This window comes from Pseudomonas sp. RGM 3321 (genome assembly GCF_022836805.1).
GTDB lineage: Bacteria > Pseudomonadota > Gammaproteobacteria > Pseudomonadales > Pseudomonadaceae > Aquipseudomonas.
This window is the reverse complement of sequence record NZ_JALHBH010000101.1, coordinates 54,006-111,676: the sequence shown is the minus strand read 5'-3', so window position 1 is coordinate 111,676 and position 57,671 is coordinate 54,006. Positions and strand designations below refer to the sequence as shown.

Genomic DNA, 57,671 nt, shown 5'->3' with positions numbered 1-57,671 from the left:
GTGATTCCTGATGGTCGACAAATCTTCCTCGCGCGGGACGGGCTTCGCTCATCCTGATACAGAGCAACCCTTTGACCAAAACCAATGTGTTCATGGTCTTTTCGAAGCCCAGGCGCAGCGCAATCCTGACGCCATAGCGGCACACTTCGAACTGGACACGCTTGACTATGCGACGCTCAATACCCAGGCCAATCGTCTGGCCCATTACCTACGTAGCCTCGGGGTCGGGCCGGATGTGCGTGTCGGTGTGTGCCTGGAGCGCTCGCTGGACATGCTGGTCGGCGTGCTTGCGATACTCAAGGCGGGTGGCGCTTATGTACCGCTGGACCCCGCTTACCCAAAAGCGCGTCTGGCACACATGCTGGCGGACAGTGCACCGCGTGTGCTACTGAGCCATGCAGCGGCGCGTCCGGCGTTGTTGGCGGCGCTTGAGGGGTGTGCGGCGCCAGCGCCACTGCTTGATCTGGCCGATACCCGGCTGTGGGCAGCGCAACCGGCACATAACCCGGAACCGCGTGTGGTCGGGCTCACGTCGCGCCATCTGGCTTACGTGATCTACACCTCGGGCTCCACCGGTATGCCCAAGGGTGTCATGGTCGAGCACCGTGGGTTGATGGCGGTGAGCGCTGCATGGGAGCGGCTATACGCACTGCACAAACCCGTCAATCACCTGCAAATGGCCGGGTTTTCCTTCGATGTGTTCAGCGCCGACCTGATCCGCGCACTGGGTTTTGGCGGCACGCTCGTGCTCTGCCCGCGTGACACGCTGATGGACCCGCCTGCGCTGTATCGCCTGTTGAGCGAGGCGCGCATCGATTTTGCGGACTTCGTGCCGGCGGTGCTCAACCCGTTGCTGGTCTGGGCGCAGGAGGCGGGGCGCGACCTGTCGTTCATGAGCACGGTGGTTTGCGGCTCGGACATCTGGACGGCGCACAGCGCGCGCCAACTGCGTGGGTTGTGTGGCGAGCAGACGCAGATCGTCCAGGCCTACGGTGTTACCGAAGCGAGCATCGACAGCACCTGTTTCGAGTTCGAACCCGACAGCCATGTCGACGCGGTGCTGCCCATCGGGCGGGCATTGGCCAATACGCGGATTTACCTGCTCGATGCTGCTGGCGATAGGGTTCCCCAAGGCGTGACCGGCGAACTGTACATCGGCGGCGCGGGGGTTGCGCGAGGCTACCTGAATTTGCCGGAATTGACCCGCGAGCGCTTCATTGACAGCCCGTTTGTGGCCGGTGAGCGGTTGTACCGTACTGGCGACCTGGCCCGCTATCGGGCTGACGGCCATCTGGAATTTCTCGGGCGCAATGACTCGCAGGCCAAGCTGCGTGGTCTGCGTCTGGAACTGGGTGAAATCGAGGCGCGTCTGGCCGAGGTTGCCGGTGTGCGGGACAACGTGGTGGTACTGCGCGAGGACGGCGCGGGCGTGCCCAGGCTGATTGCCTACTTTCGCGAACAGACCGGCGCAGCGCTGACGCCCAAAGGCCTGCGCCAGCATCTGCAGCTCAGCCTGCCGGACTACATGATTCCTGCTGCGTTCGTGCGCATGGACGCGCTGCCGCTGACCGCCAATGGCAAGCTGGACCGCATCGCGCTGCCCGAGCCGGGGGATGACGCGTTCGATCGGCATGTCTTCGAAGCCGCGCAAGGCGCGCTGGAAGTCTCACTTGCGGCCATCTGGGCCGAGGTGCTGGGTGTCGAGCGAGTCGGTCGCCAGGATCACTTTTTTGCACTCGGCGGCCACTCGCTGTTGGTGATGCGCGTGCTGGCCAAGGTTCGGCAGACGCTGCATCTGGAGGTGTCACCCTCAGCCCTGTTTACCGCCCCTGTGCTGCAACAGTTCGCCGAACGACTGAGCACCGCTCGGCAGGGCAGCCCCCGTCCACCAATCACGGCTGTAGCGCGTAGCGAGGCACACACGTTGTCGTCGGCCCAGCAACGCCTGTGGTTTCTGGCGCAGATGGAAGGCGGCAATGCGGCTTACCACATGCCCTTGAACCTGCGCCTGCGCGGGCCGTTGCAGGTGGCCGCGCTGGAGCGCAGTTTCAATCAACTGGTGACCCGCCACGAGGCGCTGCGCACTACGTTTTTCACGGTCGAGGGCGAGGGGCGGCAGCGTGTTGCGGCGGCGGGCGCGATCATGCCGTTGCCAGTCATTGACCTGCGCGACGAGCACGATGCCCAGGCGCGTCTGCTGGCGCTGATCGACGCAGAGGGCAGCAAGCCGTTCGATCTAGCGGTGGGGCCGTTGATGCGCGTCAGCCTGGTCAAGCTGGCCGACGACGATCACGTGTTGCTGCTGACCCAGCACCACATCGTCTCGGATGGCTGGTCGATGGGCGTGCTGACCCGTGAGCTGGGGCTGCTCTACGAGGCGGCTATTCAGCAACCGGCCGCGCACTGGCAGTCTTTGCCACTGCCGCCGCTGGCCGTTCAGTATGTGGACTACGCGGCCTGGCAACGCCAGTGGCTGTGCGGCGAGGTGCTGGATGCGCAGCGGCGCTACTGGCGTGAAACCCTGAGCGGTGCGCCGCTACTGCTGGAGTTGCACACCGATCACAAACGTCCGGCGGCCCAGGATTACCGCGGCGGCTTCGTGCCGCTGGTCTTTGACCGTGCGCTGACGGCACGGCTCCGAGTGTTGGCTACGCAGCAGCGCACCACGTTGTTCATGAACCTGCTGGCGGCCTGGTCGCTGCTGTTGATGCGCCTGTCGGGGCAGGATGACGTGGTCATCGGTGTGCCCTCGGCGAACCGCAGCCAGCAGGAGCTGGAAGGGTTGATCGGGTTCTTCGTCAATACCCTGGCGCTGCGCATGACCCGCTCCGGCAGCCCGACGGTGGCCAGCTGGCTGCAACAGGCGCGCAGCGTTGCGCTTGCCGCTCAGGAACATCAGGACTTGCCGTTCGATCAAGTGGTGGAGTTGCTCAACCCGCCGCGCAGTCTGGCTTACAGCCCGGTGTTTCAGGTGCTGTTCGCCTGGGAGCAGAACCAGGATTCGGATCTGGAGTTGTCCGGGCTCGACGTCAGTGTGCTGCAAAGCGTCCAGCCAGTGGCCAAATTCGACCTGCAACTGGCACTCAGTGAACGTGACGGACAAATCGTCGGTGGCCTGGAATACGCGTCGGGGCTGTTCGAGCCGGAGACCGTGGTGCAGATGGGTGACTACCTGCGCCACATCCTCACGCAGATGGTCGAGGACAGCGAGCAGCCGCTGGCGACGGTCGACCTGCTCAACGCCGAACAGCATCGACGGATCGTCCACGACTGGAACCGCACCGAACACGATACCTCGGCGCAGCCCGATTGCGTCAAGCGCTTCGAGGCCGTGGCGCAGCGCACACCTGACGCCGTGGCGTTGCTGGCCGATGAGCGAGCGCTGACTTACGCCGAACTCAATCAGTCTGCCAACCGCCTGGCGAACTACCTGATCGAGCTGGGCGTGAGGCCCGAGCAGCGCGTGGGACTGTGCCTGGAGCGCTCGCCGCAGATGGTCATCGGCCTGCTGGCCATTCTCAAGACCGGCGCCGCTTACGTGCCGTTCGATCCGGCATACCCGGCAGAGCGTCTGGCGTTCATGTTCGCGGATGCCGCACCGAGCCTGCTGCTGACCCAGACTGCACTGCGTGCCGGTCTGCCGCCGTTGCCCGACACGCTGCCGATCTGCTGCCTCGACGTAGAAGCGCAGCGCTGGTCTGAGTATTCCGAGGCCAATCCTCGAGTGCCCGTCAGCCCCGGCAATCTGGCTTACGTGCTCTACACCTCTGGCTCGACCGGGCGGCCCAAGGGCGTGGCGCACAGTCGTGCGGCGCTGGATAACCTGATCGCCTGGCAACTGGAGCAGACGCCTGTTGCACAACGCGTGCTGCAATTCGCGTCGTTGAATTTCGACGTGTCGTTTCAGGAAATCTGCAGCACGTTGTGCCAGGGTGGCAGCCTGGTGCTGATGAGCGAAGCAGGCCGCAAGGACCTCGCTGCGCTGCGTCCGACGCTGGTGGCCGAAGGCGTACAACGGGCGTTTCTGCCGTTTGCCGTGCTTCAGCAACTGGCCAGCTTCACTGAAGCTGACGTGGCGGTGCCGATGCCTTTGCCAAAGGGCGGCTGCGAAATCATCACCGCTGGCGAGGCATTGCTCGTCAATGACGAACTGCGTGCCTTTGTCTGCGGCCTTGGCGGTGCGCAACTGCACAACCAGTACGGCCCGACCGAAACCCACGTGGTCAGCCAGTTCAGCCTGAACTGTGACGACGCCGGGCAGTGGCCGGACGCACCGCCGATTGGCCGGCCCATCGCCAATGCGCGTTTGTATGTGCTGGACGGCGACCTGAACCCGGTACCGGTCGGCGTGGCAGGCGAGCTGTATATCGCCGGGGCCTGCCTGGCTCGTGGTTATCTGAATCGTCCGGACCTGAGCGCCGAACGCTTCCTGCCGGACCCGTTCAACCCGCAGTCCGGTGCGCGCATGTACCGCAGCGGTGATCTGGCGCGGTTCCAGGCTGACGGTAACGTGCAGTACCTGGGTCGCATCGACCAGCAGGTCAAATTGCGCGGTTTTCGCGTCGAGCTGGGCGAGATCGACAGCCTTCTGCACCAGCAACCCGGTGTGCAAGAAGCGGTGGTGCTGCTGCGCGAAGACGTGCCGGGCGACAAGCGTCTGGTGGCCTATGTGGTGGGGTCTGCAACTGCCGAAACATTGCGTGCCGAGCTGCACCGCCACCTGCCGGAACACATGGTGCCGACGGCCTGGGTGGCGCTGGCGCAGTTGCCGCTGACCCGTAACGGCAAGCTCGACCGTCAGGCGCTGCCGGTACCAGAGCGGCAGGCCGCCAGTGCCTACGTGGCACCGCGCGACGAGACCGAGCGGCAGATGGCGCAAATCTGGGCCGAGGTGCTCAAATGCGCGCAGGTCGGCCTCCACGACAACTTTTTCGACCTGGGCGGGCATTCGCTGCTGGCCACGCGGATGGTCTACATGATCAACCAGCGCATGGGCGCGCAGCTGTCCCTGAGCAGCCTGTTCAAGACGCCGGTGCTGATGGACCTGGCCGAGCAGGTGCGGCTCGGGCGGGGTGACGGGCCTTCGCTCGACACACCCTTTGCCCCGATTGAAGCTGATCGCAGCGCACGTTACGCGCCGTTTCCGCTGACCGATATTCAGCAGGCGTACTGGTTTGGCCGCGAGGCGTCGGTCAGCCTCGGCGGGGTCAGTGCCCATGGCTATGAAGAACTGCGCATTCCCGGCCTCGACGTGCCGCGTTTCGAGCAGGCGCTGAACCGCATGATCCTGCGGCACGACATGCTGCGCGTGGTGTTCCTTGGCGACGGCACGCAGCAGGTCCTCGACAGCGTGCCGATCTACCACATGCCCCGCAACGATCTGCACGGCCTGTCTGCCGACGCTGCACAGCAGGCCCTGCAAGGCACCCGCGAACGTCAATCCCATCAGGTGCTGGACGCCAGTCGCTGGCCGTTGTTCGAGTTCAGTCTGTCGTTGCTCGATGGGGACATCAGCCATCTGCACATCAGCCTTGACGCCCTGATCGTCGACGCCGCGAGTACGCAGATTCTGGCGCGCGAACTGATGGCCTTTTATGCCGACCCGCAGTTGCAACTGCCCGAACCGGGGCTGACCTTTCGCGATTACGTGCTGGCCGAGCAGCGCTTGCGCAATGACAGCCGCTACGCACAGGCGCTGGACTACTGGCGCGAGAAGGTTGCCACGCTGGCACCTGCGCCGGACCTGCCGCTGGTGTGCCAGCCGGAAAGCATCAGCCAGCCGCACTTTACCCGCCGCGACCGCGAGCTTTCAGCGTTGCAGTGGTCACGGCTCAAGGAACTCGCCAGGCAATTTGCCGTGACGCCATCGGTAATGCTGCTGACCGCGTTCAGCGAGGTGCTGGCGCTGTGGAGTCGACAGCCGCGCTTCACGCTGAGTCTGCCGCTGTTCAACCGCATGCCGCTGCACCCGGATGTCGATGAGATCATCGGTGACTTCACTTCGCTGGTCTTGCTTGAAGTCAATCTGGACGGGGCCGCGAGCTTCATCGACAAGGCGCGTGCCGTGCAGGCACGGTTGTGGCAAGACATCGACCATTCGGTGGTCAGCGGCGTGCGAGTGCTGCGTGAACTGTCCCAGGCCCGAGGCGTGCAGCAGACCGCCATGCCGATCGTGTTCAACAGCACCCTGTCGGAAGCTGCGCCGGAACTGGCTGAATTCAACCTTGCCGACGCGTTGAATGCCGAGCACATGCACAGCATCACCCAGACCCCGCAGGTCTGGCTTGACCACACGCTGCTGGAGCTGGAAGGGCGCCTGCTGTTCAACTGGGACAGCATCGACGAATTGTTTCCGGCGGGCATGATCGAGCAGATGTTCGTCGCCTACAACGCGCTGCTGGACCGTCTGCTGGCGCCGGATGCCTGGAGTGCCAACACCGCGCAGCTGATACCGCTGGCACGCTTGCCTGTGCCGGATGCCGCTCCTGTCGACTCGGCGCTGATGCACGAATTGTTCGACCGTCAGGCGCTTGCTGCCCCGGACGCACTGGCAGTGATCGGCACGCAGCGGCAGTTGAGTTATCGCCAGCTGCGAGCCGAAGCGCGGCATCTGGCGGCGCGGCTTCAGCGTATGGGCGTGGTGCCCAACAGGCTGGTCGCGGTGGTCATGGAGCGTGGCTGGGAGCAGGTCGTCGCGACGCTGGCGATCCAGTACGCAGGCGGTGCCTACCTGCCGCTTGACCCGGCGCTGCCAACCGAGCGCCTGGAGCACATTCTGCAGCGTGCCGAAGCGAGTCTGGCCCTGACTCAGCCCGCACTGCTGCAACGCATCGAATGGCCCGAGCAGATCAAGGTCATCAGCGTGACCGACCCGGTCATTTCCGGCGATGCCATTCCCGATCAGCATGAATTGAACTCTGTAGACCTTACGCCAGACGACCTGGCCTATGTGATCTACACCTCGGGCTCGACCGGCATGCCCAAAGGCGTGGTCATCGATCATCGCGGTGCGGTCAACACGTTGCTCGACATCAACCGGCGCTTTGCCGTCGGTGCCACGGACCGGGTGCTGGCGATTTCTTCGCTGAGTTTCGACCTGTCGGTCTATGACTTTTTTGGCACGCTGGCCGCAGGCGCTGCGGTGGTGTTGCTCGAACCGCAGCAGGCGCTCGACCCGGCGCACTGGCTGACGCTCATCGAGCGGCATCGGGTCAGCCTGTGGAACTCGGTGCCAGCCTTGTTCGGCATGTTGCTGGAGTATGTCGAAGGCGAGCGCAGTGCATTGCCGTCGAGCCTGCGGGTGGCGATGCTGTCGGGCGACTGGATTCCCCTGACGCTGCCCGAACGCGCCTGGGCGTTGCAGCCGACCTTGCAACTGATCAGCCTGGGCGGGGCAACCGAGGCGTCCATCTGGTCGATTCTGTATCCGTTGCAACAGGTCGATCCCCACTGGCGCAGCATTCCCTACGGCAAGGCAATGGATCACCAGCGCTTCTATGTGCTGGATGATGCGTTGCAGGTTCGCCCGACGTGGGTGGCCGGTCAGTTGTATATCAGCGGCATCGGTCTGGCCAAGGGCTATTGGCGTGATGAAGCCTTGAGTGCCGGAAGCTTCTTCGCTCACCCGCTGACCGGCGAGCGTCTGTATCGCACTGGCGATCTGGGCCGTTGGTTGCCCGATGGCAATATCGAATTTCTCGGTCGCGAAGATACCCAGGTCAAGGTTCAGGGGCATCGCATCGAGCTGGGCGAGATCGAAGCGGCGCTCAATCGTCATCCCGGCGTGCAGAGCGCCGTGGTTCGCGTGCTGGGCGAAGCGCTGGGCGAGAAGCGGCTTGCGGGCTACGTACTCAAGGCCGATCCCTCGTTGCAGGCCAATGATTTTACCCAGTACCTGGCAGACAAGTTGCCCGCCTACATGGTGCCGAGTTCGTTTACCTTCGTGCAGGAATGGCCGCTGTCGGCCAACGGCAAAGTTGACAAGAAACGTCTGCCGGAACCGACTCAGGCTCAGGCGTCAGGTCCCGCGCTTGAAGTCGAAGGGCCGCAGGAGCAACGACTGGTGACGATTGTGCAGGGCGTGCTCAAGCGTCCTTCGATTGCAGCCGACGCCAATCTGCTGAACCTGGGCGCTACCTCGATTGATATCGTCAGGATCAGCAATGCGCTGTCCGGCGAGCTGCAGTTCCGCCCCAATGTTGCGCAGTTGCTGGCGCAGCCGACCCTGCTCAATCTGCTCGGCATGTACCGCCAGAATCTGGCCAACGGCAGTGTGGTCGACAGCGTCCGGCAACGTACAGCTTCGCCCGAGCAGGTGATTGAAGATCCGCAGCAGCGGGCGCGCTTCAAGGCCGACCAGCGCGGGCGCCGGTCCTTCAACGCGCAGGTTGCGACGCTGGACCTTGCGCGCCCGGATGACCCGGCGTTGGTGCGGCGCTTCAGCGATTACCGCTCGGTGCGTCAGTTCGCTGCGCAGCCGATCCCGACCGAGGCGTTCGCCGGCCTGCTGGCCAGCCTGGCGCAGGGGCAACTGGATGGAGAGGTCAAATACCAGTTTCCGTCCGCAGGTGGCCTGTACCCGATCCAGTGCTACCTGTACGTCAAACCCCAGCGGGTGACCGGCGTTGCTGCCGGTGCCTATTACTACGACCCGGTTGAGCACCGCCTGCTGAGGCTCGACACTGACGTGCTGGACCCGGACACCTACGACTACTTCGTCAATCGTCCGGTGTTCGAAAACGCTGCGTTCTCGCTGTTCTTTATCGCCGACATGGCCGCAATCCGGCCGCTGTATGGCGAGCGCAGTCGCGACTTCTGCCATATCGAAGCCGGAGGCATGGCGCAATTGCTGACCATGACTGCGGTCGAGCAGGGCCTTGGCCTGTGCGGCATGGGCTCGCTCGAGGAGCGGCAATTGTCGGCGTTGTTCGACCTGGGACCGAATCATCAGTTGATCTACTCGATGGTGGGCGGCCTGCGCACTGCTGATGAGCATCGCCGCGCGCAGGTCGAGGCGTTCGCTTCTGCCGTGGATCAAACAGACGACGCCAGCGACATGGAGGAGATAGAGATATGAATGCCTATCAATTGCTGGATTTGTTCGGTCGTCACGCCGTGGTGCTTGAAGTGGACGGCGACAAACTGCGCTGCAAGGCTCCACGCGGTTTTCTCAATGACGAGATATTGCAGGCACTCAAGCAACACAAGGCAGAGCTGATCGCTTTGCTGAGCGGCACCGATCCGGCGGCGATCCCTCGGCGTGCTGCCGGGCAAACGGCTGTTGCGCTGTCGTTTTCACAACGCCAGCTGTGGTTTCTCGATCAGATGGAACCGGGCAATGCGTTCTATAACGTGCCCACTGCGGTCTTGCTGAAGGGTGCGCTGGATGTGCCGGTGCTGGAAAAGGCGCTGAACGAACTGATCATGCGCCACGAAATGCTGCGCACCACGTTTGCCAGTGTGGACGGCGAGCCACGGCAGATCGTGCACCCGATGATGGCGCTGGAGATTCAGAAGGTCGACCTGCGTGACCTGCCTCCAGCGGCGCGTGAAGTGCAGGTCAGAATGGCGGTCGATCGGGAGGCCAAAGCGCCGTTCGACCTGGCCAGCGGCCCGCTTTTGCGGGCTTCGCTGCTGCGTCTGGCCGATGACGAGTATCTGTGGCTGTACAGCGTGCACCACATCATCGCCGATGGCTGGTCGATGGGTGTGATCCTTCACGAAGTGACCGCCTTGTATGGCGATTTTCTGTGCGGTCGGGCGTCCAGTCTGGCGCCGCTGGCGGTGCAGTACGCCGATTACGCCTGCTGGCAGCAACAGCGTCTGGGTGACGGGGCGCTGGCCGGGCAGCTGGACTTCTGGAAGCGCACGCTGGCCGACGCGCCGCCGCTGCTCGACATGCCTGCCGACCGGCCACGTCCGACCGTGCAGCGCTACGTCGGGGCGACTTTCAGCTCGACGGTCGATGGCACCACCCTGCGTGCGCTCAATGCGCTGGCCAGACAGACCCAGGGCACGCTGTTCAACGTGCTGATCGGCGCGCTGTCGGTCCTGCTCTGGCGCCACAGCGGTCAGCGGGACCTGTGCATCGGTACGCCATTTGCCAACCGCAGCCGTCCCGAAATCGAGCCGCTGATCGGCCATTTCGTCAACACTCAGGTGATTCGCCAGCGTCTCGATCCGCTGCAGACCTTTGCCGAGCTGTTGCGCGAAGTGCGCGCCACCCTGCTGGATGTTCACGCGCATCAGGATGTGCCTTTCGACCGCGTGGTGGAGGCCGTCAACCCGCCGCGCGATACCGCGTATTCGCCTCTGTTTCAGGTGATGATGGTGTTGCAGAACACCCCGGGCAACGCCGCACGGATGCCGGGCCTGAGCATGACGCCATACGGCACCGGAAGCGCCACAGCCAAGTTCGACCTGGCGTTCGAATGGGTCGAGCGCGACGGTGTGCTGAGCCTGCTGGTGGAATACAACACCGACCTGCTCGATCAGACCAGCATCGAGCGCCTGAGCGGGCATTATCGTCAGTTGCTGGAGCAGGTGGCGCTGAACCCCAAGCAGCCTGTGGGTGCACTGACGCTGATCAGCGATGCCGAACGCGCACAGATACTGCATGAGTGGAACAGCCCGGCACCGCTGGCCGAGCCTGCCGATTGCGTGCATCGCCTGATCGAAGCTCAGGTCACGCGTCGGCAGGCCGAGTGTGCGGTCATCTTCGAGGGTCGATCGCTGAGCTACAGCCAGCTCAACACTCAGGCCAACCGCCTGGCGCATCACTTGCTCACCCTCGGCGTCGGCCCGGATGTGCGCGTGGCGGTCTGTATCGAGCGCTCGCTGGAACTGCCGGTGGCCTTGCTGGCGGTGCTCAAGGCCGGGGGCGCCTATGTGCCGCTGGACCCGGATTATCCATCGGGACGCCTGCGGCATATTCTCGATGACACGTCCCCCGTGGTGCTGCTTGCCCAAGGGCCGACGCGCAAGATCCTGCGCGAGGCTTTACAAGGAGCGGACTGCGAAGCGCCGATCCTCGACGTGCAGGCCGATGCCGTGCTCTGGGCCGAGTGCCCATCGGACAATCCGCAGCCGCAGCGTGTCGCGGTGAACGCCGACCATCTGGCGTATGTGCTGTACACCTCCGGCACCACGGGGCTGCCCAAGGGGGCGATGGTCACGCATCGCGGGCTGAGCAACCTGCTGCTCTGGTGTCAGCAGTTCTGCGGCGAACGCGGGAGCATGCTGCACAAGATTCCATTCGGTTTCGACGCCTCGGCCTGGGAGATCTTCTGGCCGTTGCTTACCGGGGGCAGGCTGGTCATCGCCCGTCCCGGCGGGCATTTCGAGCCCGGTTATCTGGCGCAGGTGGTACGCGAACAAAGCGTCACCGCGATGGTGTTCGTGCCGGCCATGTTGCAACTGTTTCTGGAGGTCGAAGAGGTCAGCGCCTGTCACACGCTGAAGGATGTGTTCAGTGGCGGCGGGGAGCTGTCGCCCGCAGTGGCCAGGCTGTTTCAGGAGCGGCTGCCGCACGCGCGCCTGCACAACGTCTATGGTCCGACCGAAACCACAGTGATCAGCAGTGTCTGGACGCTACAGCCCGGTGCCGACGTCCCGCCGCGCCAATTGCCCATCGGACGGCCCATCGCCAACACCCGTTTTTACGTGCTCGACGAGCGTGATGCGCCGGTGCCGGCCGGGGTCACCGGTCAGTTGCACATTGGTGGTGTCGGCGTCGCACGGGGTTATCTGGGGCTCGACGAGCTGACTGCCGAACGGTTTATCGACAACCCGTTCGTTGCCGGTGACCGGCTGTACCGCAGCGGCGACCTGGCGCGTTATCGTCCGGATGGTCAGTTGGAGTTTATCGGTCGCAACGACTTTCAGGTCAAGTTGCGTGGCATTCGCCTGGAACTGAGTGAAATCGAAGCGCGGCTGGACCTGTTCCCCGGTATTCGCACCAGTGTGGCGTTGATCGTCGGTGATACTGCGCAGAACCAGCGCCTGGTGGCGTGCTGCGTCACCGATAGCCCAGTGGATGAATCTGCACTGCGTGCGCACCTGGCAACGACCCTGTCCAGCGCCGTCATGCCCAGCGCTTATCTATGGCTGGACGCCTTGCCGTTGACGGTCAACGGCAAGGTCGACCGTGCAGCGCTCGCGGCACAGGCCGATCAGGACCTGGCCGACCGGCAGGTCAATCTCGGCAGCCCCAGAGACCATATCGAGCTGACGCTGTATCAGATCTGGAAAGACCTGCTGCTGGTGCCGCAGATCGGCATCCGCGACAACTTCTTCAACGTCGGCGGCACCTCGATTGCGGCGATCAAGATGGCCTACGAGATTGGCCGGGCCTTCGCCGTTGAAGTGCCGGTGCGTGTGATCATCGGCCATCCGACCATCGAGGCGCTGGGTGGTTGGCTGCGTACCGGGGCCAGCCTGACTTCGGCGCAGGGCAACCTGATCGAATTCCGCCGCGGTGCCGGGCAACGCAACGTGGTGTGCATTCACCCGGCAGGCGGCACGGCGTTTTGCTACCTGTCGCTGGCCAAGGAACTGCCGGACGCTATCGGTGTGTACGGTGTGCAATCGCCGGGGTTGAACCCCGGAGAGAGCACCGAGCCGAGCGTCGAAGCGATGGCTGACGCCTATCTGCGGCGCATTGCGCCATTGACGTCACAGCCGCTGATACTCACCGGGCTGTCGTTTGGCGGTCTGGTGGCTTACGAAATGGCCCGGCGTCTGACGGCTGCTGGCAATCGTCAGGTCACGGTGGTGCTGCTCGATACCCAGGGCTCGGATGACCCAGGCTTTCGGCAACAGATCGGCACCGTCGACATGGCTGAGTTCCGCGACAAGCTGGTGCGCTTCAACGGCATGTACCCCGGTATCGAAGACGCGCAGGTCGAGCGTTATTTCCACCTCTACAACCACAACCGCCTGGCCATGGCTGCTTACGAATGTGAGCCGCACGCCGGGCGCATCGTGCTGATTCAGGCTCGTGAAGGCTTCAGCCGCGCGCAGTTGCACGAGTTGCGCGGGTTCTGGCGTCGCCGTGCGGGCAACGGTTATCGAGCCAGGCTGGTGCACGGCGGGCACTGGGACATGCTGGAAAGTGCCGAGGTGCATCGGGTCTCGCAGACGCTCAGGCAGGAATTGCAACGTTTCGACACGCAGGAGGCGCAATGATGAGCAGCCACAAGGAGGGTATGGCCCGGCACCCCGGGACTCTGCTGTCGCGCTTTGCCGAGCAGGTGCGACGCGATCCCGAGGCACTGGCGGTGATCGATCAGCACGTACGACTGAGCTACGCGCAACTGGCCAGCGCCAGCGAGCGCATCGCCAAGGGGTTGCTGGCACAAGGCGCAGGCTGCGGTGATCCGCTTGCCCTGTGCATGCCGCGTGGCTGGCAGTGGGTGGCAACAATTATGGCGGCCCTGAAAGTGGGTGCCGTCGTAGTGCCACTGGATCGGGCCAGCCCGCTACGGCGTCGGGAATTGATGCTGGACGATGGAGGGTGTGTCGGGCTGGTCACCCAGGGCGAAGATACTGATGCTGTATCGACGCTGCGTGGCTGGCACATCAGCGTCGAGGCGCTGCTGGATTACCCTGATCAGCCGCCACAACCTGTGCCTGATGACTTCGCTGAGCTGAGTTTTCTGTTCTACACCTCGGGCACTACCGGCACCCCCAAGGCAGTGGAAGTGGGCGAGCGCGGCCTGTTGCGTCTGGCTCGGGCCGACAGCTACATCGAGATTCGCGCAGGCGACCGTTTCGCCTGCCTGTCCAACCCGGCGTTCGACGCCTGTAATTTCGAATTGTGGGCGCCGCTGCTCAATGGCGGTTGCTGCGTCATCATTGCCGACGCAGACCTGCAGGACGCACGGCGGCTGGCCACAGTGCTGGAAACACAACAGGTCGATAACCTGTTCATGACCGTTTCGTTGTTCAACACCTTGAGTGCGGATGACCCCGGCTGTTTTGCCAGCCTGCGCCAGCTACTGATCGGCGGCGAGCAAGTCAGCGCCGCTGCGGTGCGTGCCTGGTATCAAGCCAATCCCGACAGCCCTTGCCGGATCTTCAACGTCTACGGCCCCACTGAATGCACCACCTTTGCGCTGTGCCATCCCATTGCCCGTGACTTTGCCGGTGATATGGTGCCAATTGGCCGGCCTTTATCGGATACAGGCGTGCGTGTGCTGAACCCGCAACAGCGACCCGTTGCTACCGGCGAGGCGGGCGAGCTTTACCTGAGTGGCAGCGGGGTGGCACGGGGTTACCGCCACCGTCCCGCAGAGACCGAACACAGTTTCGTGCGCCTGCCCGCGCTCGACACCGAGAGTGTGCTGCATTACCGCACCGGCGATCAGGTGCGGGTCAATGCCGAGGGGTTGATCGAGTACCTGGGCCGCATCGACCGCCAGGTGAAGGTGCGCGGTTTTCGTATCGAGCCGGGTGAGGTCGAACAACGTATTCTGGACCACTCGCGGGTAGCGCAGGTGCATGTCTGTACCCGCAGGCAAGCGGCCGAAGACCATCAGTTGCTGGCGTTCATCGTGCCACGCGAAGGGCTGGACTATCGCGAGTTGGACCAGCACCTGCGCGAACACCTGGCGGTATGGATGCGCCCACATCAGTTGTTTCTGCTTGAGCGTCTGCCGCTGACTGCCAATGGCAAGATCGATCAGCGTGCGCTGCTGGCCGGGCCTTTGAAGCCCTGGCGAACGCAAGCCTGCTCACTGCCTGACGATCAGCACTCGCCCGCACTGGATTGGCTATTGACCCAGGCCCGCAGACTGTTGGCGCAACCCGACCTCAACGGCCAGGATGACTGGCTGGGCAGTGGCGGCGACTCTCTCAAGGCCATGCGCCTGCGCTCTGCAATCCGCACGCACTGGCGGCGCGAAATTATGCTGGGCGCGGTGCTGAGCGAATCGTTCGCAGCACTGGCCGAGCGCCTGGGCGATGAACAGGGCGCTGCGTCTGCTTATCCACCCGCGCCACCCGTCAACAGGGCCGGGCGTGCGCCAGCCACTGCCGAGCAAAGCCGCCTGTGGCTGATGCAGCAACGCACGCCGCAAGCCACGGCCTACAACGTGCCGCTCATTCTGCACCTTGCGGCAGGCATTCAATTGCCCGCGCTGGCCGAAGCCGTGGAGCGCCTGCTGGCGCGACACAGCGGGTTACGCACGGCCTTCGTGTCCGCGGCCGACGGGCTGTATCAGGAGGTCTGCGAGCGTGACGTGCTGTGCCGCACCTTCGACGTGGGGGCGTTCAGCGAACAGACCTGGCGCAGCTTCGCGACGCTGGTGTTCGATACATCCTTCGATCTGGCGACATCAGCCCTGTGCCAGGCCTGGCTATTGCCGTTTGCCGATGGCAGCTGTCGCTTGCTGATGAACCTGCACCACATTGTCATCGATGGCTGGTCGATGAACCTGTTGTTCGATGATCTGGTGCAACTGTACGACGATGCGCTGCACGGGCGGGCAAGTGCCGAGCCTTTGCCTGGGTTGGGCACGCTGGAATTTGCGCTCTGGCAACGGCAATGGCGTGTCGACCCGCGCTATCGCGACCAGCGCCGTGACTTGGCCGGGTTGCACCGCCAGCAGCAAGCGTGTTCGCCACCGCTGGTGCCGGTTCGCGAACCAGGCCCGCAGGCACGACTGTACCGCCAGCCGTTGGGTGCCATGCGCAGTGCCGCACTGGATCGGTTTTGCAGCCAGCAACGCGTCACCCGCTATGAAGTGTTGTTCAGCGTTTATGCCTGGAGCGTGTACGCGCTGACCGGCTGCGAACGGCCGCGAATCGCCAGCCCGGTATCCAACCGTCCATTGACCGAGTTCGAAGACGCAATAGGCATGTTTGCCAACACCGTGCTGATCCCGGCGGCGTTCGCCCACAGCATGGCGCTCGACCAACAGATACACCGCCAGACTGGCACAGTGCGCGAGGTGCTGGCCTTGCAGGACGTCGCCCTGGCTGATCTGGTCGAAGACCTGCGGCTGTCGTCGAGCAGTGCGTTGTTCGATTTCATGTTCGTGCTGGAAAACACCGACTACGCCAGGCTCTCTCGCACTGGCTTGCGAGCGACGTTTGAACTCACCGAGACCGTGCAGGCCAAATGCCCGCTGACCTTGTCGGTGGTCGATGCCGGTTCACAGTTGGAATGCTGGTGGGAATACCAGTGCAGCTATTTCGACGCCGCGCAAATGACCGCCGTCAATCAGGTGTTTCAACAGGGCCTTGATCTGCTCCTGGAAAAACCCTCGGCCACCCTTGACGATCTGCTCACGCCGTACCGCTTCAGCCTGCCGCCCGCCAGTCAGGGTGGCGGCGGTGAGGCTCCGTTCGACACCCTGGCCGACTGGTTCGAGCATCAGGTCAATTGCGCACCGGATGCTCTGGCGCTGGTCGCTGATCAGCAGCGTATCAGCTATGCCGAACTGGATGCGCTGGCCGACACCCTGGCGGCGACCCTGGTCGAGCAATGCCAATTACCGGACGGGTATGACGCACCGCAGCAAATGGTGCTGTACCTCGAAGCGTCGGTCGAGCATATCGTGGCCTTGCTGGCGCTGGCCAGACTCAACCTCACGGCCGTGCCGCTGGACCCTGGCTATCCGCTGGCGGTGCAGCGTCAGGTCATGCAACAGGCACAGCCGTGTTGCCTGCTTTACAGCACTGCCACCGAGGCGGCACTGGACGAATTGAATGCTGGTCGGGTGGCCCGTCATCGGGTCGACCTGAGCGTTGCGCCACGGTCATTCGAACGTCGCCGACATGCGGGCGAGCGACCGTTGTACACGCTGTTCACGTCCGGCTCGACGGGAACGCCGAAAGGGGTTCAGGTGCCGGACCGGACCCTTTGCAATCTGTTGCACTGGCAGCGCAACGAGGGGCAGTTGCCAGCGAAGTCAGTGACCCTGCAATTCTCCATGCTGTCGTTCGATGTGTCGTTTCAGGAGATTTTCAGCACCCTCTGCGGCGGGGGCTGTTACCACTTGATCAACCCGCGTTGGCGGCAGGATGCCCAGGCATTGTTGAGCTATCTGCAGCAGGCGCGCATCGAGCGTCTGTTCCTGCCGTGCGTAGCCTTGCAGCACTTGGCGCAGACCGCTGTGAGCCAAGGCGTGTATCCGCAGGCGTTGCGCGAAGTGATCACTGCGGGCGAGCAACTGCTCTGCACCGATGCACTGCGCAGCTGGTTTGGTGGCATGCCGCAGGCGCGTCTGTTCAATCATTACGGGCCGACCGAAACCCACGTGGTCAGCGCCTGGCGTTTGCCAGCGGCGGTTCAGGACTGGCCACTGCGAGCGCCCATCGGGCTGGCGGTGAACAACGCGCGGCTGCTGCTGGTGGACGAACACGACCAGCCAGTGCCAGGTGGCAGCCGGGGTTATCTGCTGGTGGCGGGGCCGATGATTTCGCGCTGCTACCTGGCCGACCCGGCGCTGAATGCCGCGCGGTTTGTCGAGTTGCCGCAGCCCGAGGGCAACATGCTGTTCTATCGCACCGGCGACCTCGCCTGGGCTGATGCCGATGCCTGCCTGCACTACCTTGGCCGTGACGATCAACAGGTCAAGGTCAGTGGTCAGCGTCTTGAGCTGGGGCAGATCGAAGCCGCGCTGATGCAGGACGCTCAGGTAAGCAATGCGGTGGTGGCCATGCACGGCGAACCGCCACGTCTGGTGGCTTGGTTGCAGGTCGGAGGCACGCCGCCTGACGTGCAGCAGCTTGATTGCCAGCTCACGCTGCACTTGCCTGCGCATGTGCGTATCGACGAATACCGCTGTGTCGATGCCTGGCCACGTACGCCGAGCGGCAAGATCGACCGAAAGGCGTTGAGTTCGCTGGGCGAGGCACTGCCACGGCGTCGCAGTGCACTTGCGCAAGTGCCGCTGAGCGCGCTTGAACAGCAACTGAGCGAATTGTTCGTGGCGGTTATCGGCCGTGATATCGAGCTTGATCAGACCTTCTTCGAGGCCGGTGCCACCAGCCTCGGCCTGATGCGCCTGCATGCCCGTTACAACGAGCAACTGCCACAACCGGTGGCGATGGCAGCGCTGTTCGAACATGTCACCGTGCGCCGTCTGGCGCAGCATCTTTCGGCTTCGCCATCGGTCTCGGTGGCACGTGCACAAGGGCCCGAAACTGGCGAACAGCCGATGGCAATCATCGGCATGTCGGTGAATGTGGCCGGGGCGGGCAACCTTGCCGAGTTCTGGGCAATGGTCCAGGGAAACGAGTTGGGCATCGAGCTGTTCGACGCCGCCGATGGGTTGGTCGGCGCGCGTAGTCAATTGGCGGGGATGCTGGATTTCGACCCGGAATACTTCGGCATCAGCCTTCAGGAAGCACGGCTGATGGACCCGCAACAGCGGCATCTGTTGATGGGCTGTGTGCAGGCGCTGCAACATGCTGCAATCACGCCCACAGCCGACGGCCCACGCATTGGCCTGATCGCCAGTTGCGGCGAAACCACGTATTTCCAGCAAATGCTGCGCGAAACCGCCGAGGGTGATCTGCCGGACGGCTTTCAGATGGCGTTGCACCACGACAAGGACTTTCTGGCCACCAAGGCGGCGTACCACCTGGAGCTCGGCGGCCCGGCGCTGAGTGTTCAGGCAGCGTGCGGCAGTTCGCTGATTGCCGTGCACCTTGCGGCGGCGATGCTGCGCCAGGGCGACAGTGATGTAATGCTGGCCGCCGGGGTGCTCGTCGACCCGACCCTGACCGATGGCTACCGTTATCGCCCGCAACACATTTTCTCTCGTGACGGGCTGTGCCGTCCGTTCAGTGACGATGCCAGCGGGACCATCGGGGCCAGCGGCTACGGGGTGGTGGTGATCAAACCGCTGGCCCGCGCCCAGGCCGATGGCGACCGGATCTATGCGCTGGTCGAGGCTTCTGCGCTGAACAACGATGGCCGGGCCAAGATGAGCTACACCGCGCCGTCGGTGGCGGGGCAGAGCGCGGTGATCAGCGAGGCCCTGCGCAAGGCGGGTGTCACAGGTGCTGACATGGGTTACATCGAGGCCCACGGCACAGGCACGTTGCTGGGCGACCCGGTTGAAGTGGCCGCACTGAGCAAGGCGTTCGGCGCAGCACCCGCCGCCAGTTGCGCTTTGGCGTCAGTGAAAAGCCAGGTCGGCCATCTGGGCGCGGCGGCGGGTGTGGTCGGGCTGATTCGTGCGACGCTTGCGGTGTTTCATGGTGTGATCCCGCCCAATCTGGGCTTTGCCCGGATCAATCCGCAAATCGATCTGCAGCACTCACCGTTCTACATACCCACCGCCTCACGGCCATGGCCCGAGGGCCGTCGACGGCTGGCCGGGGTAAGCAGTTTCGGTATCGGCGGCACCAACGCGCATGTGATTGTCGGCGCGCCGCCATCGCAGGCAGACAGCGCCGAGGAATGCCCGCCGTGCCTGTTGCTGTCGGCACACAGCCGTACAGCGCTGGAGCGGGACGTCGCGGTGATCGACGCTTGGCTCAATACCTTTCCCGAACAACAGACCGCACTGCTGCGTTACCTGCAAAACGGGCGGCGCGCATTGCCCTGGCGCTTTGCGGTGATCTGCCAGCCGGGTCACACGCTGCGCTTGCAACCTTCTTCGATCAAACGGATGACGGTCTCGGACCTGCATCTGAAGGCCAGTGAACACTCGCCGCAGGCGTTGCTGGAAGCCTGGTATGCGGGAGCCAGTATCGAGGTGGCGACGCGTTCGGCACCGCCACCGTGGAACTTGCCTCCCTCGGCGTTCGACCTGCAGACCTTCCGCTTCAAACCATCCGCCGATGTCGAGCCGCAGCCGCCGCAAACCGCTGAGCGCCAGCCGATGGTGGACTGGTTTTATCAGCGTCAGTGGCAGCGGGTGCGTCGTCTGGGCAAACAACCGATTGGCGAGCGTCGCGACAGGCTGGTGGTATGCAGTCACGAGCGCATTGATGCCGCACTGCTTGGCAGTATGCAGGGCGTTTATCGGCACGTCATCGAGGTGCAGGCCGGTAATGGCTATCAGCAGCTTGGCCCGAACCATTATGAGCTCGATCCACTGGACCCGCTGGCGTTTAGCCGATTGATCGCTGAGCTTGAGCAGAGTGGGCAGGCGGTGACTGAACTCGACTGGCTGCATGCCTTGCCACTGTCGGTTGGCGGGGTGGTCAACGAGCAAAGCCTGGCGGCCGCGCAATGGGCGTGTCTGGACACTGTCAGCGCGTTGTTGCAGGCCTGGGGGCAAAGCGCACAGAAGGCGGCTTTGCGACTCTGGCTGCTGTCCTGGCAGGCGTGCCCGGTAAATGGTCAGGTGATGCGTCCGGAGCTGGCGGCGCTGGCGGGTATCACCGAAGTGGCCCCGCAGGAGTACCCGATACGCTGTCACTGGCTGGATCTGCCCACTGCGCAATGGTGCACCCAGGCTCGGCAACTGGCGGCGCTGCTCGCCGAGCCGACGTCGCTGCCACGGCGCATGGCCATTCGTGACGGTTATCTGTGGCAGCCACAGTTGCAGCCCAGCTCGCTCGCGCTGCCAACGGTCGTTTCGAATCTGCTGCCGGTAAATGGCACGTTTCTGGTACTCGGCGGTACAGGCGGTATCGGCCGTACGTTGTGCGAACACTTGCTGCAATCAAGCCAGCGGCGGGTGGTGCTGTTGTCACGCCGTGGGGAGTGTCCGCAGGGACTGCGCGATTATGCCGCGCGTATCGATAGCGTTCAGGCGGATATCGCCGATTTGGCACGCTGGCCCAAGGTGCTTGAGCAACTGCGCGAGCGTTATGGACACTTTGATGGGGTGATCCATGCTGCCGGGACCGGAGCGGGCAGTTTGATCCGTCAGCGCGATGCTCACCTGTTGTCTGAAGCGATGGCGAGCAAGACCCGCGGCATGCTGGCGGTCGAAGCGTTGATCGAACAGATGACGCCAGGGTTTGTGCTGTACTGCTCATCGATGTCGGCACTGTTTGGCGGCGCTGGACACCTGGATTACGCCGCCGCCAGCGCGGTGCTCGACGGCTTCACCCATTACCGCCCGAATGCCGAAAATGGCTGCGTGCGCCTGGGTATCAACTGGGACATCTGGAGTGAAACCGGCATGGCCGCTGCCAGCGGCGTCGGCGATGAAGCGCATCAGCGGCACTTGGCGGTCGGCATGTCGGCGCAAGAGGGCTGCCGGGTATTCGACGCCGCCATGTCTGCACAACTGCCGCAATTGTTGATATCGACGACCGATCTGAACACGGCACGCCAGTTTTACCCGGCTCGTCATAGCGGTGGGGCGATGCTGGTCGATACTGCGCCAGCCGTTGCGGCAGAAGCCGGTCTGCCTGAGCGTCTGCATGGCTGTCTGTGCAAATGGCTTGGCGTGAGCGCTCTGGATCCGGATGACTCGCTGTACGAGCTGGGCGCTGATTCCCTGACCTTGCTGGACCTGATCGACGAATTGCAGGCTGCGACGGGTGTGGTGTTTCAGTTGTCACAGTTCAGCCACAAGGTCAGTCTGCGCGAGGTGCTGGCGCTGGTGCAGTCGGCGCAGGGCGGTGTGGTTACGGTCGAAGACCAGTGGGCCGACGCGGTTAGGATTGACCAATGGCATGCGGGCGCTGGCCGCGAGCGCCTGTACCTGATCCATCCGGTGGGTGGCGATGTTCAGGCGTATCGCGAGCTGGCCTCGGCGCTGCATCCTGATCTGGGTGTGTGGGTAATCGCCGACCCGGCCTTGCGTCTGCCCGAGCTGCCGAATATCAGTCTGGCCGAACGGGCGCAGCTGTATCTCGACGCGTTGCAGGCCCATCATCCCGACGGCACAGCATGGCGGCTGGCCGGCTGGTCGTTCGGCGCGTGGGTGACGCAGGCGATGTGCAGCCTGCTGGCGGACGATCGCGAGCAGCCGTTGCTGTACCTGATCGATCCGCCAGCGCCGGATGCCGGGACCGAGCTGGCGCGGATCGACGAAGAACATATTCAGCAGGTCTTCCAGCGCGAGTTTTCTGCACGGCGGACCCCCAACACTGCCGCCAGCACGGCCAGCGAAGACGCGCCACGTTACCTGCAAAGCCTGATTGTCTGCTGCCAGAACAACATGGCGAGCATGGCTGATCATCGGCCCGCGCAACTGCTTGATACCAGAGCGCGATTGTTCATTGCCACGCGTCCAAATCCATTTGGCATGGGCAGCGTCTGGCAGATGACAGACCTGCAGCGTGCCTGGCAAGACCTGTTACCGCACCTGCTGAGCTGGCAGCCTCTGGACACTGACCATTACGGCATTGTCGCAGCGCCGTGGGCGCAAGTGATTGCCGAGATGATCAACGCAGACCTGCCAGTGGGGGAGGGCTGAACGCGTTACCGGCACGTTTTTCAGACGGGGCTGATGTCCCGGTAAACCAGTTACGGACATGGTGATCGGCCATGCCAACCACACAAGGGTGAGGGATCATGGATCAAATGGCACTCAAGGCCATCGAAGGCATCGCGGGGGCGCCTCGCGCGCCGTATCACAGCATCATGGTCAACCGCCTGACACCCATAATCGGTGCAGAGGTCAGCGGGGTCGACCTGTCGCAGCCTCCGGGCGAGGAGCAACTGAAGGAAATTCGCCGGGCCTTTCTGGAAAACCACGTGCTGGTGTTTCGTGATCAGCACCTGACGGTCGAACAGCACAAAGCCTTTGGCCGACTGTTTGGACCGTTACGTGCCTTGCCGGTAGAGAGCATTGATGGCGATGACCCGGAGCTGGTCGTGGTGCGCGCCAACGCCCAGTCACGCTTCGCTGCTGGCGAGCTTTGGCACACCGACGGCACCGCTGACCTGGAGCCGTCGATGGGCTCTATGCTGTATGTCAAAGAGACGCCCGCCATTGGAACCGGCGGCGACACGCTGTTTGCCAACATGCACCTGGCCATAGAAATGCTCTCGCCTGTGATGCAGGAGTTTCTTGGCGAACTGACGGCCATTCACGATGGCGAGATCCCGTGGAAGGGCTATCAGCCGCCTGCCAACCTTCCCAAAAGCGAGCACCCGGTGGTGGTTCGCCACCCTGAAACCGGACGCCGCAGCCTGTTCGTCAATTCCGGGTTCACCTCGCATATCGTGCAGCTGTCCGCAGGAGAGAGCCGCACGGTGCTGAACATGCTGTTCGATCTGATCGCCCGCGAACCTTCGCTTAGTTGTCGTGTGCGCTGGGAGCCGAACACGCTGGTGTTCTGGGATAACCGCTGCACTCAGCACCACGCGGTGTGGGATTACTTCCCGCACTCGCGCTATGGCGAGCGGGTGACGATTCTGGGAGGGCGGCCCAAAGCCTGAGCCGCTTGCCGCAGCCTGGCAAACGCCCGGCTGCGGGCTTATCACCTCAGCCGCAGGTGGTATTTCAGGTCATCGAACCATTGATCGCCGATCTGATAGGCATGCGGGACGCGGCGTTCGAAAGAGAAACCGCATTTCTCCAGCACTTTGCAGGAGGCAATGTTGCCATCGGTCACGGTCGACTCCAGTGAATCAAGGCCGATGGCGGCAGCGTAGTCGATGATTGCCCGGCGGGATTCGGTGCCGAAGCCTTTGCCTTGATGTTCCGGCAGCAACAGACAGCCCACTTCGGCATGCCCTGGCGACATGATGCGAAAGCCGCTGACCCCCAACTCCACGCCGCTCTGTTTGTCGACGACCACCAGGCACAGCCAGTGATCGGACTCTGGCGTCCACACCGGAAGGCGATGATCAAAGCCTTTGCGAACTTGTGCTTCTTCGATTTCCCCGAAGACGTACTGCATGGTCTGAGGCTCGGAGTGCAGCCTCAGAAACAACGGCCAGTCACTGGCGAACAGGGTCCGCAGATAAAGCCGTTCGGTGTGTAGTTTCAGCATCCGTTGCTCCTTGCACGATGAAAAAGGCACAGGGTTTTGTACTCGGCATTCGGCCAATGATCAATAATACACGCGCATTTCATCGCCATCGCTCGCGGCAATCGCTGAGCCGCAAGGCATGGTCATACCCTTCAGCATTTCAGGGACGAGTAAATGGCACTTCGCGTATTGGTCATTGGTGGCTACGGTAACTTCGGCAGCCTTATCTGCAATCATCTGGTGATGATGCCGGACATTGAACTGGTCATTTCCGGCCGTGACAGCCGCAAGCTGGCGGAAAAAGTCGCTGAGCTGCAAACACAGGGTGGCAAATATTGCGAGAGCTGGTGCGTGGATATTAGGCAGGACGGCGCGGGCAGCCAACTTCGCGCGCTGGGCATTGATCTGGTTATCCATACGGCGGGGCCTTTTCAGGCGCAGTCGTATGCCGTGGCCCGGCATTGCATCGCGGCGGGTGTGAATTATTGTGACCTGTCGGATTGCCGGACCTTTGTCTCCGGTATCGCCACTCTGGATGCCTTAGCGCGTGAGGCGGGCGTCTGCGTGCTGAGCGGATGCAGCTCGGTACCGACGCTTTCGGCAGCCATCATCGATCAGCATCGTCAGCGTTTTCTGCGCATCGATTCCATTGAACATGGCATCTCCTCGGCCGCAAAAATGCCCGGGTTGTCGACCGTGCGCGGCGTTCTGGCCTATGCCGGTCGGCCCATCCGGCAGCTAAGGAACGGCCAGGTGCACGAAGTGCCCGGCTGGATGGACCTGACCCTGCGCCGAATGCCCGGTATGGGCACACGACTGCTGGCCAATGTCGACGCCCCCGACATCGACGTATTCGCCACGCGCTACGCTGCGCAGAACCTGAGCTTCAAGGCGGGTTCCGGGCTCAAGGCCGGCGGCATCGCCACCTGGCTTCTGGCATTGGCGATCAGCTGCGGGCTGGTGCGCGATCCCGCGCCATGGGCCGCACGCCTGCATCGCTGGGGGACTCGCTTTGAGCAATGGGGGGATCGAAAAAGCGCGATGTACATCGATGTCGACGGCGTAGACCTCGACGGCCGGCCGCTGCACATGCGTGCGCAACTGACCGCGCTGAATGACAAGGGACCGGAGATTCCCAGCTGCGCCGCCGTCGCCCTGAGCGCCAAAATGGCCGGAGGCTACCGTCCGCAGCCAGGCGCACGGGCGTGCGTTGGAGAGATCTCCGTGGACGAGTATCTGGCGGCGATCAATGAACCGGCAAATATCCGTCTGGATGTCCATTTCACCAACGGGGATGTCTGACGGTGCTTTATCTGTACCTGAAATACCTGCATGTCATCGCCGCGATATTTCTGTTCGGATTCGGTATGGGCTCCTATCTTTACCTGATTGCCGCCAGCCGCAGTGGCAATTCCCAGGTCATAGCTCATGTTGCCAGGATGGTGGTGCGTTTCGATACCTGGATCACGACCCCGGCCGGCATTGTTCAGGTGATCACCGGGTATGCATTGCTCAGGGTGACTGGGATGCCTCTGCTCACCGATTGGGTGCTGATGTCTTTAGTCATCTTTGTCTGCGTCGGCGCGCTATGGTTACCCGTCCTGATTCTGCAAAAGCGTCTGCAACGAATGGCCGAACATGCCGCCGCTACGGGCACGGTTCTCGCTGATCGGTTTTGGACAATCTACCGTGTCTGGTTCTGGCTGGGCGTGGCTGGCTTTTCAGGCATGTTCCTGATTGTGCTGATGATGGTCAGCAAGATGACGCCGATGGCTTTTTTGCACACCTGACGTTATTCAGTTCCACGGCCCTTCACCGGTCATCGGAAACAAGACCTCTGAGCAAAGCTAAATAAATATTAATGAAGGCTGAGGGCCCCGTAAAATGGGGTCTATGTGATTTTTTCTATTGGCTTGCAAGCTAATTGTTATCACGCTAACTATAAAGTTACCTGACTAAGCGCCGATTCACGGGCATCCCGAAAAATCAAAGGCACACACGTAATGAGCGCAAAATGGTTGGACAACTTGAAAGTCAGCAAGAAACTTGGGCTGGGCTTTGCCGCTATTTTGCTGGGCGTGCTGACCGTTACCGCCATCGGTTACTCCAGCACCAACCTGTTGATCGAGCGCCTTGGCAAGAGCGGCAAGGTTTCTGAAATCAAGGCCGATGTGCTGAATGCCCGGATTGCCGCGCAAGCCTACGCCACGGGCCCCAGCGCCGCAGGGGTACAGACCTACGCCAGTGCCCTGGATACGTTGGGCCGCAGTGTCGATGACGGCCTGAGAGTGTTCGTGGTATCGAGCAACCTGATCAAGCTGCGCGAAATCAAGGAGCAGGTGGGCGGTCTGAAGCAGACTTTCGACCAACTGGTCAGCATGAATCAGAAAGTCGATGATGCCTTGAAGCCCTTGATCAAGGTGTCGGACGATGTCAGTGCCACGTTCGAAAGCCTGCTGCAAAAAACCATCGACGACACGTTGCGTGCTCCGGACGAAACCGGCATCAAGCAGGTCAAGATTGCCGGCGACCTGCGTAACGGCATGACCAACTTTCGCCTGGTGTTTCGCCGCTATCTGAGTATCCCGACCGTCGATAACCGTCAGGCCACCTACAACGCTGCCGACGCCCTGATCGCCCAGGTAGCGGCCGCGCGCAGCCAGTTGCCCAACGAAGCGAACGCCGCTGTGGACACTGCGCTGAATGCCTTGAAACAGTACAAGGTGCTGATGTCGTCGATCTCGGAAATGCTGCAGCAAACCGATCAGATCCGTAGCAACCTGCAACAGCAATCCATTGCGACCGCTGCACGCGCCGACGACTTGATGGCACAACAAATTGTCAGCGCCAAAAAGGAACAGGGCACTGCCGTTGTTCAGTTGTTGAGTGTGGCGCTGGTGGTGTTGCTGATCGGTATCTTTGCCGCTTTCCTGATCACTCGCCAGATCACCGTGCCGTTGAATGAGACGGTCATTGCCGCACGCCGGATCGCCGATGGTGACCTGACTCACGATACCAGCACCACCCGCCAGGACGAACTGGGCCTGTTGCAGAACACCATGCAGCACATGACGGTTTCTCTGCGCGGCCTGATCGGTGGCATCGGCAACGGTGTAACGCAGATCGCCACGGCGGCCGAACAGTTGTCCGCTGTCAGCGAACAGACCAGTGCCGGCGTCACGTTGCAAAAAAACGAAGTCGACCAGGTTGCCACCGCCATGAACGAAATGGCGTCGACCGTGCAGGAAGTAGCACGCAACACCGAAGACGCTTCGCTGGCGGCCAAACAGGCCAGCGAACGTGCCGCTCACGGTAGCAGTGTGGTGCAGCACGCCACTCGCGAAATCGGCCAATTGGCCGGTGAAGTGAAACAGCTGGGCGAAGCCATGCAGCGTCTCACCGAAGATAGTGGCAAGATCGGTAGCGTGATTGACGTGATCAAGGCCGTTGCCGAACAAACCAACCTGCTGGCGCTCAACGCGGCTATCGAGGCTGCACGTGCGGGTGAGCAGGGCCGCGGTTTTGCGGTGGTGGCTGACGAAGTACGCTCGCTGGCTCAGCGTACCCAGAATTCCACCACGGAAATCGAAGCGCTGATTCAGGCGTTGCAAAAAGGTACAGGTGCCGCATCGGGTCTGATGGATGCCAGCCTGCAACGCACCGAAGGCACTGTAGTGCTGGCTCGTCAGGCCGAACAGGCACTGGTTGAGATCAATCAGTCCATCGGTACGATCGAGCAGATGAGCCAGCAGATTTCTGCCGCGGCCGAGCAGCAGAGCGCCGTGACCGACGAAATCAACCGCAGCGTGCTCAGCGTGCGCGACATCGCTGATCAATCGGCTTCGGCAACCGAGCAAAGCGCCGCATCGACTGTAGAGCTGGCCCGCCTGGGCAGCGACTTGCAGAGCATGGTAGCGCGTTTCAAGATTTAACTTCCCTGTACCAGGCGCCTTGTGACTCGGTCACGAGGCGACCTGCCGTGCTTCCGCTCGTACGACCATCCACACACCGACGCCCGACACCGCCATACCTGATGCCATCTGCCAGGACAGCGGCTCGTTGAACATTACCCAGGCCCAGAGCATTGTCACCGGCGGGCTGAGGTACAGCACGCAGGCAACGCGGGTGGCTGATGCGCGGCGCAGACACACCCAGTAAAGTCCGTAGCCGCCAAGCGTCGCCAGCCCCACCGTCCATATCACGCTCAATGCGAACCCGGTACTGGGAATGGGGGCGAGGCTGCCCTGTGTTCCCTGGATGATGGCGAACGCGAAGCTCGATATAAAACATTGCAGCCACAGGTTGGGAAGCAGGTCCATGGGCTGCATGTGGGTCGAGCACTTCTGCCACAGTGTCGCGATGGCCAGTGACAACATGCCCAGCAGTGGCAGGCCGTAGGCCCACAATGGCGCATCTCCCACCGCCAGCGCGCTGTACGTGACCAGCACCACGCCGACCAGACCGACCACCAGCCCCGCCCAGATTTGCCAGACAAGTCGCTGCCCGAGCACTGCGGCAGCCAGCAGTGCCATGCCCATCGGCAACAAGTCGGCAAACAGCGCCGCGAGTCCTGCGGGTACGCCCAGCGCGATGCCCTGCGTGACGCCTGCCACATAGCCCGCCATGGCCAGCAGACCGATGCCCGCATTTTTCAACAGCGTGGCAGGCGGTATCGATTTCAGTTGCCTGGCGACGAAAGGCAACAGGATCAACGTGACCGCCACACAACGCCAGAACACCACCAGCAGTGGCGGTGCGTAATCAAGCGAAAACCGTGCGCCGATGAAACCTGAGCTCCAGGTCAGGACAAGAGCTGCTTCCAGCAAGACAAGGGGAATGGCCTGATGCCAGGCAGGCCGCGTCATGCTCGGAGAAATCGATAGGTGCTGGTTCATGGACACAGGATACGAAGTCAGCGTAATCTAATAAATCAAAATTAACTGCATCAGTTGTTCGGAATTTATGAATCATGAGCGCAATTCTCGATATCGAACTGATACGTACTTTTCATGCAGTGGCGCGAATAGGTAAGTTTTCTGCGGCTGCCGAGCAACTTCACAAAAGCCCGGCGGCAGTCAGTGTGCATATCCAGCGACTTGAGACGGTGGCGGGCGGGCGCTTGCTCAACCGGGACAACCAGTCGGTGTCTCTGACTGCGCTGGGCAAGCGTTTGTTGCTGTCGACGACGGAATTGTTGTCCACCCATGACCGGGTGCTGGCTGACCTGCAGGGGGCTCATCTGGCGGGGCGCATCACGCTGGGTGTTCCGGATGAGTACGCCGTTCATGTCATCCGCGACATCCTGCCAGTGTTCGCTGCGGCCTGGCCCAATGTGGTGCTGGAATTGAAAACCGCACCCAGCTACACCCTGCGCGAGCAGGTTGCGCGCGGCAAGTTGCAGACAGCAGTGATCGCGCAACCCAAAGGGCAGCCAAGTGCTGATACGCAGTTTCTGGTATCGACCAAGCCGGTCTGGGTCGGGCCGGCCAGCGTCGCACTGGCATCTGCGGACCCGTTGCCGCTGGCCATTCACTCAGCGCAATGTCCTTATCGTGAAGCCATGATGGCGTCACTCAAAGACAACGGCCGCAAAAGCCGTGTAGTTCTCGAAAGCCCGTCCAATCAGGCGATCAAAGCCTGTGTGGAAGCTGGCCTGGCGATCAGCCTCATTGATCGGAGCGGGGTCACGCAAGCCATGCAGATTCTCGATGACCTGCCTGAAATTCCCGAGCACGAAATCGTCTTCCTGCGCTCGCCGTCGTCACAGACCGATGAGGCGGTGAGTTTGCTGGCGCAGGCGCTGCAGAAGTATTTTCGGGTTTAGCAGAAAGTACTGCAGTCGAAGGATGCTATCGACTGCAGGAGCACTTTTGGCTCAACCGTCCTTGAACAGAAAACTGTAGGCATTCAACGCCGGTACGCCGCCGAGGTGGGCGTAGAGCACTTTCGAGCCTTCGGGGAATTCGCCGTTGCGCACCATGTCGATCATGCCGTGCATGGATTTGCCTTCGTAGACCGGGTCGGTCAACACGCCTTCAAGGCGCGCGCAAAGGCGGATGGCTTCAAGGGTGCCATCGTTCGGCAGACCGTATTCCGGGTAGGCGTAGCGGGTGTCGAGCACCACGTCTTCGGCGGTTATTTCGCGGCCCAGCTCCACCAGTTTTGCAGTGTTCTGAGCGATGCGCAGGACCTGCGCGCGGGTCTTTTCCGGTTTCGCCGACGCGTCGATACCGATCACACGTTGTGCCCGGCCATCGGCAGCGAAGCCCACCAGCATGCCTGCGTGAGTGCTGCCGGTCACCGAGCAGACCACGATGTAGTCGAATTTGAAGCCCAGCTCTTCTTCCTGCTGGCGCACTTCATCGGCAAAACGCACGAACCCCAGGCCGCCATAAGGGTGTTCCGAGCAGCCCGCAGGAATCGGGAACGGTTTGCCGCCGCGTTCCTCGACGTCGGCCATGGCCTTTTCCCAGCTCGGGCGAATGCCGATATCGAAGCCTGCCGAGTCCAGACGCACATCGGCCCCCATGATGCGCGACATTTCGATATTGCCGACCCGGTCGTACAACGCGTCGGAATAGTTGACCCAGTTCTCCTGAACCAGCACGCATTTCATGCCCAGATGCGCCGCGACTGCCGCTACCTGACGGGTCTGGTTGGACTGGATGCCACCAATCGACACCAGTGTGTCGTAGCCGCCGTCGATGGCTTCCGGCACCAGGTATTCCAGTTTGCGGGTCTTGTTACCGCCAAAGGCCAGACCGCTGTTGCAATCCTCGCGCTTGGCATACAACTCGACCTTGCCACCCAGATGCTCGCTCAAGCGTTTCAGAGGGGTGATGGGCGAGGGGCCGAAGGTCAGAGGGTAGCGCTTGAACTTGCTCAGGTTCATATCGGAGCTCCGTTGATAAGTTGATTCAGGCCTGCAAGGAATGAGTTCGACGTTTGAACGGTGTGCCTGAAGTGGTTCCTATCATAGGAAATAGCTGAATAATCGTGGTTGCAAAGAATTGTCTATTTGCAAAATCAGCGTTAGTGTCATGCCACTAACGCAAACTTTTATTTTGTGAAATTCATCATGAAAGCAATAAATGAACGCACTAAAAAGTCCGCTGGCGATGTAGCGCCGCTGCTGGACAGGATTGACCGCGCCATTCTCAAGACCCTGCAACGTGACGCCTCGATTTCCAACGTGGCACTCGCCGAGAAGGTCAAGCTGAGCCCGCCTGCTTGTTTGCGGCGCGTCGAGCGTTTGAAGGAGGCGGGCGTTATCAAGGGTGTGGTGGCGTTGCTCAATGGCGACGTTCTGGACGCCGGCATGGTGGTGCTTATCGGTGTGGTGCTGGACCGCTCGACACCCGACTCATTTGCGCAATTTGAACAAGCCGCACAGAAGGTGTCCGGCTGCATGGAGTTTCATGTGGTCACCGGCGAGTTCGATTACTTCATGCTGCTGCGCACCAAAGACAGCCAGAGTTTCAACCGCCTGCATGCCGAACAGCTGCTGTACTTGCCCGGTGTCAGACAGATCCGCTCGTTCATGGGATTGCGTCAGGTGGTGTCGACCACGCAATTACCCATTTAACCGGGTGCTCGACGTGGCCTGCTTGTACTACGCGGCGTCAAACGTTCACGTCTGATGAAGGTCAGAGTTGTTGACTGCCACACGATTGCCCCTGGCGCATGATTCAATCAGTGCTATTTCCTTTTTTACTTGCTCAAGGATTTTTATTTTGGCTGCTGGAAGCTTGCTTACCCTGCTGGACGATATTGCGACCTTGCTGGATGACGTGGCACTGGCCACCAAGAAAACCGCGGGTGTTTTGGGCGATGATCTGGCGCTCAATGCCCAGCAGGTCACCGGTGTTTCAGCCGATCGCGAATTACCCGTTGTCTGGGCCGTGGCCAAGGGCTCGTTGCTCAACAAGGCAATCCTGGTTCCGGCGGCACTTTTGATCAGCGCCTTCGCGCCCTGGGCGATTCTTCCCTTGTTGATGATCGGCGGCGCGTTTCTGTGTTTCGAAGGTTTCGAGAAAATAGCCCATAAATGGCTGCATCCCGAAACCGGCGAAGAGCATGATCAGCGCAAGCAGGCGGCGACGGATACTTCAGTGGACATGGTGGCGTTCGAAAAGGACCGTATCAAAGGCGCGATTCGCACCGACTTCATTCTTTCGGCAGAAATCATCGTGCTGGCGCTGGGCGTAGTGTCGGCTCGACCCTTCATGGATCAGGTCGGTGTACTGGTTATTGTCGCGGTACTGATTACCGTCGGTGTCTATGGGCTGGTGGCAGGTATCGTCAAACTTGACGACCTGGGCCTGTACCTGAAAAAGACTGCAAGCTCTGCGGCACAGAAGATCGGTGGCGCTTTGCTCTGGCTTGCGCCGGTATTGATGAAGGTACTGTCGATCGTCGGCACTGCAGCCATGTTCATGGTCGGCGGCGGGATTCTGGTTCACGGTCTACCGTTTGCCCATCATTGGGTCGAAGGTGTGACCGAAGCTGCAGCCGGTGCTGTGGGCGGGCTGTCAATGATCGTCCCGACCCTGATCGATGCGGTCGCCGGGGTTATCGCTGGCGCGGTACTGGTGTTGGTCGTGACGCTGATTGGCAAGGTCTGGAAAGCGGCTAGGGAGTGAGTGGAGGCGGGCGTCGCGCAGGGGTTGAATAGCGTGCCAATGCTCCGCGTTGGCACGCATCCCGTGACGCTCCGCGTCACAGATCTGCGCAGCAACACCCTCTCAAGGTTGGGCGCAGAGGCTTCAGAAATGCGTTCCCACGCTGAGCGCGGGAACGAGCGTCACAACCGGATCGTGCTTAGAAGAACACCTTCACCAGCAAACTCGCGGTGTTCTGGTCGGTGTCGAAGGAACGGGTGTCCTTGATGCCGTATTTGTTGGTCCAGTAATCGTATTCGATACCGACGTACAGCTGCCGCTCCGGGTAATTAAGTGCCTTGCCCAGGTCATATTTGATCTGCGGGTTGAAGTGCAGGTTGGAGTGGTAAGTGCCACGCGAGGTCTTGTCGTTGTCCACTACCCAGTCCATGAAACCGTCGATCAGCACATCCGATTTGCCCATGGGGATGGTGTAGGACCACACCGGGGTAATCTGCCATACGCCATCGCCCGGACGGTTGCCTTCGGTCTGGCGCTGGTAGAAGTTCAGCTGGAAGTAGTCGAAACCCGGGATCTTCAAATCGAACGCCGGGCCGATCAGGTAAGACTCGTTATCGCCTTCACCAAATTCGTAAGTTGCCGCAATCAGCACATCGCTGATCGGGCCGAACTCAAACTTCTGGCCAAATATCTTGCCCAGCGACAGGCGTGGCGAGAACTCACCGTAATAGGTGTTATCGCCAGCGGTTGCGTCTCCTTTGCCGTTGTAGAAGATCTTGTCGACGAAGAAGAAGTTGTCGCCGTACTTCCAGCTGTCAGCATGTTCAAAGGTGAACGTCTGCTGGTTTGCCGGGTTGACGGCAAAGTCTCGTCCATTGAGATAGGTGAGGCTATTGCTCTGCCACTGGAAGATATCCCCGGCCATGGCTGGCGCAGCGGCCAGCAGACTGCTGGCCAGTAACACGCTGGAAAACGTACGGTTCATGCGGTGAGTCCCTTGAAATAGATCGTGATTTTTTCAGACTGGCGTTCTCTAAGTGACGCCTTGTCTGTGGTTGCAGTAATTTGTCTGTCTGGTCAGCTTTGTGTTGTTAGCAAGAGCTGCGCCAAACAGTGAAAAAAAGTTGAAGTAATCCCCAAACCGGCATCAACGTGTCGGTTTCAAGTCATTTTCCTGGTCGACAGAGTCCTGACCGTACAGTCAGCTAGTTGGCTGTTCGGTCAAAGTCGGCGTACAGGGAGCGGTTGGCCGGTTTTGCAGCGGCGGCGGAGAATACTGACTTGCGTCGTCCGGCTCAAGTGCTCCAGCGCAGGGCGTCTGGAGCGAAAGTGGGGCGAGTGCGCCCCTTTTCAGTGGCGCTTGGTTGGCGAGGGGCTCAATTAGTTAGTGTGTGCGCCTTGATCGACCCACGCACCGACCAGTTCGCGTTCCTGCTGAGTCATCTGGGTGATGTTGCCCAGTGGCATGATCGGCGAGGTGACGGCCTGCGCCTTGATGCGCGGGGCCTGCTGCTGAATCTGTTCTGGCGTATCGAACATCACTCCCGCAGGCGCAACGCTGAACAACTGACTGGTAGGCGTGGCCGAATGGCACACCGTGCAACGATGCTGAATCACTTCATGCACTCTGGCGAAGTCCGCGCCGGAGCTGGCAGGCTTGGCCTCTACCGGCGCGGTGACCGGCTCCGAAGGTTTCTCATCGGCCCGATGGCCACCGACTGCGGTGCCGGGCAGCGGTTGGTAGACGATCTTCGCGGGAGGTTGCGCAGGGCCGGTGACGTACGCCAGGCAGAGCATGCCCAGCGCAGCGACCGGCAGGGTCCAGGCGAATCGATGGCTGTCATGTCTTGTATTGAAATAGTGACGCACCAGGACCGCCAGCAGTGCGATGCCCGCCAGGATCAGCCAGTTGTACTCACTGCCGTATGTGCTCGGAAAGTGGTTGCTGATCATGATGAACAGCACGGGCAGGGTGAAGTAGTTATTGTGCCGCGAGCGCAACAGGCCTTTGGCGGGCAGGCTTGGGTCCGGCGTGCGGTTCTCGGCAATCGCGGCCACCAGGGCGCGCTGGGCCGGCATGATGATGCGGAACACGTTGCCGACCATGATGGTGCCCATGATCGCGCCCACATGCAGATAGGCACCGCGACCGCTGAACACTTTGCTGAACCCGTATGCCGCCGCGACCAGCAACACGAACAGGACCACGCCCAACAGGGCAGGGCGCTTGCCCAGTGGCGAGTCACACAGAAAGCTGTAGACGAACCAGCCGACGAACAACGAACCCAGGCCGATGTGCACGCCCTCGGCCCCACTCAGGCTGCTGCCCGGTGCCAGCAGATACAGCGTCGGATTGGCGTAGAACACTACGCACAGTAGCGCGACCCCTGACAGCCAGGTCGAATAGGCTTCCCATTTGAACCAGTGCAGATTCTCCGGCATGGTCGGCGGCGCGAGCTTGTACTTCTCCAGATGATAAATACCTCCACCGTGGATCGCCCATAAATCGCCAGACAGCCCTTCACGCGGGTTGCTGCGGTTGAGGTTGTTCTCCAGCCAGACAAAGTAGAACGATGCGCCGATCCAGGCCACGCCCACGATCATGTGAATCCAGCGTACGCCCAGATTCAGCCATTCCATCATATGTGCCAGCACGGTTTTACCCTTCCAGTGGGTTGGGATCGAGAACCAGCAACTGGCTCTCTGCAAAGTAATGCTCGTCGCAGTTGTTGCCTTCGCCACTGCGATCAACCACCAGGAAGTCGTCCCGCTTTTCGATCGTCAGCACCGGGTGGTGCCAGACGCCGCGATGGTAATTGATACCCTGCCTGCCGTTGGACACGAAGGCACGGGTCAGCTCAGACTCAGGCGCATCGCCAGCCGGCGCGACCACGATCAGAAAGGGGTTGCCGAGCAGCGGGATGAAGGCCTGGCTACCCTGCGGGTGACGCTCCAGCATACCAATGGTCAATGGCATCGGCAGGGCTTCGGCGCGGAATATGCTGATGATCGCCTTGTCATCCGGTTGCGCGGTCTGCACTTCAGCCAGACGATGAAAGCGCATGGTCGAGCCGTTATTGATCATGAAATGATCGCTGCCATCGGTTTCGATCACATCACCGAATGGCGCAAAAGCTTCCTTGGTCAGTGGCTCGATTATCAGTTTGCGCATGCGGATTCTTCTTCAATGGCTTCAGGGTTTATCGCACTTGGCGTGCCTGGAATACGGTTCTCGCCTGCTTCTGCCCGAAGGGCGTGGGAGCGAACTTGTTCGCGAAAGGGCCGGTACACCCCCTGAATATGTACCGTTTGGAACAAAGCCTTCGCGAACAATTTCGCTCCTACAGCCTTCGGCCAGAATCCAAATCAGGCCTGTATATGATGCGGAGCGTGGGAACGAGAGTTCACACGTTGTTATCTGGACACCTTGCCCAGCACTCGCAGGCGGCTCACACCACCGTCCGGGAAGACGTTCAGGCGGATATGGGTGATCGGGCCGATGGCGTTGATCTGCTCGGCGAACTCGTGTTCGGCGTGCATGGTCAGCTTCTGGCTTGGCAGCAGCTCGCGCCAGAACAAACTCTGGGTCTCGATCTGGCTGTCGGTACCGCCCTTGACGAAAGCCCCCTGGATCGAGCAGTTGTCCGGATAATTGCCCTTGAAGTGCAGGGTGTCGACGATGACTTTCTCGACTTCGCCCTTGTGTCCCAGCGCCACGATGACCCAGTCATTGCCCGGTGTGCGACGGCGCGCGGTTTCCCAGCCGTCGCCCATGTTCACGCCACGGCCGGGGTTGAGGATATTGCTCATGCTGCCGTAATGCTCGTCCGAGCAGGCAATCGACCTGCCACCGTTGAGTGCCGCCACCAGATCGATCTGCTCGTCTTCGCTGACTTTCGACCAGTCGCGATGCGGCACGCCGTACACGCGCAGGCGCGCTACGCCACCGTCCGGGTAGATATTGAAGCGCAGGTGGCTGAACGCCTGATCGTTGCTGATCTCGTGGTAATGATGGCTGTTGCCTTGCAGTTCCACAGACGGCAGCACTTCGGTCCAGGCGGTGTTTTCATCGGGTTCGCCCGAGGCCAGAAAGCACGCTTCCAGCGAAGCGGAAGGCGGAAAGTTGCCGGTAAAAAACGAGGTATCGATGTCCACACCCTTGATGGTGCCTGCCACACCGAGGCGGATCACCGCGCTGTCATACCCTTCGAAACGCTTGCGGCGCGACTCCCAGCCGTCCATCCACTTGCCGTTGTCGTCGAACACGCCTTCCTTCCAGACAGCCGGGGTCGGCTGGAACAGCCGGTTGGCGTCTGCGAACCAGTCATCGGTGACCGAAAGAATCTTTGTGCCCAGGCGCGCGTCGGCCAGGTTCACGAACTTCTCGAACGGTGCGGCGTAAACTTTCATGCTTGTTGTCTGCCTTCTGAACAGGTTGATAACGGCGACGCTCAAAGCGCCTGTAGACGAAACAGTGCGATTTTGTTGATCTCGGCCAGGGCGCAAGCGAACTCGGCCTCGGGCGAGTGGTGGATGCGTTGCTCGAACGCCGCCAGGATTTTATGTCTGTCGCTGCCCTTGACCGCCATGATGAACGGAAAGCCGAAGCGGGCCTTGTAAGCCTCGTTCAACTCGGTGAAACGCTGAAACTCTTCAGGCGTGCAGTGGTGGATACCGGCGCCTGCCTGCTCATCGGTACTGGCCTGAGTCAGCTCACCCTGGATAGCCGCCTTGCCGGCCAGGTCCGGGTGGGCATTGATCAGCGCCAGTTGTTGCGCGTGGGTGGCACCGAGCAATATTTTGCTCATGCGGGCATGCAGGGTATCGACCTGATCCAGTTCGGGGCCTGCGCCTTGATCGAAAGCCTGTTGCGCGACCCACGGTGAGTGTTCGTAGATGTCGGCAAAGGCTGCGATGAATGCGTCCCGGCCCAGGCTTGATGGTGTCAGTGTTTTAAACGTGCTCATTGCTCGGCCTTGCCGGTAAACGGATGTTCAGTGTGCCAGTGGCGGGCGATATCGACACGCCGGGTAAACCACACCTGCTCATGGCCTTTAACGTACTCAATGAAACGTTTGAGCGCGGCCAGCCGGGCAGGGCGACCGATCAGGCGGCAATGCAGACCGATGGAAAGCATCTTCGGTGCGTCTTCGCCTTCGGCATACAGCACGTCGAACGCGTCCTTCAGGTACTGAAAGAATTGCTCGCCGTTGTTGAAGCCCTGCACCTGGGTGAAGCGCATGTCGTTGGTGTCCAGCGTGTAAGGGATGACCAGATGCGGCTTGCCGGTAGGGTTGTTCGACTCCCAGTACGGCAGGTCATCGTCGTAGGTGTCGCAATCATAGAGAAAACCGCCTTCCTCCATCACCAGCCGTCGGGTGTTGGGGCCGGTGCGTCCGGTGTACCAGCCCAGCGGCCGTTCGCCACTGATTTCGGTGAGGATCTGGATCGCCTGGCGCATGTGCTCACGCTCGTCGGCTTCATCCATGTTCTGATAGTCGATCCAGCGATAGCCGTGACTGCAGATTTCGTGACCGTCGGCGACCATGGCGCGGATAACCTCGGGGTGACGCTGCGCGGCCATGGCTACGGCGAAGATGGTCAGGGGGATATCGAACTGCTTGAACAGCTTGAGAATGCGCCAGACGCCTGCGCGGCTGCCATATTCATACAGCGATTCCATGCTCATATTGCGCTGCCCCTGCAATGGCTGCGCGGCAACCATCTCGGACAGAAAGGCCTCTGATTCCTTGTCTCCATGCAGAATATTGCGCTCGCCACCTTCCTCGTAATTCAGCACGAATGACAAGGCAATGCGCGCGTTGCCCGGCCAGCGTGGATGAGGCGGGTTGTTGCCGTAACCGATCAGGTCGCGTGGGTAGTCAGCGCTCACTGCAAGCTTCCTTCTGTGCGTTATGTGCGTTTAGCCAGGTGCGGTGCGAATGGCAGGCAAGGCACTGCAATGCGCAGATTGTATACAATTTTATTTTCGGCTTGTAACCCTGTAGGTTTCGTTACCGATTCGTGCCTGTTCAGATAACGCAAGCAAGAAACCTGCCTGAGTGGTCAGCTAATCGGAAAAAATCTGATATTTTTCCTTTGCTTCCTTTCTTTTCAGGTAATTCGACGCATGGCGAGCAGCACAGGCGTCGTCTGCCATCCAATGAAGATTTTATTGTGTACAGGTTTTCGCGAAAGTGTCTTAATCGGTTGCAATCGCACCATGCAGAGCACTTCATTGGTGCACTGTTTCACCGTCGCCGGATGTGAGGAGTGAAGTTTTGGGGAAATTGACCACACACGTGCTGGATGCTGCCCACGGTTGCCCCGGCAGTGCCATCCGCATTGAGTTGTATCGGGTCGAAGGCCAGCAGCTTCTGCACGTTGTCAGCGCTGTCACCAACAGCGATGGACGTTGCGATGCGCCCCTGTTGCAGGGAGACACTTACCAGTCCGGTGTTTATCAACTGCATTTTCAGGCTGGCGATTATTACCGTGCACGAGGCGTTGCGTTGAACGCACCGGCCTTTCTCGATGAAGTGGTGCTGCGCTTTGGCATTGATGCAGGTCAGGAACACTTTCATGTGCCGCTGTTAATCTCGCCGTACAGCTACTCGACGTATCGGGGCAGCTGAGTACCTCTTGCCCGCCCCACACTGCGGGCCTTTTTTTGCGCGCGTTTCCGGTTTTGCCCTGTGTACAATGCGCCAGTCCCAAAGCCGTAATCCATCTGCGCACGAGTGCCCATGAACGACCAGTCCCTGCCTCTCAAGAAACAGCCGCGCGGCACTACCAGCGCCAGCCGCAGCGTTACTCAGGACGATATCGTTTACGAGCATATTTTCGATGCCATTCTGGAGCAGCGGCTGGCGCCGGGCACCAAATTGAGTGAAGAGGCGCTGGGCGAGATCTTTGGTGTCAGCCGCACCATCATTCGTCGCGCTCTGTCGCGGTTGGGGCACGAAGGTGTGGTGCTGTTGCGGCCTAATCGTGGCGCTGTGGTCGCCAGCCCCAGCGTCGAAGAGGCGCGCCAGGTATTTTTTGCCCGGCGCATGGTCGAGAAGGCAATCACAGAACTGGCGGTCGAGCACGCCACTGCCGAGCAACTGGCCGAGCTGCGCCAGATGGTCAGCGACGAGCGCGACAGCTTTGCCCGCGGTGATCGAGGTGCAGGCATCCGTCTCTCCGGTGAATTCCATCTGCAACTGGCCGTAGCCGCCAGAAACGCGCCGATGATCAGCTTCCAGCGCAGCCTGGTATCGCAGACTTCATTGATCATTGCCCAGTACGAAACCGGCAACCGCACACATTGTTCCTACGATGAGCACACCCAGTTGATCGACGCCATCGAAGCGCGCGATGCGCCGCTCGCCGTCGAGTTGATGATGCGCCACATGGACCACATCGACGGCAAGCTCAACCTTGACCAGGACAGTGCCTCGGACGATTTGCATGCGGTGTTCTCGCACGTCATGGGTCGGAAAAAGACCGGGCGTTGAGGCTGTGTGGATGAACAATTATCGTGCGACGCTCCGCGTCGTCATGCCGTTCCGGAAGCTCTGTCTCCTCTTGGCGACGCAGAGCGTCGAGACCTGCATTCCCACGCAGAGCGTGGGGAACGATAACCTCAACTTCGTGCTGAAGCTTTGACTATCGTGCGACGCTCCGCGTCGCATGCCGTTCCGGACGCTCTGCGTCCTCTTGGCGACGCAGAGCGTCGAGACCTGCATTCCCACGCGGAGCGTAGGGAACGATAACCTCAACTCCGTGCTGAAGCTTTGACTATCATGCGACGCTCCGCGTCGCATGCCGTTCCGGACGCTCTGCGTCCTCTTGCAACGCAGAGCATCGCGACCTGCATCCTGCGTGAGCGTGAGAGACGCTTTAGCCTCTGTCATGCACCAACCGCCCACCCGACCAGGTCTGCTTCACTGTCCGGTCATCACCGATGGTCATCAGCACAAACAGAATCTCTTCGATGTCTTTAGCCTGTTTCAAACGGTATGACTGCAGCGGGGTGGCGTTGTAATCCAGCACCAGAAAGTCGGCTTCGTTGCCGGGCTTCAAGCTCCCGACCTTGTCCTCCAAACGTAGTGCTCGCGCGCCGCCTAGCGTCGCCAGGTACAGCGACTTGAACGGATTGAGCCGTGCGCCCTGCATCTGCATGACCTTGTAGGCTTCGTTCAAGGTCTGCAGAATCGAAAAGCTGGTGCCGCCGCCCACATCGGTGCCAACCCCGACATTCACCTTGTGCTTTTCGGCCATCGGCAGGTTGAACAGGCCGCTGCCCAGAAACAGGTTGGAGGTCGGGCAGAAGGCAATCGCCGAACCGGTTTGCGCCAGTCGTGCGCACTGTTCGTCGCACAAGTGCACGCCATGGGCGAACACCGAGTGCTCGCCGAGCAGGTTGAAGTGATCGTAGACGTCCAGGTAATGCTTGCGCTCGGGGAACAGCGCCTTGACCCACTCGATCTCCTGGAGGTTTTCACTAATGTGGGTCTGCATATACAGGCCGGGATACTCAGTGAGCAACTGGCCAGCCAGGCTCAATTGCTCCGGGCTGCTGGTCGGCGCGAATCGCGGGGTCACTGCGTAGCTCAAACGTCCTTTGCCGTGCCAGCGCTCGATCAGCGTCTTGCTGTCGGCGTACCCGGATTCCGGCGTATCAACCAGATAATCCGGCGCATTGCGGTCCATCATCACCTTGCCGGCGATCATGCGCAGATCAAGTGCCTGCGCCGCACTGAAAAACGCCTCGACCGATTCCTTGTGCACGCTGCCGAACACCAGCGCTGTGGTCGTACCGTTGCGCAGCAGTTCCTTGATGAAAATGTCCGCCACTTGCGCCGAATGCTCGGGGTCGGCGAACTGGCTTTCGCAGGGGAAGGTGTAGGTGTTGAGCCAGTCGAGCAGTTGCTCGCCGTAGGCACCGATCATGCCGGTTTGTGGCAAGTGGATATGGGTGTCGATGAAACCCGGTGTGATCAGTGCGTCCGGGTATTCGATCAGCTCGACATCGCTGTCGAGGCTATCGAGCAAATCGTCAGCATTACCCACGGAAATGATTTTGCCGTTTTCGACCAGCAACAGGCCATCGGCAAAATACTCATAAGACGCCTCTACTGCCACCTCCGCGGGGTCGGCAATACTGTGAAGGATGGCGGCGCGGTAGGCTTTACGGCGGGAAACTGAACTCATGGCACTCTCGTTGTGACTCATTGCGACTGACTGCGGCGTGATGCGGGCAGCAGTCTGGCGATTGGTTCGGCATTGGCACTGTGCTGGCCAAAGCTTGCGTTGTAGGTGGCGATTATTTCGGCGGCGATGGACACCGCGATCTCGATGGGCAACTTGCCTTTGACTTCCGCCAGGCCCATTGGGCAACGCATGCGTTGCAGCAGGCTGGCGTCGAAACCGCGCTCCCGCAAGCGATGTTCGAATTTGACGCGCTTGGTTTTCGAGCCGATCAGCCCGAAGTAAGTAAAGTCGCCGCGCTTGAGGATCGCAGCAGTCAGCTCAAGGTCCAGTTGATGGTTGTGGGTCATGACAATGCAGTAAGTGCCGACAGGCAACTGCGCGACCTCGTCGACCGGCTCATCACTGACGATCTTCGACACGCCCTCGGGCATCGGCTCGGGGAATTCGTTCTCACGCGCGTCGATCCAGCGCACCCGGCAGGGCAGGCTGGCCAGCAGTGGCACCAGCGCACGGCCAACATGACCGGCACCGAACACGGCGATTTGTGCGACCGGCTCGCCCATTGGTTCGAACAGCAGCACATTGACGCCGCCACAGCACTGACCGAGGCTTGCGCCGAGGTTGAAGCGTTCCAGCCGAGTTAGCCGGGTGCCGCTGGCCAGCATCTCGCGGGCGATTTGCATGGCCTTGTATTCCAGGTGCCCGCCGCCGATGGTGTCATGGATATGTTCGGCGCAGACCACCATTTTCGAGCCGGCATTGCGTGGTGTCGAGCCCAGTTCCTCGATGATTGTCACCAGAATGCCGGGTTCTCCACGGGCCTGTAGCTCGGCCAGGGCGCTGATCCAGTTGTTCATTTCTGCTCCAGGACAGAGTGATCCAGGCCAGGCGCCTTCGCGAGCAAGCTCGCTCCCACGGGGGCATCCTGAATAGGTGAAGGCGAGCCTGGCGAAGCTTCACTTGCCCGCGAAGAGGCAGAAACAATTGGCTCGGCGCCTTCGCTGGATGCGCGACGCGCAGCGCTGTTCTGGCGCATCTGTTCACAGCCCCACAACACTTTTTCCGGTGTCGCCGGGGCGTCGATGTTCGGTTGATGACGGTAGTCGCCCAGACTCGCCACGGCGTCCTTGATGGCGCACCAGGCGGCGATGCCGAGCATGAACGGCGGCTCGCCGACGGCCTTGGAATGGAACACCGTGTCTTCCGGGTTCTTGCGGTTCTCCACCAGTTTGATGCGCAGATCAAGCGGCATGTCCGCCACCGCAGGGATCTTGTAGGACGCCGGGCCGCTGGTCATCAGCTTGCCCTTGTCGTTCCACATCAGTTCCTCGGTGGTCAGCCAGCCTGCGCCCTGAATGTAGCCGCCTTCGACCTGGCCGATATCGATGGCCGGGTTCAGCGAGGCGCCGACGTCGTGCAGAATGTCGGTGCGCAACATCTTGTACTCGCCTGTCAGCGTATCGACGATGACCTCGACGCAGGCTGCGCCAAACGCGTAGTAATAGAACGGTCGGCCCCGCGCCTGGCTGCGGTCATAGAAAATCTTCGGCGTCTTGTAATAGCCGGTGCTGGACAACGACACCTGGCCCATCCAGGCCAACTGCGCCAGCTCGGCGAAGGGCAGGAAAATATCGCCGATCCGCACATGGCCGTTGCGAAACTCGACTTCTGTTTCTGCCACCTGATAGTGCCGGGCGGCGAACTCCACCAGCCGCTGCTTGAGGATTTCAGCGGCATTCTGCGCCGCCTTGCCGTTCAGGTCGGTGCCGCTTGAGGCCGCAGTGGGCGAGGTGTTCGGCACCTTGTCGGTGTTGGTGGCGGTGATCTGAATATGGTCGATGTCCACCTGAAACACTTCAGCCACAACCTGCGCGACCTTGGTGTTCAAACCCTGGCCCATTTCGGTGCCACCATGATTCAGGTGGATGCTACCGTCGGTGTAGATGTGAATCAGCGCGCCTGCCTGATTGAGGAAGCTGGCAGTAAAGGAAATACCGAACTTGACCGGCGTCAGCGCCAGGCCTTTTTTCAGCACCGGGCTGCCAGCATTGAACGCACGAATGGCTTCTCGGCGCTCGGCATACTGGCTGCTCTGCTCCAGGTCGGCGGTCATCTCTTCCAGCAGGTTGTGTTCGACTGTCTGGTAATAGTGCGTGACGTTACGCTCGGTCTTGCCGTAATAGTTGGCCTTGCGCACCGCCAGCGGGTCTTTGCCGAGGAAGCGCGCGATGCAGTCCATGACTTCTTCGATGGCGACCATGCCTTGCGGGCCGCCAAAGCCACGATAGGCCGTGTTGGACGCAGTGTGAGTCTTGCAACGGTGGCCATTGACCGTGGCTTCGCCCAGATAGTACGCGTTGTCGGCGTGGAACATGGCACGGTCGACGATCGACGCAGACAGGTCCGGCGAGTAGCCGCAGTTGCCTGCCAGATCCAGCTCTATACCCTGCAAACGACCCTCGTCGTCGAAGCCCACGTCGTACTCGATGTAGAACGGGTGGCGCTTGCCGGTCATCTGCATGTCTTCAAAACGTTGCAGGCGCATCTTGGTGGGCTGGCCGGTCAGCCGGGCAATCACAGCGCACAGGCAGGCCGGGCTGGCCGCTTGGGTTTCCTTGCCGCCAAAGCCGCCGCCCATGCGCCGCATGTCGACCACGATGCGGTTCATCGGCACGCCCAGTACCTCGGCAACCAGCTTCTGGATTTCCGTGGGGTTCTGGGTCGAGCAATAGACAATCATGCCGCCGTCTTCGGTCGGCATCACCGAGGATATCTGGGTTTCCAGGTAAAAATGTTCCTGACCGCCGATGTGCAGGTTGCCCTGCATGCGGTGGGTTGCGCTTGCCAGCGCTGCGGCCGAATCGCCACGTTTGTGCGTGTGGCTGTCGAGCACAAAGTGTTTCTGACGCAGCGCCTGAACCACATCCAGCACCGGCTCCAGGTCTTCGTACTCGATGGTCGCGGCCATTGCCGCCTGCCGGGCAATGTCCAGATCGCGAGCAGCAACGGCAAGCACCGGTTGCCCGACAAACTCCACTGTGTCGATGGCCAGCAACGGGTCGCCGGGCAGCAGCGGCCCGATATCCTTCAGCCCCGGAATATCCTGATGAGTAATCGCGATGCGTACGCCGTCGAAGGCGTAGCAGGGCGAGGTGTCGATGCTGATGATTCGCGCGTGGGCACGGTCGGAAAGACGTGCATACACATGCAACTGATTGGGAAACTCGAGGCGATCATCGATATACACCGCTTCGCCGGACACATGCTTGTCGGCGCTGTCATGCTTGACGCTGCGACCGACGCCAGTGCTCAAGCCCTGCTGAAACACGGCGAGCATTTCGGCCTGGGTAATGGATGGAGAATGCTCAGACATAGTCAGTCACCCGCGTTGCAACGGCAGGCGTCTGCACTTCAATGAAATACTTGCGCAGCAGGTTCTGCGCGCTCAACAGGCGATATTCCTTGCTGGCACGGAAGTCCGACAGCGGCGTGAAATCTTCGCTGAGTGCGGCGCAGGCCTGCTCAACGGTTTCATTGCTCCACGGTTGGCTGATCAGGGCCCGCTCGCAGGCCGCTGCGCGCTTCGGAATCGCCGCCATGCCGCCATACGCCACACGTGCCTCGCGGATCACGCCTTCTTCTATGGTCAGACGGAACGCCGCACAGACCGCCGAAATGTCGTCATCCAGGCGTTTGGAGACTTTATAGGCACGAAAGGTTTGCAGTGGATTGGCGGTCGGCACGATGATCTTTTCGATGAACTCACTCTCTTGGCGAGCCGTGACCTTGTAGTCGATGAAGTAATCCTCCAGCGCCAGGGTGCGCTGGCTGTTGCCTTTGCGCAGCACGATCTGCGCGCCAAGGGCGATCAGCAGGGGCGGGGAGTCGCCGATGGGCGAGGCATTGCCGATATTGCCGCCTAGCGTGCCCTGATTGCGGATCTGCAACGAGGCGAAGCGCTGCAGTAACTCGCCAAAGTCCGGATATTGGGCATTGAGTGCTGCATAACAATCGGTCAGCGGAGTCGCCGCGCCGATCTCCAAACGGTCGTCGAAACGCTTCACGCCCTTCATCTCGTCGATGTGTCCGACGTAAATCATCACCGGCAATTGTTTGTGAAACTGCGTGACTTCCAGGGCCAGATCGGTGCCGCCGGCCAGCAGGCGCGCCTGCGGATGGCTGTCGTATAGGTCGGCCAGGTCCGCCACGGTCAGCGGAATGAAGCAGTTTTTTTCGCCGTCGCTCAGTGCTTCGGTCTGGCTTGGCGTGATTGCCCGCAGGCGCTCGACCGTCTCAGCCTGGCGCTGATCGAACTGGTCCGGCTGACGCTGGCTGCAAGACTGTTCGGCGGCGGCCAGAATAGGGCGATAACCGGTGCAGCGGCACAAATTGCCTGCCAGCGCTTCGTGGGCCTGATGCGCGTTGGCGTCGCTGCTGTTCTTTTGCAGGGCAAACAGCGACATCACAAAGCCTGGGGTACAGAAGCCGCATTGCGAGCCGTGACACTCGACCATCGCCTGTTGCACGCTGTGCAACTGACCCTGGTGCTTGAGGTCCTCGACGCTGATCAATTGCTTGCCGTGCAGCGATGCCATGAACGTCAGGCACGAATTGAGGCTGCGATAACGCAGCGTTTGCTTGCCGTCGGCGTCACTGTGCAACTCGCCAACGACAACGGTGCAGGCACCGCAGTCTCCACTGCCACAACCTTCCTTGGTACCGGGCTTGTGTGCCTGCTCACGCAGGTAGGTCAGCACGGTCATGTTCGGATTCAGGCTGCGCTCGGTTTTTAGCTCTTGGTTCAAAAGGAACTGAATCACGGCGCAAAGCCCTCACATTTATTGTCATCAGACATGTCGATGAATCTATCAGCTCTGTTTATTGGGTCAATTTGTTTCTGACTTCGGAGTCAGGAAATTGAGTTTTTCGACAATCTGCCGATCAAAGAGCCTCTGGTTCTTGAATCGCCTGTCGGCTGTGATTCAAGGTTTTGCGTATTTCGTGCCAGTTTCCGCGTTTATGGCCCTGCGCCACCCGTGCCGGTTGAGATACACTCCGCGACTTGCATGCGGAACTGGTTTTTTCTGAAGGATAGTCATGACGTTCAAGGCCCCGGACAGCCTCGCTGAGCAAATTGCTCATCATCTTGCCGAGCGGATCATTCGCGGTGAGCTCAAGCCTGGAGAGCGTATCCAGGAACAGAAAGTCACGCAGGCGTTGAACGTCAGCCGTGGCTCCGTGCGCGAAGCATTACTGATTCTGGAGCGCCGCCACCTGGTGGTGATCCTGCCGCGTCGTGGCGCACAGGTCACGGTACTCAATGCGCACAATGTCATTAGCCTGTGCAGCCTGATGAGCGAGCTGTACATTCTGCTGGCCAATGCGGTGGTCGAGCGCTGGAAGACCGAAGAGGATCTTGCGCCGTTTCTGCAGATACAACAGCGTCTGCAGGCCAGTTTCGAGCAGCAGGACGTCAATGCATTCGTCGAAGAGAGCTTCAATGTCATGCGCGCGGCTTACCCGTTCGCCAGCAACCCGTACCTCGAAGAAACCGTCGAGAACCTGCAACCTTCCATGAGCCGCAGCTATTTCATCGCGCTCGAGCAACGCAAGGCTGACATGGGTGACTACCTGGCGTTGTTCGACGAACTGCTTGGCGCAGTGGTGGCGCGGGATATGCCGAAGATTCGTGTCGTGCTGGTCAGCTACTGTCAGCGCAGCTGCCAGCTGGTGCTGGCCGCCCTGGCAGCGGGCTGACGCCGTGCGCCTGAAGTGCATCAAGCTGGCGGGGTTCAAATCTTTCGTCGACCCCACCACGGTGAACTTCCCCAGCAACATGGCGGCTGTCGTCGGCCCCAATGGCTGTGGCAAATCCAACATTATCGACGCCGTGCGCTGGGTCATGGGCGAAAGCTCGGCCAAGAACCTGCGCGGCGAGTCGATGACCGACGTCATCTTCAACGGCTCCACCAGCCGCAAACCGGTCAGCCAGGCCAGTATCGAGCTGGTCTTCGACAACTCTGACGGCACGCTGGTGGGCGAGTACGCGGCGTATGCGGAAATCTCCATTCGCCGCAAAGTGACCCGCGACAGCCAGAACAGCTACTACCTCAACGGCACCAAATGCCGCCGTCGCGACATTACCGACATCTTCCTTGGCACCGGCCTGGGGCCACGCAGCTATTCGATCATCGAGCAGGGCATGATCTCCAAGCTGATCGAAGCCAAGCCTGAAGACCTGCGCAACTTTATCGAAGAAGCTGCCGGGATCTCCAAATACAAGGAGCGTCGTCGGGAAACCGAAAACCGTATTCGCCGTACCCACGAGAATCTGGCGCGTCTGACTGACCTTCGGGAAGAACTCGAGCGTCAGTTGGAGCGTCTGCACCGGCAGGCCCAGGCCGCCGAGAAGTATCAGGAATACAAGGCCGAAGAACGCCAGTTGAAGGCGCAATTGTCGGCTCTGCGCTGGCAGGCGTTGAATGATCTGGTGGGGCAGCGCGAGGCAGTGATCGGCAATCAGGAGATCGGTTTTGAAGCGCTGGTGGCTGATCAGCGCAGCGCCGATGCCAGCATCGAAAGGCTGCGCGACGGCCATCATGATCTGTCCGAACGCTTCAACCTGGTGCAGGGCCGTTTTTATTCGGTAGGTGGCGACATTGCCCGCGTCGAGCAGAGCATCCAGCACGGTCAGCAGCGATTGCGCCAGTTGCAGGACGACCTGCGCGAAGCCGAGCGCGCCCGCCAGGAAACCGAATCCCATCTTGGCCACGACACCACCTTGCTTGCCACCTTGGGCGAAGAGCTGGAGATGCTTGAGCCCGAGCAGGAAATGACCAGCGCGGCCGCCGAAGAATCGGCCATTGCCCTGGAAGACGCCGAAGCAGGCATGCAGGGCTGGCAGGAGACGTGGGACGTCTTCAACCAGCAATCTGCCGAGCCACAGCGTCAGGCGCAGGTCCAGCAGTCGCGCATTCAGCAACTGGAACAAAGCATCGAACGCCTGGCCGAACGCCAGCGGCGTCTTGCTGAAGAGCGTCAGTTGCTGGCCGCCGACCCTGAAGATGCGGCCATTCTGGAACTGAGCGAAGACCTCGCTACCCGTGACATGACCCTTGAAGAGCTGCACGCGGGCGAAGAGCAGGCGGTCGAGCGTCTGGAGCAACTGCGTGAAGCTTTGCAGCAGGCCAGTCAGGCGCAACAGCAGGCGCAGGGCGAGCTGCAACGTCTCAACGGGCGTTTGGCTTCTCTGGAAGCGTTGCAACAGGCTGCACTCGACCCGGACACCGGCACCGCCGAATGGCTGCGCGATCAGCAACTGGCCGAGCGCCCGCGTCTGGCCGAGGGGCTGAGCGTTGAAGCAGGCTGGGAGCTGGCCGTGGAGACCGTGCTCGGCGCGGATTTGCAGGCGGTGTTGGTGGATGACTTCGACGGGCTTGATCTGGCGAACTTCCAGCAGGGTGATCTGCGCTTGCTCAGCGCCGGTACCGATACGGTACGCGTGCCTGGCAGCCTGCTGGAGAAAGTGGACAGTACGGTTGATCTGTCCGCCTGGCTGGGCCAGGTGATTCCGGTCGAGGATCTGGATGAAGCGCTGGCGCGACGTGCGCAACTCAGCGCCGGGCAAAGCCTGATCAGCCGTGACGGCTATTGGGTCGGGCGGCACTTTTTACGTGTGCGACGTGCCAGCGAAGCGCAGAGTGGTGTGCTGGCGCGGGGGCAGGAATTACAAAGGCTGGGCCTGGAGCGTGATGAGCGCGAAGCGACGCTGGCTACGCTTGAAGAGCAATTACTGGTGCTGCGCGAGCAACAGTCGCAGCAGGAAGAAGCCCGCGAGCAACTGCGCCGCCGAGTGCAGGACGAAACCCGCCAGCAAAGCGAATTGAAGGCGCAACTGTCGGCGGTCAGGGTAAAGGTCGAGCAGTTGACCCTGCGTCGTACTCGTCTGGACGAAGAACTGGCCGAGCTGGGCGAGCAACGCGCTGTCGAGCACGAGCACCTCGGCGAATCGCGCCTGCAATTGCAGGATGCACTGGACAGCATGGCGCAGGATACAGAACAGCGCGAAGTGCTTCAGGCGCAGCGTGATGCGCTGCGCGAGCGTCTGGATCGGGTTCGTCAGGATGCGCGGCAGCACAAGGATCACAGCCATCAACTGGCGGTGCGTCTGGGCTCGCTCAAGGCGCAGTACGATTCGACGCGTCAGGCGCTGGAGCGCCTGCGCATGCAGTCCGAGAGGCTCACTGAAAAGCGCGAGCAACTGAGTCTGAATCTGGAGGAGGGCGAGGCGCCGCTTGAAGAACTGCGCCTCAAGCTTGAAGAGCTGCTGGAGCGGCGCATGGTGGTCGATGACGAAATGCGCATCGCCAAGAACGCTCTCGAAGACGCTGATCGCGAATTGCGTGAGGCAGAAAAACGTCGCACCCAGGCCGAGCAGCAATCGCAACTGCTGCGTGGCCAGCTGGAACAGCAGCGTCTGGAGTGGCAGTCGCTGACGGTGCGTCGCAAAGCCTTGCAGGACCAGTTGCATGAGGACGGCTACGACCTGCATGGCGTGCTCGCCACGCTGACGCCGGAAGCCAGCGAGCAGGCCGCCGAGCAGCAACTGGAGAGCATCGCCGGGCGTATTCAGCGTCTGGGAGCGATCAACCTCGCGGCCATCGACGAGTACCAGCAGCAATCCGAACGCAAGCGTTATCTGGATGCGCAGGATGCTGATCTGGTGGAAGCACTCGACACGCTGGAAAACGTCATCCGCAAGATCGATAAAGAAACCCGAAACCGCTTCAAAGATACCTTCGATCAGATAAATAGCGGAATTCAGGCACTTTTCCCAAAAGTTTTCGGTGGTGGCTCCGCTTATTTGGAACTGACGGGCGAAGATTTACTCGATACAGGGGTGACAATCATGGCGCGTCCTCCCGGCAAGAAGAACAGCACTATTCATCTACTGTCGGGTGGGGAAAAAGCCTTGACTGCTCTGGCGCTGGTTTTTGCCATTTTCAAACTCAATCCTGCGCCGTTTTGCATGCTTGATGAGGTGGATGCGCCGCTGGATGACGCCAACGTGGGTCGCTATGCGCGGTTGGTGAAGGAAATGTCACAAACTGTTCAGTTCATCTACATCACCCACAACAAGATCGCCATGGAAATGGCTGATCAATTGATGGGGGTGACGATGCATGAACCAGGCTGTTCGCGGCTGGTAGCGGTGGATGTAGAGCAGGCGATGGCGCTCGTGGATGCCTGAATCCGGGTTTGATTAAGCCGGGAAATCGCTGCGCAAAGGCCTGAAAATGTGACGATTGTGCGATAGATGGCACTTTGGGCGGCGAAGAGACGTAACAGACGGTGTAAAGTTACCTTTGGTCGTGCTAGTTTAGTGACCACTTTTTATTTTCGCGTGGGCAAATTGCCAGTCAGAACATAGACTTGGCACCACGTATTAAAGGGGTTTAGGCCCTTATTTTCAGATTTCTTCATTAGAGGCACTGGATTACATGGAAATCGGTCTGCGCGAGTGGCTGATCGTCATCGGCATAATAGTCATTGCCGGTATTCTCTTTGATGGCTGGCGCCGTATGCGCGGCAGCAAAGGTAAATTGAAATTCAGGCTGGATCGAAGCTTCTCCAATCTTCCGGATGAGGAGGAAACCACGTCGGCCGAAGTGCTCGGGCCGCCCCGTGTGCTGGATACCCACAAGGAGCCGCAGCTCGACGAGCATGATTTGCCGTCGATGAGCGCCAGCCCGCGTGAGGGCAAGCGCAGCAACAGTGACAAGCGTGGCAACAGCGACAAGAAGCGCAAGGACGAACCGCAGCAGGGTGACCTGAATCTGGATCTCGACGGCCCGAGCCTGTTCACCGGGCGTGACGATGACTTCCCGGACGACAAGCCTGCCCAGCGCATCACTGAGGACAAGGACCTGCCTCCGGTCGAGGAAGTGCTGGTCATCAGCGTGATTTCACGCAGTGAAGGCGGCTTTAAGGGCCCTGCGTTGCTGCAGAACATCCTGGAAAGCGGCTTGCGTTTTGGCGAGATGGATATTTTCCACCGTCACGAAAGCATGGCAGGCAACGGCGAAGTGCTGTTCTCGATGGCCAATGCGGTCAAGCCAGGCGTGTTCGATCTGGACGATATCGACCATTTCAGCACCCGTGCCGTGAGCTTCTTCCTTGGTTTGCCAGGCCCGCGTCATCCCAAGCAGGCCTTTGACGTCATGGTTGCCGCAGCTCGCAAGCTGGCCCATGAACTGGATGGCGAGCTCAAAGATGACCAGCGTAGCGTCATGACCGCGCAAACCATCGAGCATTACCGTCAGCGCATCGTTGAATTCGAGCGCCGTGCGTTGACCCAGCGTCGCGGTTAAGCGAATCCTTGTCCACGTCCCGATCAAGAGCATGCTCCGGCGCGCTTTTTCGGGGATTGGGCATGAACAGAACAGAGCCAACAGATTGAGCAGCCTCGGCTGCTCTTTTGCTTTTTGAGAGAACACCGTATGAAGGCCGTCGAAACCCGAATCCTGGAACTGCGTGCAGAACTGGATGAGCATAACTACCGCTATCACGTTCTGGATGAGCCCAGCATCCCGGATGTCGAGTACGACCGCCTGTTTCACGAACTCAAGGCCCTTGAGGCAGAAAACCCGCATCTGGTCACGCCGGATTCGCCGACGCAGCGGGTTGGCAGTGCCGCTTTGTCGGCGTTCACGCAAGTGCGACACGAAATGCCGATGCTCAGCCTGGGCAACGCTTTCGAAGAAAACGACATGCTCGAGTTTGACCGGCGGGTAACCGAAGGGCTGGATTTGCCTGCCGGGGACCTGTTTGGTGCGGGCAGCAAGGTGCAGTACAGCTGCGAGCCCAAGCTGGACGGTCTGGCAGTCAGTCTGCTGTATCGCGACGGTGCGCTGGTACGCGGTGCGACGCGTGGGGACGGGACTACCGGCGAGGACATCAGCGTCAATGTACGCACCGTGCGCAACATCCCGCTCAAGCTGAAAGGCAAGGGCTGGCCGGATGTGCTGGAAGTGCGCGGTGAAGTGTTCATGTCCAAGGCAGGTTTCGAGCGGCTCAACGCCAGCCAGCTGGAAATTGGCGGCAAGACCTTCGCCAACCCGCGCAATGCGGCGGCTGGCAGCCTGCGCCAGCTGGACTCGAAAATCACCGCCAATCGTCCGCTGGAATTCTGTTGCTATGGCCTGGGGCAGACTTCGGCGGAAATCGCCGACACTCACATCGGCGTGCTTGAAACGTTGAAAAAATGGGGCATGCCGGTCAGTCACGAGCTGAAGCTGGCGAATGGCGTCGAGGAGTGTCTGGCCTATTACCACGATATCGGTGAGCGACGCCTGACGCTGAGCTACGAGATCGACGGTGTAGTGTTCAAGGTCAACAACCTGGCTGCGCAGCGCGAACTGGGCTTTCGCGCCCGCGAGCCGCGCTGGGCGATTGCCCATAAATTCCCGGCCATGGAAGAGCTGACCGAGCTGCTGGATGTCGAATTCCAGGTAGGCCGTACCGGTGCGGTAACGCCGGTCGCTCGCCTCAAGCCGGTCAAGGTGGCTGGCGTCATGGTCGCCAACGCCACGCTGCACAACATGGATGAAGTGGCGCGGCTCGGCTTGATGATTGGCGACACCGTGATCATCCGTCGTGCCGGTGACGTGATTCCGCAGGTGGTGCAGGTTGTTGTCGAGCGCCGTCCTGAAAGCGCAAGGCAGGTCCAGGTACCACAGACCTGTCCGGTATGCGGCTCGCATGTCGAGCGCACGCAGTTGATCAAGCGCAGCAAGGGCAAGGAAACCGTCACCGAAGGTGCGGTGTATCGCTGCGTCGGGCGTCTGGCATGCGGTGCGCAACTCAAACAGGCGATCATCCACTATGTGTCACGTCGTGCGATGGACATCGAAGGGCTTGGCGACAAGACCATCGAGCAGCTGGTCGATGAAAAACTCATTGGCTCGCCTGCCGACCTGTACAAGCTGAAATACGAACAGATCATCGACCTCGAAGGCTTTGCCGACATTTCCAGCAACAAGCTGCTCAAGGCGATTGCTGACAGCCGGCAGCCGACCCTGGCGCGCTTTATCTATGCCCTGGGTATTCCGGATGTGGGCGAGGAGACGGCCAAGGTGCTGGCGCGCTCGCTGGCGTCCCTGGCTCGTGTCAAACAGGCATTGCCGGAAGTCCTGACGTACCTGCCGGATGTCGGTCTGGAAGTCGCCTACGAAATTCACAGCTTCTTCGAAGACGAGCACAACCGTAACGTCATTGATGCGCTGTTGGGCGAATGCGGACTGCAACTGCAGGACCAGGGCGAGTTGGGTGCCGAGTTTGCGGCCAGCACTACGCTTGAAGGGCTGATCGACAAACTACATATCCCGTCGGTAGGGCCGGGCGCTGCACAGAAACTGGCTGACAGGTTCGGCACGCTGGAGGCCGTCATCAGCGCCGATTGGCTGGACATGCGCCAGACGCTGCCGGAGAAGCAGGCCAAATCGGTGCGCGACTTCTTTGACGACAGCGCAAACGCCGAGCGTGCCCGCGCCATAGAAGCCCAGCTCAAGGACTTTGGCATGCACTGGCGCAGCGAGAAAAAAACCGTCGAAGGATTGCCACTGGCCGGGCAGACCTGGGTGCTGACCGGCTCGCTGGAACGCATGAGTCGTGACGTCGCCAAGGAAAAACTCGAAAGCCTTGGTGCCAAAGTCTCCGGCTCGGTCTCGGCCAAGACCCACACCGTGGTTGCAGGCCCCGGTGCAGGCTCGAAACTGACCAAGGCCAACGAGCTGGGGCTGACCGTACTGGACGAAGATGCGCTGCTCAAACGCCTGACCGAACTGGGCGTAGCGGTTGATTGAGGCAGGCCGATGCTACGCTTAGGCTTACCTTTATTATCGTGCGACGCTCCGCGTCGCATGCCGTTCTGGACGCTCTGCGTCCGGTCTTGAGTGTGATGGTGCGGCGTAGATCTGTGACGCGGAGCGTCACGCACGGCATTCCCACGCTGGAGCGTGCGGAACGATAGTCTCAACTACCGTGCGACGCTCCGCTTAGGCCTACCCTGATTATCGTGCGACGCTCCGCGTCGCATGCCGTTCTGGACGCTCTGCGTCCGATCTTGAGTGTGATGGTGCGGCGTAGATCTGTGACGCAGAGCGTCACGCACGGCATTCCCACGCTGGAGTGTGCGGAACGATAATCTCAACTACCGTGCGACGCTCTGCTTAGGCATGTCTTGATCATCGTGCGGCGCTCCGCGTCGCATGCCGTTCTGGACGCTCTGCGTCCTATCTTGAGTGTGATGGTGCGGCTTAGATCTGTGACGCAGAGCGTCACGCACGGCATTCCCACGCTGGAGCGTGCAGAACGATAATCCCAGCTACCGCGCGATGCTCTGCTTAGGCATGTCTTGATTATCGTGCGACGCTCCGCGTCGCATGCCGTTCTGGACGCTCTGCGTCCGATCTTGAACGTGCGGTGCGGCGCAGATCTGTGACGCGGAGCGTCACGCACGGCACCCCCACGCTGGAGCGTGCGCAACGATAATCTCAACTACCGTGCGGTGCACCGTTTTCGCCCACGCAAACGCCGTCGACGCTATCCGTCCCCACCGTTCGATAATATTTTGAACCCCTGAAGCGTAGGCATGATCTAGTCCATGCAAGGCCAACGGGAGATCGCCATGTACCGCTTTTTCGAGCAATTGAGTTCACGCATTACCGCCCCATTTGTCGGCGAATCCAAACGTAACAGTAAGGTCTGGCAGTGCACATGCGGCCAGTCGGTGTTTTTCCCCAATTCCCAATGCCTGGCCTGTTCGGCTGCGCTGGGTTACCTGCCCGAGCAGGGCCGCGTGGCTACGCTTGAAGCGGGGCCTGAGCTTACCTGGCGCCTGAGCGACGAGCCGGGTGCCGGTCTGTATCGGCGTTGCGCCAACCTCGATACCCCGGCAGCTTGTAACTGGCTGTTTCCGGAGCACAACGCCGGTGAGTTCTGCGTTGCGTGCAGCCTCAATCGTACCATTCCCGACCTGTCCATCGCCGAAAATGGCGAGCGCTGGCGCAAGGTCGAGACCGCCAAGCGTCGTCTGGTTGCACAGCTGATTTCCTTGGGGTTGCAGGTCATCCCCAAGAGCGTCGATGAAGAAGCCGGGCTGGCCTTTGACTTTGTCGGTGTCGATCTGGAAGGCAAGCTGCCGACCACTGGCCACGCCAATGGCCTGATTACCCTGAACATCGAGGAAGCCGACGACGCACACCGCGAAGCGATGCGCGTGCAGATGCATGAACCTTATCGTACCTTGCTCGGCCATTTCCGCCATGAAGTCGGTCACTATTACTGGGATCGGCTGATCGCCAATACCCACTGGCAGGACGGTTGCCGCAATCTGTTCGGCGACGAGCGCGCCAGCTATGCCGATGCGCTTGATCACCACTACAAAAACGGCGCGCCCGACAATTGGCAGGAAAGCTTCGTCAGTGCCTACGCGACCATGCACCCGTGGGAAGACTGGGCCGAAACCTGGGCTCACTACCTGCACATGATGGACGCGGTCGACACCGCCCTGGGTTTTGGCATGAGCGCCCGCGACATGGAGCTGGACTACCAGCCATTCCCGCTGGAAGTGCTCTACGATCCACAGCACCCAGGCGGCCCGGCGTTCCTGTCGTTCGTCAACGCCTGGATCGAACTGGCCAGCATGCTCAACGAGCTGTCACGCAGCATGGGCCAGCCGGACTTCTATCCGTTCGTGCTGCCTCCTGCGGTAATCGCCAAGCTGCATTTCATCCACCTGGTGATTCAGGATGCGGGTGGCAAGGCCGACGAGGTGTTGCAGGCTCAATAACCCAGGCCGTGCCTGACACGCTTCAGCTGCGTGTCAGGCCTTTGTTCAAAAGCGGCTCCAAGCGTCAGCACCAGCCTGCGCTCAAAACCGATCCTTCCGCGATAAGCCTCTCCGGTGTCCACCCAGCCCTGACCCGCATAAAGCCCGATAGCAGCGCTATTGTCTGCATCTACCGAGAGCATCAAATGCGTGATGTCCGGCCACTTCAGGCGCAGCGCCGCAGGCAATGCCCGCAAGCACGCTTTGCCTAAACCCTTGCCCTGTTCGCGGTGATCGATCTGCAACGCATGCAGCGTCGCAGCCAGCGTCTCCTGAGCCCAGTTCGGCAGACAGTCCCCGCGCTTGAGTAGGAAAAAACCCACCGGTTTATCGTCGCCCAAAAGCACAAAGCCACAAACATTCGGGTTGGGGTTGACCAGCAGAGTATTGAGCGCAGTGTAAATATCGCCGGAGAACTGCATCTGCTCCTGCGTTACTTCAAGGTGTTCGAGCTGTTGACGTTGAAAGGTGTTGAGATCGTGGTAGCCGACCAATCGAGTCTGCATGAGCAACCTGCTGGCTGATTATTATTGAGGCGGGCAGGGTACAGGATCGGATAAAGGTGTTTCGAGGATTTGTCACACCGACGGCCGATACCGCTTTGCGTTTCAGCCCCGGCACACAAGTGCTTGAGCCCCCTCGAAATTTTTATCCGAACCAACGGTTGTAAACTCACGCCAGACCGGTACAATGGCGCGGCTCGCCAACTGGTGAGTGTCGTTATGGTGACCCCATCGGTCCCCCCGCAACGATTACCCGTGAACCTGGTCAGATCCGGAAGGAAGCAGCCACAGCGGGAACATTGTGTGCCGGGGTGTGGCTGGTGGGGGCACCACCTTAACGAAATCCTTAGTCGGCCCTCGACGCAGTTGCACTGAAATCTCCACATCCCCGATTACCACCCAACCGTCTCCGTATGCCGAGTGCGTTAGCTGTTCCTGCGTCTGTATGGCATGCCCGATGTGAAAGCTGCTGGTAATGCGATCCGAACTCGTCTGAACCCTCGTTCATGTGCCACCTAACCCCTTACGCGTCGCTTGAAACCGTTTTACGGCAAGGGGCAATTCAAGTCGCTGCGGGTGTCACAGGCTTTTCGGTCAGGCGTCTCGTAGCAGTGGAGC

31 protein-coding genes and 1 other RNA gene are annotated in these 57,671 nt (G+C 60.8%); 18 read left to right on the top strand and 14 right to left on the bottom strand.

The genetic code is table 11. The features are described 5' to 3' along the window. Window positions 1-10: 10 nt before the first annotated feature. The 4 genes from RGM3321_RS08905 to RGM3321_RS08890 all read left to right on the top strand — a co-directional run bounded on the left by RGM3321_RS08905 (window position 11) and on the right by RGM3321_RS08890 (window position 23,305). Entirely contained in the window at window positions 11-9,076 is a 9,066-nt protein-coding gene (locus RGM3321_RS08905) for a non-ribosomal peptide synthetase (protein ID WP_244392683.1), read from the top strand. Further along, a complete protein-coding gene (locus tag RGM3321_RS08900) occupies window positions 9,073-13,185 on the top strand; it encodes an amino acid adenylation domain-containing protein (RefSeq protein WP_244392681.1) in 4,113 nt (1,370 codons plus the stop codon). Before RGM3321_RS08905 ends, RGM3321_RS08900 begins: the two co-directional genes overlap by 4 nt. Further along, entirely contained in the window at window positions 13,185-22,337 is a 9,153-nt protein-coding gene (locus RGM3321_RS08895; protein ID WP_244392697.1) for a non-ribosomal peptide synthetase, read from the top strand. Before RGM3321_RS08900 ends, RGM3321_RS08895 begins: the two co-directional genes overlap by 1 nt. 98 nt (window positions 22,338-22,435) lie before the next feature. Further along, complete coding sequence (locus tag RGM3321_RS08890) at window positions 22,436-23,305, top strand: TauD/TfdA family dioxygenase (protein ID WP_244392679.1); 870 nt, start codon at window positions 22,436-22,438, stop codon at window positions 23,303-23,305. A 41-nt stretch (window positions 23,306-23,346) separates the two neighbouring features. On the opposite strand, the gene RGM3321_RS08885 is transcribed toward RGM3321_RS08890, so the two are convergent. Next, window positions 23,347-23,862: a GNAT family N-acetyltransferase gene (locus tag RGM3321_RS08885; RefSeq protein WP_054076705.1), complete on the bottom strand. Its 516-nt coding sequence runs from the start codon at window positions 23,860-23,862 to the stop codon at window positions 23,347-23,349. Window positions 23,863-24,015: 153 nt separating this feature from the next. Here RGM3321_RS08885 and RGM3321_RS08880 point away from each other — a divergent pair, with 153 nt between their 5' ends. From RGM3321_RS08880 to RGM3321_RS08870, 3 genes are all read left to right on the top strand, one after another. After that, window positions 24,016-25,143, top strand: a complete 1,128-nt coding sequence (locus RGM3321_RS08880; RefSeq protein ID WP_244392677.1) for a saccharopine dehydrogenase NADP-binding domain-containing protein — start codon at window positions 24,016-24,018, stop codon at window positions 25,141-25,143. Window positions 25,144-25,145: 2 nt separating this feature from the next. Further along, window positions 25,146-25,631, top strand: coding sequence for a DUF2269 domain-containing protein (locus RGM3321_RS08875; RefSeq protein ID WP_244392675.1), 486 nt, complete (start codon window positions 25,146-25,148; stop codon window positions 25,629-25,631). Window positions 25,632-25,844: 213 nt separating this feature from the next. Then, window positions 25,845-27,773: a methyl-accepting chemotaxis protein gene (locus RGM3321_RS08870; RefSeq protein ID WP_244392673.1), complete on the top strand. Its 1,929-nt coding sequence runs from the start codon at window positions 25,845-25,847 to the stop codon at window positions 27,771-27,773. Window positions 27,774-27,803: 30 nt separating this feature from the next. Here the strand turns inward: RGM3321_RS08870 and RGM3321_RS08865 are convergent, their stop codons facing one another. Next, on the bottom strand, window positions 27,804-28,736 hold the full coding sequence (locus tag RGM3321_RS08865; protein ID WP_244392671.1) for a DMT family transporter: 933 nt from the start codon (window positions 28,734-28,736) through the stop codon (window positions 27,804-27,806). A gap of 74 nt (window positions 28,737-28,810) precedes the next feature. On the opposite strand from RGM3321_RS08865, the gene RGM3321_RS08860 reads away from it, so the two are divergent. Further along, window positions 28,811-29,665 (top strand): LysR family transcriptional regulator, encoded by an 855-nt coding sequence (locus RGM3321_RS08860; protein ID WP_244392669.1) that lies wholly within the window; start codon window positions 28,811-28,813, stop codon window positions 29,663-29,665. Window positions 29,666-29,716: 51 nt separating this feature from the next. Here the strand turns inward: RGM3321_RS08860 and RGM3321_RS08855 are convergent, their stop codons facing one another. Continuing rightward, on the bottom strand, window positions 29,717-30,733 hold the full coding sequence (locus tag RGM3321_RS08855; RefSeq protein ID WP_244392667.1) for a 1-aminocyclopropane-1-carboxylate deaminase: 1,017 nt from the start codon (window positions 30,731-30,733) through the stop codon (window positions 29,717-29,719). Between the two features lie 186 nt (window positions 30,734-30,919). Between RGM3321_RS08855 and RGM3321_RS08850 the strand changes: the two genes are divergently transcribed. Next, the gene (locus tag RGM3321_RS08850; protein ID WP_004658394.1) at window positions 30,920-31,426 is read left to right on the top strand and encodes an Lrp/AsnC family transcriptional regulator; all 507 of its coding nucleotides are present in this window, start codon (window positions 30,920-30,922) and stop codon (window positions 31,424-31,426) included. Between the two features lie 148 nt (window positions 31,427-31,574). After that, window positions 31,575-32,483: a DUF808 domain-containing protein gene (locus RGM3321_RS08845; RefSeq protein ID WP_244392664.1), complete on the top strand. Its 909-nt coding sequence runs from the start codon at window positions 31,575-31,577 to the stop codon at window positions 32,481-32,483. 178 nt (window positions 32,484-32,661) lie between these two features. Here the strand turns inward: RGM3321_RS08845 and RGM3321_RS08840 are convergent, their stop codons facing one another. From RGM3321_RS08840 to puuE, 6 genes are all read right to left on the bottom strand, one after another. Then, entirely contained in the window at window positions 32,662-33,447 is a 786-nt protein-coding gene (locus RGM3321_RS08840; RefSeq protein WP_244392662.1) for an outer membrane protein OmpK, read from the bottom strand. Between the two features lie 395 nt (window positions 33,448-33,842). Then, window positions 33,843-35,117 (bottom strand): urate hydroxylase PuuD, encoded by a 1,275-nt coding sequence (locus RGM3321_RS08835; RefSeq protein WP_244392661.1) that lies wholly within the window; start codon window positions 35,115-35,117, stop codon window positions 33,843-33,845. Between the two features lie 4 nt (window positions 35,118-35,121). Further along, the gene (locus RGM3321_RS08830; protein ID WP_244392659.1) at window positions 35,122-35,634 is read right to left on the bottom strand and encodes an ureidoglycolate lyase; all 513 of its coding nucleotides are present in this window, start codon (window positions 35,632-35,634) and stop codon (window positions 35,122-35,124) included. 242 nt (window positions 35,635-35,876) lie between these two features. Next, window positions 35,877-36,872, bottom strand: coding sequence for an allantoicase (alc, locus tag RGM3321_RS08825; protein ID WP_244392657.1), 996 nt, complete (start codon window positions 36,870-36,872; stop codon window positions 35,877-35,879). 41 nt (window positions 36,873-36,913) lie between these two features. Beyond that, a complete protein-coding gene (uraD, locus tag RGM3321_RS08820; protein WP_244392654.1) occupies window positions 36,914-37,429 on the bottom strand; it encodes a 2-oxo-4-hydroxy-4-carboxy-5-ureidoimidazoline decarboxylase in 516 nt (171 codons plus the stop codon). Beyond that, window positions 37,426-38,355, bottom strand: coding sequence for an allantoinase PuuE (puuE, locus tag RGM3321_RS08815; RefSeq protein WP_244392652.1), 930 nt, complete (start codon window positions 38,353-38,355; stop codon window positions 37,426-37,428). Before puuE ends, uraD begins: the two co-directional genes overlap by 4 nt. Before the next feature lie 388 nt (window positions 38,356-38,743). Here puuE and uraH point away from each other — a divergent pair, with 388 nt between their 5' ends. Together uraH and RGM3321_RS08805 are read left to right on the top strand one after the other, a co-directional pair. Beyond that, window positions 38,744-39,097, top strand: a complete 354-nt coding sequence (uraH, locus tag RGM3321_RS08810; protein ID WP_058401970.1) for a hydroxyisourate hydrolase — start codon at window positions 38,744-38,746, stop codon at window positions 39,095-39,097. A 111-nt stretch (window positions 39,098-39,208) separates the two neighbouring features. After that, a complete protein-coding gene (locus RGM3321_RS08805; protein ID WP_244392650.1) occupies window positions 39,209-39,961 on the top strand; it encodes a GntR family transcriptional regulator in 753 nt (250 codons plus the stop codon). Between the two features lie 385 nt (window positions 39,962-40,346). On the opposite strand, the gene guaD is transcribed toward RGM3321_RS08805, so the two are convergent. From guaD to xdhA, 4 genes are read right to left on the bottom strand one after another with little or no spacing between them, the layout of a single operon-like run. Continuing rightward, window positions 40,347-41,660, bottom strand: a complete 1,314-nt coding sequence (gene guaD, locus RGM3321_RS08800) for a guanine deaminase (RefSeq protein WP_244392649.1) — start codon at window positions 41,658-41,660, stop codon at window positions 40,347-40,349. A gap of 17 nt (window positions 41,661-41,677) precedes the next feature. Further along, the gene (gene xdhC, locus RGM3321_RS08795; protein ID WP_244392648.1) at window positions 41,678-42,517 is read right to left on the bottom strand and encodes a xanthine dehydrogenase accessory protein XdhC; all 840 of its coding nucleotides are present in this window, start codon (window positions 42,515-42,517) and stop codon (window positions 41,678-41,680) included. Further along, window positions 42,514-45,033 (bottom strand): xanthine dehydrogenase molybdopterin binding subunit, encoded by a 2,520-nt coding sequence (xdhB, locus tag RGM3321_RS08790; protein WP_244392647.1) that lies wholly within the window; start codon window positions 45,031-45,033, stop codon window positions 42,514-42,516. Before xdhB ends, xdhC begins: the two co-directional genes overlap by 4 nt. After that, complete coding sequence (gene xdhA, locus RGM3321_RS08785) at window positions 45,026-46,480, bottom strand: xanthine dehydrogenase small subunit (protein ID WP_244392646.1); 1,455 nt, start codon at window positions 46,478-46,480, stop codon at window positions 45,026-45,028. Before xdhA ends, xdhB begins: the two co-directional genes overlap by 8 nt. Window positions 46,481-46,757: 277 nt before the next feature. Between xdhA and RGM3321_RS08780 the strand changes: the two genes are divergently transcribed. The 5 genes from RGM3321_RS08780 to RGM3321_RS08760 all read left to right on the top strand — a co-directional run bounded on the left by RGM3321_RS08780 (window position 46,758) and on the right by RGM3321_RS08760 (window position 56,511). Next, complete coding sequence (locus RGM3321_RS08780) at window positions 46,758-47,417, top strand: GntR family transcriptional regulator (protein WP_244392645.1); 660 nt, start codon at window positions 46,758-46,760, stop codon at window positions 47,415-47,417. A 4-nt stretch (window positions 47,418-47,421) separates the two neighbouring features. Continuing rightward, window positions 47,422-50,910: a chromosome segregation protein SMC gene (gene smc / locus RGM3321_RS08775; protein WP_244392643.1), complete on the top strand. Its 3,489-nt coding sequence runs from the start codon at window positions 47,422-47,424 to the stop codon at window positions 50,908-50,910. Between the two features lie 250 nt (window positions 50,911-51,160). Further along, a complete protein-coding gene (gene zipA / locus RGM3321_RS08770) occupies window positions 51,161-52,030 on the top strand; it encodes a cell division protein ZipA (RefSeq protein WP_004665852.1) in 870 nt (289 codons plus the stop codon). Between the two features lie 129 nt (window positions 52,031-52,159). After that, complete coding sequence (gene ligA / locus RGM3321_RS08765; protein ID WP_244392641.1) at window positions 52,160-54,523, top strand: NAD-dependent DNA ligase LigA; 2,364 nt, start codon at window positions 52,160-52,162, stop codon at window positions 54,521-54,523. Window positions 54,524-55,347: 824 nt separating this feature from the next. After that, complete coding sequence (locus RGM3321_RS08760) at window positions 55,348-56,511, top strand: putative zinc-binding peptidase (RefSeq protein ID WP_244392696.1); 1,164 nt, start codon at window positions 55,348-55,350, stop codon at window positions 56,509-56,511. Here RGM3321_RS08760 and RGM3321_RS08755 read toward each other — a convergent pair. Continuing rightward, entirely contained in the window at window positions 56,505-57,056 is a 552-nt protein-coding gene (locus tag RGM3321_RS08755) for a GNAT family N-acetyltransferase (RefSeq protein ID WP_244392640.1), read from the bottom strand. The two genes, RGM3321_RS08760 and RGM3321_RS08755, sit on opposite strands and share 7 nt — an antisense overlap. A 226-nt stretch (window positions 57,057-57,282) precedes the next feature. On the opposite strand from RGM3321_RS08755, the gene ffs reads away from it, so the two are divergent. Continuing rightward, window positions 57,283-57,379: signal recognition particle sRNA small type (gene ffs / locus RGM3321_RS08750), an RNA gene on the top strand. Window positions 57,380-57,671: the final 292 nt, after the last annotated feature.

What these genes read in the sequence shown, in the direction of transcription:
- RGM3321_RS08905 (WP_244392683.1), top strand. Translation starts at nt 11, where the DNA reads ATGGTCGACAAATCTTCCTCGCGCGGGACGGGCTTCGCTCATCCTGAT.
- RGM3321_RS08900 (WP_244392681.1), top strand. Translation starts at nt 9,073, where the DNA reads ATGAATGCCTATCAATTGCTGGATTTGTTCGGTCGTCACGCCGTGGTG.
- RGM3321_RS08895 (WP_244392697.1), top strand. Translation starts at nt 13,185, where the DNA reads ATGAGCAGCCACAAGGAGGGTATGGCCCGGCACCCCGGGACTCTGCTG.
- RGM3321_RS08890 (WP_244392679.1), top strand. Translation starts at nt 22,436, where the DNA reads ATGGATCAAATGGCACTCAAGGCCATCGAAGGCATCGCGGGGGCGCCT.
- RGM3321_RS08885 (WP_054076705.1), bottom strand. Translation starts at nt 23,862, where the DNA reads ATGCTGAAACTACACACCGAACGGCTTTATCTGCGGACCCTGTTCGCC.
- RGM3321_RS08880 (WP_244392677.1), top strand. Translation starts at nt 24,016, where the DNA reads ATGGCACTTCGCGTATTGGTCATTGGTGGCTACGGTAACTTCGGCAGC.
- RGM3321_RS08870 (WP_244392673.1), top strand. Translation starts at nt 25,845, where the DNA reads ATGAGCGCAAAATGGTTGGACAACTTGAAAGTCAGCAAGAAACTTGGG.
- RGM3321_RS08865 (WP_244392671.1), bottom strand. Translation starts at nt 28,736, where the DNA reads ATGAACCAGCACCTATCGATTTCTCCGAGCATGACGCGGCCTGCCTGG.
- RGM3321_RS08860 (WP_244392669.1), top strand. Translation starts at nt 28,811, where the DNA reads ATGAGCGCAATTCTCGATATCGAACTGATACGTACTTTTCATGCAGTG.
- RGM3321_RS08855 (WP_244392667.1), bottom strand. Translation starts at nt 30,733, where the DNA reads ATGAACCTGAGCAAGTTCAAGCGCTACCCTCTGACCTTCGGCCCCTCG.
- RGM3321_RS08850 (WP_004658394.1), top strand. Translation starts at nt 30,920, where the DNA reads ATGAAAGCAATAAATGAACGCACTAAAAAGTCCGCTGGCGATGTAGCG.
- RGM3321_RS08840 (WP_244392662.1), bottom strand. Translation starts at nt 33,447, where the DNA reads ATGAACCGTACGTTTTCCAGCGTGTTACTGGCCAGCAGTCTGCTGGCC.
- RGM3321_RS08830 (WP_244392659.1), bottom strand. Translation starts at nt 35,634, where the DNA reads ATGCGCAAACTGATAATCGAGCCACTGACCAAGGAAGCTTTTGCGCCA.
- alc (WP_244392657.1), bottom strand. Translation starts at nt 36,872, where the DNA reads ATGAAAGTTTACGCCGCACCGTTCGAGAAGTTCGTGAACCTGGCCGAC.
- uraD (WP_244392654.1), bottom strand. Translation starts at nt 37,429, where the DNA reads ATGAGCACGTTTAAAACACTGACACCATCAAGCCTGGGCCGGGACGCA.
- RGM3321_RS08805 (WP_244392650.1), top strand. Translation starts at nt 39,209, where the DNA reads ATGAACGACCAGTCCCTGCCTCTCAAGAAACAGCCGCGCGGCACTACC.
- guaD (WP_244392649.1), bottom strand. Translation starts at nt 41,660, where the DNA reads ATGAGTTCAGTTTCCCGCCGTAAAGCCTACCGCGCCGCCATCCTTCAC.
- xdhC (WP_244392648.1), bottom strand. Translation starts at nt 42,517, where the DNA reads ATGAACAACTGGATCAGCGCCCTGGCCGAGCTACAGGCCCGTGGAGAA.
- xdhB (WP_244392647.1), bottom strand. Translation starts at nt 45,033, where the DNA reads ATGTCTGAGCATTCTCCATCCATTACCCAGGCCGAAATGCTCGCCGTG.
- RGM3321_RS08780 (WP_244392645.1), top strand. Translation starts at nt 46,758, where the DNA reads ATGACGTTCAAGGCCCCGGACAGCCTCGCTGAGCAAATTGCTCATCAT.
- zipA (WP_004665852.1), top strand. Translation starts at nt 51,161, where the DNA reads ATGGAAATCGGTCTGCGCGAGTGGCTGATCGTCATCGGCATAATAGTC.
- ligA (WP_244392641.1), top strand. Translation starts at nt 52,160, where the DNA reads ATGAAGGCCGTCGAAACCCGAATCCTGGAACTGCGTGCAGAACTGGAT.
- RGM3321_RS08760 (WP_244392696.1), top strand. Translation starts at nt 55,348, where the DNA reads ATGTACCGCTTTTTCGAGCAATTGAGTTCACGCATTACCGCCCCATTT.
- RGM3321_RS08755 (WP_244392640.1), bottom strand. Translation starts at nt 57,056, where the DNA reads ATGCAGACTCGATTGGTCGGCTACCACGATCTCAACACCTTTCAACGT.